53 protein-coding genes (2 of these 53 running past the window's edge) are annotated in these 56,701 nt (G+C 59.8%); 33 read left to right on the top strand and 20 right to left on the bottom strand.

What is annotated here, in order from left to right:
• Positions 1-555: the 3' portion of a choline sulfate utilization transcriptional regulator gene (locus tag ACM110_RS17505; RefSeq protein WP_416128756.1), read on the top strand. 396 nt of this gene lie to the left of the window's left edge; only the last 555 of its 951 coding nucleotides appear in the window; its start codon lies off the left edge, out of view; the stop codon is at positions 553-555.
• 81 nt (positions 556-636) lie between these two features.
• Here ACM110_RS17505 and ACM110_RS17500 read toward each other — a convergent pair whose 3' ends face one another.
• Positions 637-1,296, bottom strand: coding sequence for an NAD(P)-dependent oxidoreductase (locus tag ACM110_RS17500; RefSeq protein ID WP_416128755.1), 660 nt, complete (start codon positions 1,294-1,296; stop codon positions 637-639).
• 84 nt (positions 1,297-1,380) lie between these two features.
• Between ACM110_RS17500 and ACM110_RS17495 the strand changes: the two genes are divergently transcribed.
• Complete coding sequence (locus tag ACM110_RS17495) at positions 1,381-1,707, top strand: DOPA 4,5-dioxygenase family protein (RefSeq protein ID WP_338583987.1); 327 nt, start codon at positions 1,381-1,383, stop codon at positions 1,705-1,707.
• Here ACM110_RS17495 and ACM110_RS17490 read toward each other — a convergent pair whose 3' ends face one another.
• Positions 1,708-2,109, bottom strand: a complete 402-nt coding sequence (locus ACM110_RS17490) for a GFA family protein (protein WP_416128754.1) — start codon at positions 2,107-2,109, stop codon at positions 1,708-1,710.
• A 431-nt stretch (positions 2,110-2,540) separates the two neighbouring features.
• On the opposite strand from ACM110_RS17490, the gene ACM110_RS17485 reads away from it, so the two are divergent.
• The 9 genes from ACM110_RS17485 to ACM110_RS17445 all read left to right on the top strand — a co-directional run bounded on the left by ACM110_RS17485 (position 2,541) and on the right by ACM110_RS17445 (position 12,736).
• A complete protein-coding gene (locus ACM110_RS17485; protein WP_338583989.1) occupies positions 2,541-3,848 on the top strand; it encodes a CitMHS family transporter in 1,308 nt (435 codons plus the stop codon).
• 81 nt (positions 3,849-3,929) lie between these two features.
• Entirely contained in the window at positions 3,930-4,697 is a 768-nt protein-coding gene (locus ACM110_RS17480) for a TerC family protein (RefSeq protein WP_416128753.1), read from the top strand.
• 289 nt (positions 4,698-4,986) lie between these two features.
• Positions 4,987-6,645 carry a Na/Pi cotransporter family protein gene (locus tag ACM110_RS17475; RefSeq protein WP_416128752.1) on the top strand — a complete coding sequence of 553 codons (1,659 nt, stop codon included), beginning with the start codon at positions 4,987-4,989 and terminating at the stop codon, positions 6,643-6,645.
• 56 nt (positions 6,646-6,701) lie between these two features.
• Positions 6,702-8,078: a M16 family metallopeptidase gene (locus ACM110_RS17470; protein ID WP_416128751.1), complete on the top strand. Its 1,377-nt coding sequence runs from the start codon at positions 6,702-6,704 to the stop codon at positions 8,076-8,078.
• Between the two features lie 65 nt (positions 8,079-8,143).
• Positions 8,144-9,172 carry a DUF5924 family protein gene (locus ACM110_RS17465; RefSeq protein WP_338583993.1) on the top strand — a complete coding sequence of 343 codons (1,029 nt, stop codon included), beginning with the start codon at positions 8,144-8,146 and terminating at the stop codon, positions 9,170-9,172.
• Between the two features lie 55 nt (positions 9,173-9,227).
• A complete protein-coding gene (locus ACM110_RS17460; protein ID WP_416128750.1) occupies positions 9,228-10,376 on the top strand; it encodes an MlaE family lipid ABC transporter permease subunit in 1,149 nt (382 codons plus the stop codon).
• The gene (locus ACM110_RS17455; RefSeq protein WP_416128749.1) at positions 10,373-11,176 is read left to right on the top strand and encodes an ABC transporter ATP-binding protein; all 804 of its coding nucleotides are present in this window, start codon (positions 10,373-10,375) and stop codon (positions 11,174-11,176) included. The genes ACM110_RS17460 and ACM110_RS17455 overlap by 4 nt, the downstream gene beginning before the upstream one ends.
• Position 11,177: 1 nt before the next feature.
• A complete protein-coding gene (locus ACM110_RS17450) occupies positions 11,178-12,116 on the top strand; it encodes an MlaD family protein (protein WP_416128748.1) in 939 nt (312 codons plus the stop codon).
• Positions 12,113-12,736, top strand: a complete 624-nt coding sequence (locus tag ACM110_RS17445) for an ABC-type transport auxiliary lipoprotein family protein (protein ID WP_416128747.1) — start codon at positions 12,113-12,115, stop codon at positions 12,734-12,736. Before ACM110_RS17450 ends, ACM110_RS17445 begins: the two co-directional genes overlap by 4 nt.
• An 84-nt stretch (positions 12,737-12,820) precedes the next feature.
• Here the strand turns inward: ACM110_RS17445 and ACM110_RS17440 are convergent, their stop codons facing one another.
• The 5 genes from ACM110_RS17440 to ACM110_RS17420 all read right to left on the bottom strand — a co-directional run bounded on the left by ACM110_RS17440 (position 12,821) and on the right by ACM110_RS17420 (position 17,282).
• Positions 12,821-14,050, bottom strand: coding sequence for a nucleoside recognition domain-containing protein (locus tag ACM110_RS17440; protein WP_416128746.1), 1,230 nt, complete (start codon positions 14,048-14,050; stop codon positions 12,821-12,823).
• 198 nt (positions 14,051-14,248) lie between these two features.
• Positions 14,249-15,580, bottom strand: a complete 1,332-nt coding sequence (gltP, locus tag ACM110_RS17435) for a glutamate/aspartate:proton symporter GltP (RefSeq protein ID WP_150702318.1) — start codon at positions 15,578-15,580, stop codon at positions 14,249-14,251.
• A 710-nt stretch (positions 15,581-16,290) separates the two neighbouring features.
• The gene (locus ACM110_RS17430) at positions 16,291-16,755 is read right to left on the bottom strand and encodes an inhibitor of vertebrate lysozyme family protein (RefSeq protein ID WP_416128745.1); all 465 of its coding nucleotides are present in this window, start codon (positions 16,753-16,755) and stop codon (positions 16,291-16,293) included.
• 2 nt (positions 16,756-16,757) lie between these two features.
• Positions 16,758-16,922 carry a DUF1328 domain-containing protein gene (locus tag ACM110_RS17425; protein ID WP_003170804.1) on the bottom strand — a complete coding sequence of 55 codons (165 nt, stop codon included), beginning with the start codon at positions 16,920-16,922 and terminating at the stop codon, positions 16,758-16,760.
• A 72-nt stretch (positions 16,923-16,994) separates the two neighbouring features.
• On the bottom strand, positions 16,995-17,282 hold the full coding sequence (locus tag ACM110_RS17420) for a hypothetical protein (protein ID WP_416128744.1): 288 nt from the start codon (positions 17,280-17,282) through the stop codon (positions 16,995-16,997).
• Between the two features lie 436 nt (positions 17,283-17,718).
• Here ACM110_RS17420 and algB point away from each other — a divergent pair, with 436 nt between their 5' ends.
• On the top strand, positions 17,719-19,065 hold the full coding sequence (gene algB, locus ACM110_RS17415; RefSeq protein ID WP_338584001.1) for a sigma-54-dependent response regulator transcription factor AlgB: 1,347 nt from the start codon (positions 17,719-17,721) through the stop codon (positions 19,063-19,065).
• A 10-nt stretch (positions 19,066-19,075) separates the two neighbouring features.
• Positions 19,076-20,866, top strand: a complete 1,791-nt coding sequence (locus tag ACM110_RS17410) for a KinB sensor domain-containing domain (RefSeq protein ID WP_416128743.1) — start codon at positions 19,076-19,078, stop codon at positions 20,864-20,866.
• 4 nt (positions 20,867-20,870) lie between these two features.
• Here ACM110_RS17410 and ACM110_RS17405 read toward each other — a convergent pair whose 3' ends face one another.
• From ACM110_RS17405 to ACM110_RS17375, 7 genes are all read right to left on the bottom strand, one after another.
• Positions 20,871-22,484, bottom strand: a complete 1,614-nt coding sequence (locus ACM110_RS17405) for an EAL domain-containing protein (RefSeq protein WP_416128742.1) — start codon at positions 22,482-22,484, stop codon at positions 20,871-20,873.
• A gap of 77 nt (positions 22,485-22,561) precedes the next feature.
• Positions 22,562-23,341: an N-acetylmuramoyl-L-alanine amidase gene (locus ACM110_RS17400; RefSeq protein ID WP_416128741.1), complete on the bottom strand. Its 780-nt coding sequence runs from the start codon at positions 23,339-23,341 to the stop codon at positions 22,562-22,564.
• A gap of 102 nt (positions 23,342-23,443) precedes the next feature.
• Positions 23,444-25,492, bottom strand: a complete 2,049-nt coding sequence (locus ACM110_RS17395; protein WP_416128740.1) for a diguanylate cyclase — start codon at positions 25,490-25,492, stop codon at positions 23,444-23,446.
• Positions 25,489-26,367: an endonuclease/exonuclease/phosphatase family protein gene (locus tag ACM110_RS17390; RefSeq protein WP_416128739.1), complete on the bottom strand. Its 879-nt coding sequence runs from the start codon at positions 26,365-26,367 to the stop codon at positions 25,489-25,491. The genes ACM110_RS17395 and ACM110_RS17390 overlap by 4 nt, the downstream gene beginning before the upstream one ends.
• Before the next feature lie 14 nt (positions 26,368-26,381).
• On the bottom strand, positions 26,382-27,023 hold the full coding sequence (locus tag ACM110_RS17385; RefSeq protein WP_416128738.1) for a thiol:disulfide interchange protein DsbA/DsbL: 642 nt from the start codon (positions 27,021-27,023) through the stop codon (positions 26,382-26,384).
• Positions 27,024-27,222: 199 nt separating this feature from the next.
• Positions 27,223-27,852 carry a c-type cytochrome gene (locus ACM110_RS17380; RefSeq protein ID WP_416128737.1) on the bottom strand — a complete coding sequence of 210 codons (630 nt, stop codon included), beginning with the start codon at positions 27,850-27,852 and terminating at the stop codon, positions 27,223-27,225.
• Positions 27,853-27,898: 46 nt separating this feature from the next.
• A complete protein-coding gene (locus ACM110_RS17375; RefSeq protein ID WP_338584009.1) occupies positions 27,899-28,189 on the bottom strand; it encodes a c-type cytochrome in 291 nt (96 codons plus the stop codon).
• 191 nt (positions 28,190-28,380) lie between these two features.
• Between ACM110_RS17375 and yihA the strand changes: the two genes are divergently transcribed.
• Positions 28,381-29,025 (top strand): ribosome biogenesis GTP-binding protein YihA/YsxC, encoded by a 645-nt coding sequence (gene yihA, locus ACM110_RS17370; RefSeq protein WP_150733984.1) that lies wholly within the window; start codon positions 28,381-28,383, stop codon positions 29,023-29,025.
• A 321-nt stretch (positions 29,026-29,346) separates the two neighbouring features.
• On the opposite strand, the gene polA is transcribed toward yihA, so the two are convergent.
• On the bottom strand, positions 29,347-32,151 hold the full coding sequence (gene polA, locus ACM110_RS17365) for a DNA polymerase I (protein WP_416128736.1): 2,805 nt from the start codon (positions 32,149-32,151) through the stop codon (positions 29,347-29,349).
• A 74-nt stretch (positions 32,152-32,225) separates the two neighbouring features.
• Here polA and ACM110_RS17360 point away from each other — a divergent pair, with 74 nt between their 5' ends.
• Together ACM110_RS17360 and ACM110_RS17355 are read left to right on the top strand one after the other, a co-directional pair.
• Positions 32,226-32,516: a DUF2782 domain-containing protein gene (locus tag ACM110_RS17360; protein ID WP_416128735.1), complete on the top strand. Its 291-nt coding sequence runs from the start codon at positions 32,226-32,228 to the stop codon at positions 32,514-32,516.
• 57 nt (positions 32,517-32,573) lie between these two features.
• The gene (locus ACM110_RS17355; RefSeq protein ID WP_416128734.1) at positions 32,574-33,527 is read left to right on the top strand and encodes a homoserine kinase; all 954 of its coding nucleotides are present in this window, start codon (positions 32,574-32,576) and stop codon (positions 33,525-33,527) included.
• An 80-nt stretch (positions 33,528-33,607) separates the two neighbouring features.
• On the opposite strand, the gene ACM110_RS17350 is transcribed toward ACM110_RS17355, so the two are convergent.
• Positions 33,608-34,528, bottom strand: a complete 921-nt coding sequence (locus ACM110_RS17350) for a zinc ABC transporter substrate-binding protein (protein WP_416128733.1) — start codon at positions 34,526-34,528, stop codon at positions 33,608-33,610.
• A gap of 66 nt (positions 34,529-34,594) precedes the next feature.
• Between ACM110_RS17350 and zur the strand changes: the two genes are divergently transcribed.
• From zur to ACM110_RS17330, 4 genes are read left to right on the top strand one after another with little or no spacing between them, the layout of a single operon-like run.
• Entirely contained in the window at positions 34,595-35,077 is a 483-nt protein-coding gene (gene zur / locus ACM110_RS17345) for a zinc uptake transcriptional repressor Zur (RefSeq protein WP_338584014.1), read from the top strand.
• Positions 35,077-35,862 carry a zinc ABC transporter ATP-binding protein ZnuC gene (gene znuC / locus ACM110_RS17340; protein WP_416128732.1) on the top strand — a complete coding sequence of 262 codons (786 nt, stop codon included), beginning with the start codon at positions 35,077-35,079 and terminating at the stop codon, positions 35,860-35,862. The genes zur and znuC overlap by 1 nt, the downstream gene beginning before the upstream one ends.
• Positions 35,855-36,643: a zinc ABC transporter permease subunit ZnuB gene (znuB, locus tag ACM110_RS17335; RefSeq protein ID WP_047535815.1), complete on the top strand. Its 789-nt coding sequence runs from the start codon at positions 35,855-35,857 to the stop codon at positions 36,641-36,643. The genes znuC and znuB overlap by 8 nt, the downstream gene beginning before the upstream one ends.
• A gap of 37 nt (positions 36,644-36,680) precedes the next feature.
• Positions 36,681-37,397 carry a PA5502 family lipoprotein gene (locus tag ACM110_RS17330; protein WP_416128731.1) on the top strand — a complete coding sequence of 239 codons (717 nt, stop codon included), beginning with the start codon at positions 36,681-36,683 and terminating at the stop codon, positions 37,395-37,397.
• Positions 37,398-37,518: 121 nt separating this feature from the next.
• Here ACM110_RS17330 and katE read toward each other — a convergent pair whose 3' ends face one another.
• Complete coding sequence (gene katE / locus ACM110_RS17325; RefSeq protein WP_416128730.1) at positions 37,519-39,657, bottom strand: catalase HPII; 2,139 nt, start codon at positions 39,655-39,657, stop codon at positions 37,519-37,521.
• Between the two features lie 209 nt (positions 39,658-39,866).
• Here katE and ACM110_RS17320 point away from each other — a divergent pair, with 209 nt between their 5' ends.
• Genes ACM110_RS17320 through ACM110_RS17310 form a run of 3 tightly spaced genes read left to right on the top strand, consistent with a single transcriptional unit; the run spans position 39,867 to position 42,382 of the window.
• Positions 39,867-40,874, top strand: a complete 1,008-nt coding sequence (locus ACM110_RS17320) for a methionine ABC transporter ATP-binding protein (RefSeq protein WP_416128729.1) — start codon at positions 39,867-39,869, stop codon at positions 40,872-40,874.
• A complete protein-coding gene (locus ACM110_RS17315) occupies positions 40,874-41,548 on the top strand; it encodes a methionine ABC transporter permease (RefSeq protein WP_338584019.1) in 675 nt (224 codons plus the stop codon). Before ACM110_RS17320 ends, ACM110_RS17315 begins: the two co-directional genes overlap by 1 nt.
• A gap of 60 nt (positions 41,549-41,608) precedes the next feature.
• Positions 41,609-42,382, top strand: coding sequence for a MetQ/NlpA family ABC transporter substrate-binding protein (locus tag ACM110_RS17310; protein WP_416128728.1), 774 nt, complete (start codon positions 41,609-41,611; stop codon positions 42,380-42,382).
• A gap of 148 nt (positions 42,383-42,530) precedes the next feature.
• On the opposite strand, the gene aspA is transcribed toward ACM110_RS17310, so the two are convergent.
• Positions 42,531-43,955 (bottom strand): aspartate ammonia-lyase, encoded by a 1,425-nt coding sequence (gene aspA, locus ACM110_RS17305; RefSeq protein ID WP_020797941.1) that lies wholly within the window; start codon positions 43,953-43,955, stop codon positions 42,531-42,533.
• A 180-nt stretch (positions 43,956-44,135) separates the two neighbouring features.
• Here aspA and ACM110_RS17300 point away from each other — a divergent pair, with 180 nt between their 5' ends.
• From ACM110_RS17300 to ACM110_RS17280, 5 genes are all read left to right on the top strand, one after another.
• The gene (locus ACM110_RS17300; RefSeq protein ID WP_416128727.1) at positions 44,136-45,044 is read left to right on the top strand and encodes a LysR substrate-binding domain-containing protein; all 909 of its coding nucleotides are present in this window, start codon (positions 44,136-44,138) and stop codon (positions 45,042-45,044) included.
• 292 nt (positions 45,045-45,336) lie between these two features.
• Positions 45,337-45,828, top strand: coding sequence for a 5-(carboxyamino)imidazole ribonucleotide mutase (purE, locus tag ACM110_RS17295; RefSeq protein ID WP_416128726.1), 492 nt, complete (start codon positions 45,337-45,339; stop codon positions 45,826-45,828).
• Positions 45,829-45,839: 11 nt separating this feature from the next.
• A complete protein-coding gene (locus ACM110_RS17290; protein ID WP_416128725.1) occupies positions 45,840-46,922 on the top strand; it encodes a 5-(carboxyamino)imidazole ribonucleotide synthase in 1,083 nt (360 codons plus the stop codon).
• A gap of 110 nt (positions 46,923-47,032) precedes the next feature.
• Positions 47,033-47,278: a GlsB/YeaQ/YmgE family stress response membrane protein gene (locus ACM110_RS17285; RefSeq protein WP_008030708.1), complete on the top strand. Its 246-nt coding sequence runs from the start codon at positions 47,033-47,035 to the stop codon at positions 47,276-47,278.
• A gap of 82 nt (positions 47,279-47,360) precedes the next feature.
• Complete coding sequence (locus ACM110_RS17280) at positions 47,361-47,897, top strand: DUF3299 domain-containing protein (RefSeq protein WP_338584023.1); 537 nt, start codon at positions 47,361-47,363, stop codon at positions 47,895-47,897.
• Between the two features lie 91 nt (positions 47,898-47,988).
• Here ACM110_RS17280 and ACM110_RS17275 read toward each other — a convergent pair whose 3' ends face one another.
• Both ACM110_RS17275 and ACM110_RS17270 read right to left on the bottom strand, forming a co-directional pair.
• Entirely contained in the window at positions 47,989-48,888 is a 900-nt protein-coding gene (locus ACM110_RS17275; RefSeq protein WP_416128724.1) for a D-hexose-6-phosphate mutarotase, read from the bottom strand.
• Between the two features lie 72 nt (positions 48,889-48,960).
• The gene (locus tag ACM110_RS17270; protein WP_003176975.1) at positions 48,961-49,365 is read right to left on the bottom strand and encodes an acyl-CoA thioesterase; all 405 of its coding nucleotides are present in this window, start codon (positions 49,363-49,365) and stop codon (positions 48,961-48,963) included.
• Positions 49,366-49,728: 363 nt separating this feature from the next.
• Here ACM110_RS17270 and ACM110_RS17265 point away from each other — a divergent pair, with 363 nt between their 5' ends.
• The 5 genes from ACM110_RS17265 to pstB form a co-directional block, all read left to right on the top strand.
• A complete protein-coding gene (locus ACM110_RS17265; protein ID WP_416128723.1) occupies positions 49,729-51,027 on the top strand; it encodes an MFS transporter in 1,299 nt (432 codons plus the stop codon).
• A 234-nt stretch (positions 51,028-51,261) separates the two neighbouring features.
• Positions 51,262-52,263 (top strand): phosphate ABC transporter substrate-binding protein PstS, encoded by a 1,002-nt coding sequence (locus ACM110_RS17260; protein WP_007971739.1) that lies wholly within the window; start codon positions 51,262-51,264, stop codon positions 52,261-52,263.
• Between the two features lie 479 nt (positions 52,264-52,742).
• Positions 52,743-54,776 carry an ABC transporter permease subunit gene (locus ACM110_RS17255; protein ID WP_416128821.1) on the top strand — a complete coding sequence of 678 codons (2,034 nt, stop codon included), beginning with the start codon at positions 52,743-52,745 and terminating at the stop codon, positions 54,774-54,776.
• 15 nt (positions 54,777-54,791) lie between these two features.
• Entirely contained in the window at positions 54,792-56,462 is a 1,671-nt protein-coding gene (pstA, locus tag ACM110_RS17250) for a phosphate ABC transporter permease PstA (RefSeq protein ID WP_416128722.1), read from the top strand.
• Positions 56,463-56,622: 160 nt separating this feature from the next.
• On the top strand, positions 56,623-56,701 hold the 5' portion of the coding sequence (pstB, locus tag ACM110_RS17245; RefSeq protein ID WP_416128721.1) for a phosphate ABC transporter ATP-binding protein PstB. The gene runs 755 nt beyond the window's last position; 79 of the gene's 834 nt are visible here — the first part of the coding sequence; its start codon is at positions 56,623-56,625; its stop codon lies beyond the right edge, outside the window.

Raw genomic sequence — 56,701 nt, 5'->3', positions numbered from 1 at the left:
GAGCGCAGTCACAACATGTTACGTACCGATATCGATGTGGCGGTGTTGTTCGGCGATGGGCGCTTCAAACAGGGCGAAAGCCATTGGCTGTTCAGCGAAGAAGTGTTTCCTGTGTGCAGTCCGCAACTGTTGAACGAGCGTGCCCTGCCCTTGCCTGCCCAATCGTTGTTGGAGTTTCCGTTGCTGCACTTGCGAGGGGAAAACAGTAGCAACTGGTTCGACTGGAGCGGCGTGTTTCGCGAGTTGGGCATCACCTCGCCTCCGGCCCCCGGACAACTGCGCTTCGACAATTACACCTTGTTGATTCAGGCCGCGATTGGCGGTCAGGGCGTGGCCATCGGTTGGCGGCACCTTGTGGATAACTTGCTGGCGCAAGGTTTGTTGTGCCGTCCGATCGGCGAAACGGTGATGTCCCGGTTGGGCTATTATGTGGTTCTGCCCCAGCGCAAACGACGTGGGGCGCTGATCCAGCAGTTTGTCGATTGGTTGATGGCCGAGCAGGCCAGCAGTGCCCAATCGCTCAACGGGTTGGCGTTGCCGTCGATTGCGGTTTGAAAATCAAAAGATCGCAGCCTGCGGCAGCTCCTACAGGAGTATGCGCTCCAAGGAGCTGCCGCAGGCTGCGATCTTTTAAGGCTATGAAGTCGCGATGAAATTGACGTGCTCGCCGATGTGCAAATTCAGCTGCATTTCATCGGCGATGCCCGTAGCGGTGCGGGCCAGTCGTTCGAGCGGTTCGGCCAGTCCCGGCTCCAGATTGCCAGTGACCTGGCTGAAGTGCTCAATGGTCAGACCCGCCACCCCGCGCGGAGCATTCACCAGCGTCCACTGCAAGGCACTGCTTTGCAGCGCTTCGCGGATTTCGTCGGCGGCGTGGCGTTGCAGGCTGTCCTCGGTTTCCGGATCGTCGAGCACATCGAAATTCCCCACCAGAAACAATCGGTTGATGTTGGCTGCCTGCATGCCGTCGATCAGCGCATCTACCGCCAGCACCTGTTCGACCGGCCCCGGCACGATGGATTTTTCTACGTATTCACTGTTGAACGGCAGGCCGGGTGCGTCCAGTAAACAGATGACCGCTGAACTGCCCGCTACGCTTTGCTTCACCCGCTGCGCATCGAACAGATCGCCGGTCTTGGTGCGTAAGCCCGGACGCGGCGGGAGCGCCGTCAGGTTATCGAGAATGGCGATCACTTCATGCTGGCGCCGCAGCATTTCAGCCATCAGCGCGCTGCCCAGGCTACTCATGGCACCATAAAGCACCACTTTCACCACCGGGGTTTCGGCGTTTTTCATGGCTGGACTCCGTACTTCACTGCCTATATCGCGTGTGACACGCCGCAAACGGTGAGGGTTCGACTCAGGTTCAGAGGGATTTCAATGCAACGGATCAAGGGCTATCACGCCCATGTGTATTTCGACGCCGGCACCATCGATCAGGCGCGAGCTCTGTGCGAGCAAGCGGCGCAATTGTTCCCGCTGAAGATGGGCCGCGTGCATGAGCGCCCGGTCGGCCCGCACCCGGACTGGAGTTGCCAACTGGCGTTCGGGCCGGAACTGATTGGCGAAGTGCTGCCGTGGCTGGCGCTCAACCGCAAGGGTTTGGTGGTGTTCCTGCATCCGGACACCGGCGACGATCTGCTCGACCACACCGAGCATGCGATCTGGATGGGCGCGATTCGCCCGCTGGACCTGTCTATTTTTTGATCAGATGGTTTCTTCCGCCTCGCTCGGTAAGTGCTCGTCCAAGTGTAGCCACGGCAAGCGGCTGTCGGTCCAGATGTGCCGCTCGGCCGGGGCCAGCTCGGGATGGTCGAGAGTGGCGATGGTCACGTCGATGCTTTCCGGGCTCAGGTGAGTGGTCAAGGCCAGTTGCGCCCCACAGTGGCCACAGAAATATCGCGTGCAGGTCGATGAAGAGTCGTACTGCGCCGGTGTTCCGGCCAGCCATTGAAAGGCCGATGCGGGCACGGTGATCCAGGTGGTCACGATGCCGCCGCTGACCCGTCGGCAAATCGAGCAATGACAGTGGGCGATATCGTGCAACGGCCCGCTGAGTTGATAGCGCAGTTGTCCGCAGTGACAACCGCCTGTATGGATTTTGGCCATGCTGTCTCCTCCTGATCCGTATGCCTCTGTAGGAGCCGCCGAAGGCTGCGATCTTTTGATCTTGCTTTCAAAAATCAAAATCAAAAGATCGCAGCCTCCGGCAGCTCCTACAGGAGTGTTTCGTGGCGCAATGTGTGCGAAGGCATCAACTCGCTCCGACGACCGGTCGTACTTCCGGTCAACGCTTTCATCGGCGAAAGCTGGCTGAAAGCTTCCCCGATTAGGATCGCCCCCACTACCGGCAACAGACCGGTCGGCCAATGCCAGCGTTTTATCGCTCGCACAGCCCATTTAACAACAACAATGGTGATTCTGATGTCCTCTTCTATCCGCCGCTTCGTTGCAACTCCGCCCGTACGCCTCGTGCTTCCCGTTCTGCGCTGATCGCCGATCCGCTCATTCCCTAGCCGCGCTACGCCTGGAGTATTCCCATGCTGACTTTCCTTGGCTTCGCCATGGTCATCACGTTCATGTTCCTGATCATGACCAAGCGCCTGTCTGCGCTGATCGCCCTGATCCTGATTCCAATCATCTTCGCCCTGTTCGGTGGCTTCGGCCCGAAAATCGGCCCGATGATGCTCGAAGGCATCACCAAACTCGCGCCAACCGGCGTGATGCTGATGTTCGCGATTCTGTACTTCGCCCTGATGATCGACTCCGGCCTGTTCGACCCGGCCGTGCGCAAGATCCTGAAAATGGTCAAGGGCGACCCGTTGAAAGTTTCGGTCGGCACCGCCGTACTGGCGCTCGTCGTTTCCCTCGATGGTGACGGCGCGACCACTTACATGATCTGCGTGGCCGCCATGCTGCCGCTCTACAGCCGCATCGGCATGAGCCCGCGGATCATGGCCGGCCTGATCATCCTCGCCGGTGGCGTGATGAACATGACCCCATGGGGCGGCCCGACCGCTCGTGCTGCCAGTGCGTTGCACGTGGACCCGTCGGCGATCTTCGTACCGATGATTCCAGCGATGGCGGCCGGTGTGGTGGCGATCCTGGCCATCGCTTACTTCTACGGTAAACGTGAACGTGCGCGTCTGGGTGAGCTGCACCTGGTGGGCGATGAGATCGACCACAGCGAAATCAGCGTCTCGCAGTTCCCGGATGCCCGTCGTCCGAAGCTGATCTGGTTCAACGGCGCCCTGACCCTGGGTCTGATGTGCACCCTGATTGCCGGCCTGTTGCCGTTGCCGGTGCTGTTCATGGTGGCGTTCAGTATCGCGATGATCGTCAACTATCCTTGCCTGCAACAGCAGAAGGATCGCGTCGCGGCCCACGCCGGTAGTGTGCTGGCAGTGGTCGGGCTGATCTTTGCCGCGGGCATCTTCACCGGTATCCTGTCGGGCACCGGCATGGTAGATGCCATGTCGAAAAGCCTGCTGTCGGTGATTCCGGATTTCCTCGGCCCGTACCTGGCGGTGATCACGGCGCTGGTGAGCATGCCGTTCACGTTCTTCATGTCGAACGATGCATTTTATTACGGCGTGTTACCGGTACTTGCCGAAGCCGCCAGTCACTACGGTATAACCGCGGTGGAAATGGCACGTGCCTCGATCGTCGGTCAGCCCGTCCACCTGTTGAGCCCGCTCGTACCATCGACCTACCTGTTGGTGGCCCTGGCCGGTATCGATTTTGGTGATCACCAGCGCTTCACCCTGAAGTGGGCAGTGCTGGTGTGCATGTGCATACTGGTCGCCGCGTTGCTGATGGGGATTTTTCCGCTGTTCAGCACTCTATAAGCCCAAGACTCACCACATCGGGTCCAGGCTTGTTTGAAGCCCGGGCCCGTTGTGGTTTAACACTCGCTCAAAGGAATACACATGGAATGGCTGACCAACCCTGAAATCTGGGTTGCCTTCTTCACCCTGACCGCCCTGGAAATCGTCCTGGGCATCGATAACATCATCATGATTTCGATCCTGGTCAGCCGCATGCCCAAGCACATGCAGGCGCGCACCCGGATTTTCGGTCTGGCGCTGGCCATGATCACGCGGATCCTGTTGCTGCTGTCGATCACCTGGGTCATGCGCCTTACCGCCGACCTGTTCGAAGTGTTCGGCCAGGGCATTTCCGGGCGTGACCTGATCCTGTTCTTCGGGGGTCTGTTCCTGCTGTGGAAGAGCTCGCAAGAGATGTACCACGCGCTGGAAGGTGAAGACGAAAGCAATGACGAACCTTCGGGCAAGGGCGGCAATTTCCTGTACACCATCATCCAGATCGCGATCATCGACATCGTGTTCTCGCTGGACTCGGTCATCACTGCGGTCGGCATGGTGTCCCATGTACCGGTCATGGTGGCGGCGATTGTCGTGGCCGTTCTGGTGATGATGCTGGCTGCGGGCACCATCAGCGCGTTCATCGACAAGCACCCGTCGCTGAAGATGCTGGCGCTGTCGTTCCTGCTGGTGGTCGGTACCGTGCTGATCGCCGAATCCCTGGACGTGCACGTACCGAAAGGCTACGTCTACTTCGCCATGGCGTTCTCGCTGGCGGTGGAAGCGATCAACATCAAGATGCGCACCGCGATCGCGAAAAAGCGCAAGCAGCAGGATCCGGTGAAACTGCGCAAGGACATTCCGGGTCAATAACCCTGTAGTACGCAACACCCCTGTGGGAGCGAGCTTGCTCGCGATTGCGGTCCATCATTCAACATCAATGCTGAATGTGAGGGCCTAATCGCGAGCAAGCTCGCTCCCACAGTTGTTTTGGACGGTTGGAAGACCGGGTTTTCATGACAGTTTTGTTTCAATCACTTCTTTAGCTATGCGATGCTGGCGCCCAGACCGTTAGCCAACTACAGCTTAAGTAAATAACGTAGAACGTCGCGCGGCACCGTCAACTTGCCCCTTTGGGGCGTTACCACCACAGGGGGCCTGTATGCTCACCCTGCTCAATTTGCTCTCTGCCGTGGCCTTGCTGATCTGGGGCACGCACATCGTCCGAACCGGCATCCTGCGGGTCTACGGTTCCAACCTGCGTCATGTCATTGGCCAGAACATGTCCAAACGCTGGCTGGCGTTCGTTTCCGGGATCGCGGTGACCGCCATGGTCCAAAGCAGCAACGCCACCGCCATGCTCGTCACCTCCTTTGTCGGCCAGGGCCTGATGGCGCTGACCCCGGCGCTGGCGACCATGCTCGGCGCCGATGTCGGTACGGCGCTGATGGCGCGGGTGCTGACCTTCGATCTGTCATGGCTGTCGCCGCTGTTGATCTTCCTCGGGGTGATTTTCTTCCTCTCGCGCAAACAGACGCGACTGGGCCAAATGGGCCGCGTCGCGATTGGCCTTGGCTTGATCATCCTGGCGTTGCAACTGATCGTCGAGGCGGCCACACCGATCACCCACGCCCAAGGCGTGAAGGTGATTTTCGCTTCGCTGACCGGCGACATCCTGCTCGACGCCCTGGTCGGTGCGCTGTTCGCGATGATTTCCTACTCCAGCCTCGCGGCGGTCCTGCTGACCGCAACACTGGCCGGCGCCAGCGTGATCAGCTTGCCAGTGGCGATCGGCCTGGTGATCGGCGCCAACATCGGCAGCGGTATTCTGGCGTTCCTCAGCACCAGCATGCAGAACGCCGCCGGACGCCAGGTGGCATTGGGCAGCCTGTTGTACAAACTGATCGGCCTGGTGCTGATCATTCCGGTACTCGACCCGTTGGTGCACTGGATCGACAGCCTGGATTTCAGCCCCCAGGAAATGGTCATCGGCTTCCACCTGCTCTACAACACCGCGCGCTGCCTGATCCTGCTGCCCAGTGTCGGGCCGATGGCCAGGTTTTGTGCCTGGGTGCTGCCCGAGCGGCCACAGGTCAACGGCACTGCCAAACCCCGACACCTTGACGCTACGGCACTGGTTACACCGAGCTTGGCGCTGGCCAACGCGGCTCGGGAAACCCTGCGCATGGGTGACCTGATCGATAACATGCTGGAGGCCATGCTCGATGTGCTGCACGGCAAGCAAACCGCAGTGACACAAGAAGTGCGTCGCCTGGCCGACGATGTGGAATCGCTCTACAGCGCCATCAAGCTGTATCTGGCGCAAATGCCCCGCGAGGACCTCAGTGATCAGGACAGTCGGCGCTGGGCAGAAATCATCGAGTTGGCGATCAACCTCAAACTCGCCAGCGATTTGATCGAACGCATGCTGCGCAAGGTCCAGCAGCAGAAAACCTCGCAGCGTCGCTCATTTTCCGAAGTGGGCCTGGAGGAACTGGCCGGGCTGCATACGCAACTGATCTCCAACTTGCGCCTCGGAATGTCGGTGTTCCTCAGTGCCGATCCCGAAAGCGCTCGCCAATTGGTCCGTGAGAAACGTCGCTTTCGCGCACAGGAACGGCGTTTGGCCCACGCTCATGTCAGCCGTTTGCAACGTAAGATCGTGCAAAGTATCGAGACCAGTTCGTTGCATCTGGAGTTGATTGCCGACATGAAGCGTCTGAATTCACTTTTTTGCAGCAGCGCTTACGTGGTGCTGGAAACCTCCGACACCGGCGCGCTGGTGGTCGACGATTTGACTGACATCACGCATTCTCCCTGAACGTCCGCCGTGGCCCGAAGTCTGTTGAACTCACGCTAGCCGTATGGAAGCTCGTTATGCGTTGTCTGTTGTTCGCCTGTCTGTTGCTCGGCTCATTTCCTTCGTTTGCCCTGGATCGCTTTCAGGTCGAGGGCTATACCCTGCGCAACGGCCTGCAACTGCTGCTCAAACCCGGCACGGAGCGCGGGCATGTGGCGATCCGGCTGGTGGTCGGCGTCGGTATCGATGATTTCAGCTGCGCCGAGAAAGAATTGCCGCACCTGCTCGAACATCTGCTGTTCAGCGGCATCGACGCCAGCGGCGAAGGTGGCCTCGAAGAGCGCATGCAAGCGCTGGGCGGCGAATGGAACGCCTTTACCAGTAATGCCGACACCACGTTCGTGATCGAAGCCCCGGCGAAAAACCAGCGCAAAGTCCTCGATCTGTTGCTGGCGTTGCTGACCCAGACCCGCTTCGACGACAACGCCATCAACGCCGCCAAGCAAGTGGTCGAACGCGAAGACGGCGGTCATTACTCGCATTTGCAACGCTGGCTGGACCGCCAGGACCTGGGGCATACCGCCAGCAAGCAACTGGCCGTGGAGCTCGGACTGAAATGTCAGGAGCGTGCCGAAGTCGATCAATTGACCCGCGAACAACTGGAGAAAGTGCGCAAGGATTGGTACGCGCCCAACAACATGACGCTGATCGTGGTCGGCGATCTCGACCGCTTGCTGCCAGCCTATCTGGAACGAACTTACGGCACGTTGGTGCCGATTGAGCCGAGCAGCCATCCGTCGCTGCCACAAATCCAGGCCAGCGCCGCCCATGAGCGCACGCTGGCACGCGGCTTTGTCGGTGGCGGGGCCAAGCTGCACTGGATGGTGCCGGAACCGGTGCTGGAGGATCAGCACGACGAAACCTTCGATCTGCTCAAGGACTATCTGGACTGGGCGCTGTATCGCCAGTTACGGCTGGCGCACGGCTTGTCCTACGGACCCTGGGCCGAGCGCGAAGTGTTCGGTGGCGTGGGTTTCATGAGCCTCAATGCCGACCTTGAGCGCGACGATGTGGACGAGGCACTGACGGTGCTGGATGACTTGAAGGCTCAATTGCTCAAGGATGGCCTCAACGCCGAAACCTTCAATCGCCTCAAACAGGCCGCCATCGCCCGCCAGTCCTGGGCGGTGCAAGGCAACAGCGCGCTGGCCGATTACTACTGGAGCGCGCTGGGCGACTACGAGGACGGCCGTTTTGCCAACCCCACCAAGGAGCTGCAAGCGGTTTCCCTCGCTGAGGCGAACAAGGCGATGCGCGAACTGCTCCTACAGCCTGGGTATGTGCGGATCGAGAAGCCGTTACTCAGTGATGACCAATTGCTGTGGGCGATTGCCGGGGTGTTAGGCTTGCTGGTGATCAGTCTGGTGGCGTGGCGTTTTCATCGCAGAAAGTAACCATTTCCCATGATGAGGCGGTAACCTGTCAGGGATTTTTCCTACGACTACTGTGAACCGCCCGAATGCCGACCTTGACCCTCTTCGTACAGCGCATCCTCGAACTGATGAAGCGCTACCCCGGGGTCATTGCGCTCGGTGGCTTTGTCTCCGGGGTCGGCAGCTTCATTCTGGTGGATCGTCAGCAGGGGCTGGCGAGCTGGATCACCACCATCATGCTGATCAGCTGGATCTGGCTGATGCTGGAAAACAGCCTGACCAAGCTGTTCACCCGGATCTTCAAACGGGAAATTCCCCAGCCATTGCTGCGTTATGCGACGCAGATGATCCATCAGGAAAGCCTGTTCTTCGTCCTTCCGTTCTTCTTCATCACCACGACGTGGAACAGCGGCCAGTTGTTCTTCACCGGGTTGTTGGGCATCGCCGCGCTGATTTCCATCGTCGACCCGCTCTACTACAAATGGCTGGCGCCTCGGCGCTGGGCGTTTCTGGCGTTGCACACGCTGACCCTGTTCGCCGCCCTGCTCACCGCGTTGCCGGTGATCATGCACCTGACCACCTCGCAGAGTTTCAAGTGGGCGCTGGGGATCGCCGTGTTGCTGTCGTTCCCGAGCCTGGCGTCGATCTTCCCGATCCGCACGGTGCGCAATGCGCTGGCGATCCTCAGTATCACCATCGGTATCGGCGGCGTCGGTTGGGTCCTGCGTTCGTGGGTGCCGCCGGCGACATTGTGGATGACCGACGTGGCGATCAGCACGCAAATGCAGGACCGTACGCCTGGCAAGAGCCTGGAAGAAGTCAGCGTCGAGCAGATTCGCGGCGGCGGCTTGTACGCCTACACCGCGATCAACGCGCCGCGAGGCCTGGACGAGCGGATTTATCATGTCTGGCAATTCAACGGTAAAGAGGTCGATCGCATCCCGCTCGACATCCACGGCGGGCGCAAGGAAGGCTATCGGGCCTGGACCCACAAACAGAACTTCCCCGGCAATCCGGCGGGCAAATGGCAGGTGCGGGTACTGACCGAAGACGGCCAGTTGATTGGCGTGTTGCGCTTCACGGTGCCTGACAGCACACCGGTCAAAGAAAAGTAAGACAGTTCGTGCTATTACGTAGGTCAGCGTAAATAGCCGAAAAAGCACGGAGCTTATGACCAGCAATACAGTGGCCGGCAATGCCCAACTGGACACCTCGCACGCCCCCGCTCAGATACGGGTGACGGGGGACTGGACGCTCGCCCATTACGCCGACCTCAAGCTTCTGAGCGAAAAGCTCGAAGGCCAATACGACAACAACACTCGCATCGATCTCAATGGCCTCGGCGCCCTCGATACCGCTGGCGCCTCGCTGTTGGTGGAGCTGCTGGGTTCCGAGCGCCTGGGGCGATCCGCCGAACATCCCGATTGCACCCTTTCTTCCGCCGACCGCGCATTGCTGCAAACCGTCTACCAATCGCTGACCGATTTCTGTGTGCCCATCAAGGAACCGGAAATCAGCGTCGGCATTCAACTGCTGACGCGCATTGGCCGTGCGGTGGACACCGTTTGGCAGGACACCCTGCAACTGCTGGGTTTTGTCGGCCTGATTCTGGAAACCATCGTCCGTGGACTGTTCCGGCCCAGCCGCTGGCGCATCACGCCGATGGTGGCGCACATCGAACAGACCGGCCTCGATGCCGCGCCCATCGTCGCCCTGCTGACCTTTCTGGTGGGCGCCGTGGTGGCATTTCTCGGGGCGACGGTGCTGAGCACCTTCGGCGCCAGCGTGTTCACGGTGGATCTGGTGGCGTTTGCCTTCCTGCGTGAATTCGGCGTGTTGCTGACGGCGATCCTGATGGCCGGGCGCACGGCCAGTGCGTTCACCGCGCAGATCGGTTCGATGAAGGCCAACGAAGAAATCGACGCCATCCGCACCCTCGGTCTCGACCCGATGGAGTTGCTGGTGGTGCCGCGCGTCCTGGCACTGCTGATCGCGTTGCCGATGCTGACCTTTCTGGCGATGATCTCGGGGATTGTCGGCGGCGGCGTGGTTTGTGCGATATCGCTGGATATCTCGCCCGCGATGTTCCTCTCGCTGCTGCAATCGGACATCGGCGTTCAGCATTTTCTGGTGGGGATCGTCAAAGCGCCGATCTTCGCCTTCCTGATCGCCGCGATCGGTTGCCTGGAAGGCTTCAAGGTCAGCGGCAGCGCTGAATCGGTGGGTGCGCACACCACGTCGAGCGTGGTGCAGTCGATTTTCGTGGTGATCGTGCTCGACGCCGTGGCCGCGCTGTTTTTCATGGAGATGAGTTGGTGAGCCGTTTACCCCGAGCGCCCGCCGAGGCGGTGATTGAAGTCCGCGGGCTGTGCAATCGCTTCGGCCGTCAGAGCGTGCATGAAAACCTTGATCTGGATTTGTACAAGGGTGAAATCCTCGCCGTGGTCGGCGGTTCCGGCAGCGGCAAATCGGTGTTGCTGCGCAGCATTGTCGGTTTGCGCCAGCCCAGTGAGGGTGTGGTGAAAGTCTTTGGGCAAAACCTGCCGACGTTGCCGGAACATGAACGCTCGCTGATTGAACGGCGCTTCGGCGTGCTGTTCCAGAAAGGCGCCCTGTTCTCTTCGCTGACCGTGACCGAGAACGTCGCCCTGCCCCTGATCGAACACGCCGGCCTGAGTCGCGACGATGCCGAGCATCTGGCCGCCGTGAAGCTGGCCCTGGCCGGATTGCCGCTGTCGGCGGCGGATAAATACCCCGCGTCGCTGTCTGGCGGCATGATCAAGCGCGCCGCGTTGGCCCGGGCCTTGGCATTGGACCCGGACATTCTGTTTCTCGACGAGCCCACCGCCGGCCTCGATCCGATCGGCGCCGCTGCGTTCGATCAGTTGATTTTGACCCTGCGCGATGCCCTGGGCCTGAGTGTTTTCCTGGTGACCCACGACCTCGACACGCTCTACACCATCACCGACCGGGTGGCGGTGCTGGCGCAGAAGAAAGTGCTGGTGGCGGATGCCATCGACAAAGTGTCGGAAACCGACGACGCGTGGATTCACGAATACTTCCATGGCCCTCGCGGCCGCGCGGCGCTGACGGCCGCAAAACAGCTCAACGAGGTCTGACATGGAAACCCGAGCCCATCATGTATTGATCGGCCTGTTCACCGTGATTGTGGTGGCGGGCGCCCTGCTCTTTGGTTTGTTTCTGGCCAAGTCCAGCGTCGACCGGGAGTTCAAGGATTACCAGATCGTCTTTAACGAGGCCGTCAGTGGCCTGTCCAACGGCAGTTCGGTGCAGTACAGCGGGATCAAGGTCGGCGATGTGATCTCGTTGCGCCTGGACCCCAAAGACCCGCGCCGGGTACTGGCGCGAATCCGTCTGGGTGGCGACACGCCGGTCAAGGAAGACACCCAGGCCAAGCTGGCGCTGACCGGTGTCACCGGGACGTCGATCATCCAGCTCAGCGGCGGCACACCACAGAGCCCGACGCTCAAGGGCAAGGATGGCAACCTGCCGACCATCGTGGCGTCGCCCTCGCCTATCGCCCGTTTGCTCAACGACAGCAACGACCTGATGGCCGGCGTGACCACGCTGATGCACAACGCCAACCTGATGTTTTCCACGGAGAACATCGAGCGCATCAGCAAGACCCTTGATCATCTGGAACAAACCACCGGGGTCATTGCCGAGCAGCGCGGCGATATTCGTCAGGCCATGCAGCAACTGGCATCGCTGAGCAAGCAGGCTGGCACGATGATGGAGCAGACCTCTGCGCTGATGCGCAATGCCAACGGCTTGCTCAACGATCAGGGCAAGCAGATGTTCGGCAGCGCTGAGCACGCGATGAAGTCGCTGGAACAAAGCAGCGCGACGATCAACAAATTGCTGAGCGCCAATCAGGACTCGATCAACAATGGCATGCAGGGCCTGAACGGCCTGGCCCCGGCGGTGCGCGAGCTGCGTGAAACCCTGACCTCGCTGCGCGCTATCGCTCAACGCCTGGAGGCCAACCCCAGCGGTTACCTGTTGGGCAGTGACAAGCACAAGGAATTCACCCCATGAAGCTGACCCGTATCGCCCTCCTCGCCGGCTTCATGCTGATCAGTTCTTGCTCGATCCTGCCCAAGCCCGAGCCGTTCGATGTCTATCGTTTGCCTTCGGCCCAGAGCAATACGCCGAGCAGTCATGGCGCGGCGCAGCAATGGTCGTTGCGCCTGAACAAACCCTTGGCCAGCGAAGCGTTGAACAGGCCGGACATTGCGGTCATTCCCCAAGGCGACGTGATCAGCAGCTACAAGGGTTCGCGCTGGAGCGATCCGGCGCCGGTGCTGCTGCGCAATCGTCTGCTTGATGGTTTCCAGCGTGATGGTCGAGTGACGTTGCTGAGCACCGATGACAGTCTTTTCCACGCAGACTTGGAGCTGGGCGGCCAGTTGCAGGCGTTCCAGACTGAATACCAAGGCACCAGCGCCAGCGTGATAGTGCGTCTGGATGCGTTGCTGGTACGCGGTTACGACCAGCGAATCCTCGCCAGCCGTCGCTTCGAAGTGCGCCAGCCGTTGAGCGATCTGAAAGTGCCGTCGGTGGTGGCCGGGTTTGGCCAGGCCAGTGATCAGCTGACGGCGCAGGTGGTGAATTGGGCGGTTGAGCAAGGGCAAAAATTCGCGCCGGTCAAACCTTGAAATCGCCAAGATCGCAGCCTTCGGCAGCTCCTGCATTGGCAGGTGTACACCTGTAGGAGCTGCCGAAGGCTGCGATCTTTTGCTTTATCCGAAGAACCAGTAGCAAACCCCGATCGCGCCGAGCACCCCGGCCAGCTCCGCCAGCAACGCACACCCCACCGCATGCCGCGCCCGCTGGATGCCCACCGCGCCGAAGTACACCGCCAGCACATAGAACGTGGTTTCGGTGCTGCCCTGCACCGTCGCCGCCACCAGTGCCGGGAAGCTGTCGACCCCTGAGGTCTTCATGGTTTCAATCAGCATCGCCCGCGCGGCGCTGCCGGAGAACGGCTTGACCATGGCGGTCGGCAGCGCATCGACGAATCGCGTATCCCAACCGGCCCACTCCACCAGATGACGGATGCCGTCCAGACCGAAATCCAGCGCGCCGGACGCCCGCAACACACCCACCGCACAGAGCATCGCCACCAGATACGGCAGCAGATTCTTCGCCACATCGAAGCCTTCTTTGGCGCCTTCGACGAACGCCTCGTAGACCTTCACCTTGCGCATTGCGCCGATGATCAGAAACAGCATGATCAAGCCGAATAGCGTCAGGTTGCCGAGGATCGACGACAAACCGGCCAGCGCCGCCGCGGACATTGTCCCCAGCAGCGCCATGAAGCCACCGAGCATGAGCGCGCCGGGAATCAGGTATGCCAGCACCACCGGGTCCCAGACACGCAGGCGTTGCATGAAGGCCACCGACAGGAAGCCGACGATGGTCGAGCAACTGGTGGCCAGCAGGATCGGCAGGAACACCAGCGTCGGGTCGGGCGCGCCTTGCTGGGCGCGATACATGAAAATCGTCACCGGCAGCAGGGTCAGGGAGGAGGCGTTGAGCACCAGGAACAGAATCTGCGCGTTACTGGCGATGGTGGCGCTGGGGTTGAGTTCCTGCAGGGCTTTCATGGCCTTCAGGCCGATCGGCGTCGCGGCGTTGTCCAGGCCCAGGCCGTTGGCGGCGAAGTTCAGGGTGATCAGGCCGATGGCGGGGTGGCCGGGCGGGACTTCCGGCATCAAGCGCAGAAACAGCGGGCCGAGGGCTTTGGCCAGCCACTCGACGATTCCGGCTTTTTCGGCGATGCGCAGAAAGCCCAGCCAGAGGGTAAGGGTGCCGAACAGCAACACCATCACTTCGACCGACAGCTTGGCCATGGCGAAGATGCTTTCCACCATCGCTGCGAAGATCCCGGCGTTGCCGCCGATCAGCCACTGCGCCAGCGCCGATATCGCGGCCACGATGAAGAAGCCAAGCCACAGGCCATTAAGCATCAGTCAAATCCCCCAAAAGATGCGCGAATGATAGCGGGGTGACCAGAAACGACAAACCCCGGATTTCTCCGGGGTTTGTCTGGACGCGCAACCGCTCCTGTAGGAGCAAGGCTTGCCCGCGATTGGGGCGCCTCGGTGTATCCGTTGCTCCGCGTTATCGTTCATCGCGGGCAAGCCATGCTCCTACAGGGAATTGCGTTAGTTGCTGGAAACTTCACCAACCGGCAGCTTCTCTTTGCTGCGCCAGTGCGGCAGGGAGTTCCAGTAGCGCTGGCCCTTGGCGTCGTCGTACATGCCTTCCCAGCGAGAGATAACCAGCACGGCCAAGGCGTTGCCGATCACGTTCAGTGCGGTACGTGCCATGTCCATGATGCGGTCGACACCGGCGATGAAGGCCAGGCCTTCCAGCGGAATACCGACGCTGCCCAGGGTGGCCAACAGCACCACGAAGGACACGCCCGGTACGCCGGCGATGCCTTTGGAGGTGACCATCAGGGTCAGCACCAGCAGCAGTTGCTGGCTGATCGACAGATCGATGCCGTACAGCTGGGCAATGAAGATGGCCGCGATGCTCTGGTACAGGGTCGAACCGTCGAGGTTGAACGAGTAGCCGGTCGGTACCACGAAGCTGCAAATGGCTTTCGGCGCACCGTAGGCTTCCATCTTCTCGATCACGCGCGGCAGCACGGTTTCAGAAGAGGCGGTGGAGTAGGCCAGCACCAGCTCATCCTTGAAGATGCGCATCAGCTTGATCACCGAGAAGCCGAACAGGCGAGCGATCAGGCCCAGCACCACGAAGGCGAAGAAGGCAATGGCGACGTAAACCAGGATCACCAGTTTGGCCAGCGGCAGCAGCGAGGCGAAGCCGAAGTTGGCCACGGTGACCGCGATCAGTGCGAAAACGCCGATAGGGGCGTAGTTCATGATCATGTGAGTGACCTTGAACATGCTTTCCGACACGCCCTGGAACATGGTGACCAGCGGATCACGCAGTTCAGGCTTGAGGCTCGACAGACCGAGACCGAACAACACCGAGAAGAAGATGATCGGCAGCATTTCACCGCGAGCCATGGCCGCGAAGATGTTGGACGGGATCAGGTTGAGAATGGTCTCGATGAACGCGTGTTCATGCTGAACCTCGGCCGCCGTTGCCTGATACTTGGAGATGTCCACAGTACCCAGCGTGCTCATGTCGATGCCGGCACCCGGATGGAACAGGTTGGCCAGCAGCAGGCCGACGACGATGGCGATAGTGGTGACGACTTCAAAGTAGAGGATGGTTTTGAGGCCGATGCTGCCGAGCTTCTTCGCATCACCGACGCCGGCAATACCGACGATCAGCGAAGAAATCACGATCGGGATCACAATCATCTTGATCAGACGGATAAAGATATCGCCCGCTGGTTGCAGGACGTTGCTGATCCACCAGGCTTTTTCGGCACTGAAATGGTTGAGCAGCGCACCGATTGCAATCCCCAATACCAGACCGATGAGGATCTGCCAGGCGAGGCTAAGCTTTGCCTTCTTCATATCTTTACCCTTACTTCAGTTTGACTCGGGCAGATGCTTGAACCGGATCGCTTGTGGCGAAAAAGTCAGTGCGTCTGCCCCCGTATAAGGAGCCCCGGAGCGCTTGTTAATGGCTCTCTGGCAGGCGAAAAAAGGCGCAACTATTCCGATGCAAGGAAGCGACGTCTAATGCCGTAAACGCCTACCCTATGCCGAATCGGCATGAGGTTTTTTACCTGTAAGCGACGTCGCAATCGGTTCGAATACGACATTTCGGCAGGCATAAGTGCCGTGTACCGGCCATTGCAGGGCAGATTGATTGTTTTTTGATCAGTCGAATAAAGAAGGATTTTGGAGAAAATTTCACAGCGCGCGCGAAGGCATCGCGACAAAAGAAGGCTCATTTTTTTGATATACGGTCGCTGGCGAGGTACCGGGAAAAATATTTTCCAGTGATGGAACAGGGGATTTGGCAAGAAGCCGAAAAAACAGAAGGGAATGCTCTCGTTAAAGCCTTATATGCAAGCTCTTCGCAAGTTCGTCGAGCCATGCTTGACCGGCGAACTTGCGTCGCAGCTTTTCCTGACCCGGCCCTTGCGCAGGCACTCCCTGTACCCGTAGGTCACTCCGCCCCTGCAACAGGCAGAACATCCCGACCCCTTGGTCATGCGCCAACCCTCCTCGGGTGGGCGCAGAGGAAAGAAGCACGGTGCTTCTTTCGTATTCTGAAATCAGTACCAGTTCGGATCCTTCTTGAGCTGCTCCATCAACATCTCCTGCATACCCTGGTCCGGTTTGCCGAGGAAACGGTAGGTGGCATGTCGCGTCGGCGACTTGTCGGCCGGGAGCCCGGAAGGCACTTCGACCAGCATTGCGTAAGCGTCTTTCTTGTCGAAACTGACGGCGACGATCAAGCGTCGGTCAAGACAAGTCGCCTGTGATTCGCACAGTGGTCCCACCAGATACTTGTCGCCGTCCTCTTCAACGGCATTCATTTGTTCGGCATCGCCGGACAGGTTCATCACCCATTCCGGCAGGCGTTCTTCTTTCTTCACCACGCCTTGCCAGGTTTCACGGTACTGCGGGTCTGCGTTCAAGAGTTCGTTGACCCGTGCCTGGCCGTCATTGGCGGCAATTGCCATGGCACTACCGCCCAGTAGCAGGGCGGCTGCCAGTGTCTTTAACGGAAAACTCATATTCAGCCTCGACCGCGACGGCCAAAGAAGAAGGAAGCAATGAACATCACCAGGAACACGACAAAGAGAATCTTGGCGATACCCGTGGCGGTGCCCGCGATACCACCGAAGCCCAGTACGGCGGCGACAATGGCAATGATCAAGAATGTGATTGCCCAGCTCAACATGGTGATTCTCCTTACGCTTCTATTTAGAGGTCTTGCGTTTCCCGGCGCAGGGAGCGCGCCAAGTGTGTGAACTTAGAACACCCAGCGTTCCTGCCGCGGCGACTCATCCATCGCCTGATGCTGGTCGACGTCCATCATCCGCATCGCAGTGCTGTCGGCCATACCGCTGGTGGCGGCGCTGAAGTGGGTTTGGGTCGGGTGTTGAAACGAAACGCTTGGCCCTTCTTGCTGCTGGCTCTGCTCCCAGCGCAGAAACTGTTGGCCGCCGATCAGCGTGATCGACAGCGCCAGTACTGCAAACAAACCTTGCTGGAGAAGCAGTGGCGAGAGATGCAATTGGGTGGCACGTTGGCGATTCATCCTGAAGCTCCTCCCACGCGGGGGTAATCGGGTTGAGGGCGTTTTGTTGGTGCCCTGCGTTATTCAGTTTATTGCAGCCCGCATGCCAATTTTTTTGTCTTAAAAAATTCATATAAATCAATAAGTTAAATCGGAGAGAAAAAGCCGTTCGTGCGCATCCTGCACGATGCCCCCTGACGCGGTCGTGCGATATGCACGATCGAGTTGGCAGAGATCGCAATCTTTTTGAATTGAGAGGAGGGCGCGGCTGTCAGAAATGGACGTGATTCATCGTCTGAAAAAGCTATTACCTATAAAAGGCCTACAAAATCAGGCGAAAACCGCCGGGCTGGGAGATAACTACCCTGGTGTGACGGGAATGGATCAGAATGAACCATGCAACTTGCCCGATTTTTCCGGGACTAAACCAAGACTATTCATTAAGGAGCGTAGGAAAATGGAATCAGCCACTGAGCATCAAGGCCGTATTCTTCTGGTGGATGATGAGTCCGCCATCCTGCGTACCTTCCGCTATTGCCTGGAAGACGAGGGCTACAGCGTGGCGACGGCCAACAGCGCCGCACAAGCTGACGCGCTGCTGCAACGTCAGGTCTTCGACTTGTGCTTCCTCGATTTGCGCCTGGGTGAAGACAATGGCCTCGACGTGCTGGCCCAGATGCGCATCCAGGCACCGTGGATGCGCGTGGTGATCGTCACCGCGCACTCGGCCGTGGATACCGCTGTCGATGCCATTCAGGCCGGTGCCGCCGATTACCTGGTCAAACCGTGCAGTCCCGATCAATTACGCTTGGCCACGGCCAAACAATTGGAAGTGCGGCAATTGTCGGCGCGTCTCGAAGCCCTCGAAGGCGAGGTGCGTAAACCCAAGGATGGCCTGGATTCCCACAGCCCGGCCATGAAAGTGGTCCTTGAAACCGCCCGCCAGGTCGCGACGACTGATGCCAATATTTTGATTCTCGGCGAATCCGGCACCGGTAAAGGCGAGTTGTCCCAGGCGATTCACGGCTGGAGCAAGCGGTCGAAGAAATCCTGCATCACCATCAACTGCCCGTCGCTGACCGCTGAACTCATGGAAAGCGAGCTGTTCGGTCACAGTCGTGGCGCATTCACGGGCGCCAGCGAAAGTACTTTGGGGCGGGTCAATCAGGCCGATGGAGGAACATTGTTTCTCGACGAAATCGGCGATTTTCCGTTAGTTTTGCAGCCGAAATTGCTGCGCTTCATTCAGGACAAGGAATACGAGCGCGTTGGCGACCCAGTCACCCGCCGCGCCGATGTGCGCATTCTCGCGGCCACCAACCAGAACCTGGAAGACATGGTCCGCGACGGTCGTTTCCGCGAAGACTTGCTCTATCGCCTGAACGTCATCACTTTGCATTTGCCACCGCTGCGCGAGCGCAGGGAAGACATTCTCAATCTCGCCGACCGCTTCCTGGCGCGATTCGTCAAAGAGTACGCACGCCCGGCCCGAGGCTTCAGCGACGAGGCTCGGGAAGCTCTGCTGGGTTATCGCTGGCCGGGGAACATTCGCGAATTGCGTAACGTGGTGGAGCGAGCGAGCATCATTTGCCCGCAGGAGCGGGTTGAGATCAGCCACTTGGGCATGGCTGAAGCACCGGTCAACAATGCGCCACGCATCGGCGCCGCCTTGAGCCTCGATGAGTTGGAAAAGGCCCACATCGGCGCGGTCCTCGCCACCGCCGGCACACTGGATCAAGCCGCCAAGACCCTGGGTATCGACGCGTCGACGCTGTATCGCAAACGCAAACAGTACAACTTGTGAGCCGCCACCGATGAAACTGGCGATGAAGTTGCGGACCCGGCTGTTCCTGAGCATTTCCGCGCTGATCACCGTAGCGCTGCTCGGATTGCTACTCGGGCTGGTCAGCGTGATGCAAATGGCCGGGAGCCAGGAAGCGTTGGTGCGCAACAACTTCGTCACCCTGGACCTGGGGCTCAAGCTGCGTCAGACCTTGGGTGATCAGTTGATCATCATGCTCAGCCAGCAGCCGGATTCCCAAGCCTTCGATGCCTCAAAACAGCGTTACTTCGAGTTGCTGGAGGAGGGCATCGCCCAGGAACCTGCAATCGACGGCAGCGAGTACGGTTTCAAAAAAGCCAAGGCGGATTACCTGAGTTTCATTCAGGCCTACGAAGTGTCACCCGATCCGGCCCACGTGCTGAGCGGCAACGACGAACTCACTGAGAAATTCAACGCGCTGCGCAATGGTTTGATCAATGAGCACAAGCGTGCACTGGATAACATCGGTGCCACTGAGCGCCATGCCCGTGAACGTGCTTTATTGATCGCCGGATTGCTCGGTCTGGTCGGGTTGGCGGTTTTGATCATCGGTTTCGTCACCGCCCACGCCATCGCCCGGCGTTTCGGCGAGCCCATCGAGGCCTTGGCACAGGCGGCAGACAACATTGGCCAGGGCAATTTCGACGTCACCCTGCCGGTTTCCTCGGCCGTGGAGCTGAACCAGCTGACCCGGCGTTTCGGGATCATGGCCGAGGCGCTGCGTGAGCATCAGGCCACCAATATCGATGAGCTGCTGGCGGGGCAGCAGCGCTTGCAGGCAGTGCTCGACAGCATCGACGACGGCTTGCTGATGATCGATCGCCAGGGGCATCTGGAACACCTCAACCCGGTGGCGCAGCGCCAATTAGGCTGGGACGAGGATCGACTCGGCCAAGGGCTTGGCACCGCTCTACAGCGTCCGGAACTCGATGAACAGCTGCAACTGGTGCTGCGCGGCGGCATGCTGGAGCGGGCACCGGAGGACCTGAATATCGAGGTCGACGGCGAGACGCGCTTGCTAACCTACAGCCTGACGCCGGTCAGTCATACCCAGGGCCATATTCTCGGCGCGGTAATGGTGCTGCATGACGTTACCGAGCAGCGCGCCTTCGAACGGGTGCGCAGCGAGTTTGTGCTGCGCGCCTCCCATGAATTGCGTACGCCGGTCACCGGCATGCACATGGCGTTCGGTCTGTTCCGTGAGCGCGCGCATTTCCCCCAGGACTCCCGTGAAGCCGATTTGCTGGATACGGTGAACGAAGAAATGCAGCGCCTGATGCAGTTGATCAACGACTTGCTGAATTTCTCGCGTTACCAGAACGGTTTGCAGAAACTCAGCCTGGCACCGTGTTCCATCGAGGATCTGCTGGAGCAGGCGCAGTTACGCTTTACCAGCGGTGCTGAAGAAAAGGGCATTGAGTTATTGGTAGAAGTGCAGGGGCCGTTGCCGCGCTTGCAGGCTGATCAGCCGCAATTGGACCGGGTGCTCGACAACCTGATCGACAACGCCCTGCGCCACACATCCGCGGGTGGTCTTGTACGCTTGCAGGCCCGGCGCCATGGCGAGCGGGTCATCATCAGTGTCGAAGATAACGGTGAAGGCATCGCCTACGGCCAGCAAGGACGGATCTTCGAACCCTTTGTGCAGGTCGGACGCAAAAAAGGCGGGGCCGGGCTCGGGCTGGCGTTGTGCAAGGAAATTGTGCAGTTGCATGGCGGGCGGATGGGCGTCTATTCGCGGCCGGGGCAGGGCACGCAGTTCTACATGGCGTTGACGGTGTAGCGCCTTATGCTTCGTCGTCCAGGCGTCGGTTGGCCAACCGGCGGCCGCGGGTAATCAGTTCAATGAACTGCACCGCACTCAACGCATGGGCGAACAGCCAGCCCTGGCCAAACTTCACACCTTCACTGCTCAGGAACGCTGCCTGGGCTTCATGCTCGATGCCTTCGGCAATCACCTTCAGATGCAGCGACTGCGCCATGTGGATGATGTGCGGGGCCACGCCGCTGCTGGCTGCGTCATGGCCCAGCGCATCGATGAAGGCCTTGTCGATTTTCAGGCAATCCACCGGCAGGGTTTGCAGGTAGGCGAGGCTGCAATAGCCGGTGCCAAAGTCGTCGATCAGCACTTGATGCCCGACATCGCGCAAGGCTTGCAGGTTTTCCCGCGCCACCACCACATCGATCAGCCCGCGTTCGGTGACCTCAAAGGCAATTTGTTTGGCGGCGACCCGGTGCAAGGTCAGCAGCCGCGCCATGACCTGGCCGATGCGCGGCACCATCACATCGCATGCCGCCAGATTGACCGAGATGTACAGCTGCGGGTTGGCGCGCAGTAACTGCCCGAGTTGCTCCAACAAGCGTTGCAGGACGAAATCGGTCATCTGGCGGATCTGCCCGGTGTTCTCCGCCATCGGAATGAACAGGTCGGGACTGGTCAGGGTGCCGTCCGGCCTTCGCCAGCGCAGCAAGGCTTCGGCGCCGACGCAGTTGCGGCTGTCGAGGTCGAAAATCGGCTGATACAGCACCTGCAACTCGCCACGGCGTATGGCGCCGGTCAGTTCGGCGTCCAGGGACTGGCGCTGGCGCACCAGCAGGAACACCAGAAAACCCACGCACAAGGCCAGCCCCAGGCACGCCGGCAACAACCACCACCACATCAATGGAATATGGGTGCCGCCGCGCGGGCTGATCAACACCAATTGGTATTCCGGATTGTCGGTGGGCATGCGGTAAATCAAACGCGTCTGCGTGACTTGCAGCGCATCACGGCTTTTCGGCGGCCATTGTTCGTTCGGTGGCCATGACTGCGACACACCCAATACCGGAATCGCCCGCGTACCGTGGTCGAGTACGACTAGAAGGCTGCTTCCTGGCGACAGATCGACCATATCGGTCAAGTGCCCACGCGACGTCGCTACACGGAAATTGCCGCGCCCGAGCATCAGCGCGGCGCGGTTTTCATCGGGTTCGGTAGTGGTGTTCAGCCAGTAGCTGTAGGTGGGGCCCTTGATGTCCGGGGGGCGTATCAACGACAAGCCTTCCTGACGCGGACGATTGGAGCAGATCCGCGAGGCGTCCATGTAGGCCGCTTCGTAAACGAAGCGGTAATTGAAACTGACCGCTTGCAACGTCGCGATCATTTCGTCATCGCAAGTGCGCAGCGGCTGGGCTTCCAGGTCGTCGAGGCTTTCGCGCAACTGCCCGAACAACTGCTCCAGGCGGGCGAGAAAACGCTCGCCCTGGGCGTTCATCTCTTGGCTTTCGTTCTGCTGAACCTGGTGCAAGGCAATGAACAGGCTGCCGGACAGCAGCAAAGCCGCGCTTAGAACAGCAGCCAGCATCGCCAGAAACCATGGGCGATAGAACCAACTACGGAATGACTCTCGAGTAGCAGGCATTATGGAAATATCCGAAGAATTACCAATGAGTTATAGCTGCTGATGGAGAAAACGCGCGGACCGTCGGGCGGTCGTCATTATTTTGTCTGAATCAATACCTGGAGCAACGCCGCCGTTTGCGCGTCCGGCGTACCGTCGAAGCGGGACGGACGGAAATGCATCTGGAAAGCTGCGATCACATGGCGTGTGGCGACATCCAGCTCGCCCGTCTGCGGCGTCTCATAACCGACGCGTGCAAGTTGTGCCTGATACCAGCTGATGCTTGGCAGTTGCGCATCGAACTGTGCTTGCTGATGGGCCACCGATTGCTCGCTCGGCCAGATGCCGATGCCTTTCGCCGCCAGGCGTTTCCACGGGAACAGCGGGCCCGGGTCAAGCTTGCGCAGCGGCGCGATATCGCTATGGCCAATGATGTTGCGCGGGCTGATGTTGTAACGCTTGCTGATGTCCTTGAGCAGGACGATCAATGACTGGATCTGCGCTTCGCTGTAGGGATACCAGAGCCGGCCGGTCGGGGTGTCCTTGAAGCCTGGGTTGACGATTTCGATGCCGATGGAACTGGAATTCAGCCAGGTTCGGCCCTGCCATTGGCTTTCCCCGGCGTGCCAGGACCGCAGGTTTTCATCCATCAGTTTGTAGATGGTCGCGTTTTTGTCGTCGCCAACCAGGTAATGGCTGCTGACTTCACCATGGGTCAGCAGCTGCAACGAACGCTCCAGCGAGGCTGAGGTGTAATGCACCACCACGAACTGGATACGGCTGTCGTGATTGGCGGAAGGGTGACTGGTGTCGTAGCGCGGGCCACTGGCACAACCGGCCAGGAGCATCAGCGACACGATGAGAGCAAGAAATTTCATGGTGGGAGCAATACACGCAAGACAGTAATGCAACAGTGTAACGTACTGCCTTGCGTGCGGAGGGCAATCGCGAGGTTTTAAATAAAATGGAACAATTGGCCCTCAGCCCAGTTCGACCCGGTTTCGGCCGGCATTCTTCGCGCGATATAACGCCTGATCGGCTCGTTTCAGCACCAGATCGCTATGTTCGCCGGTTTTGAACGCAGTCAAGCCCATGGAAATGGTGATCGTCACCCGTTCACCCTTGAAGTGAAACGGGCAGGCCTCAATCGACGCTCGCAGGTGTTCCAGCAGTTTCATTCCGGCTGCGGGCACGGTGGATGGCAGCAACAGGACAAACTCTTCGCCGCCAAACCGGGCAATGAAATCCGTCCCGCGCAGGCGTTTGCGCAGCACGCTGGCAATGATTTTCAGCACCTTGTCACCGGCCAGATGACCGTAGTTGTCGTTGATGCGTTTGAAGTGATCGAGGTCAAGCATGGCCAGCATCAGCGTGTTGCCGTGTTGCTGCCATTGGCTGATTTCGTGTTCCAGCCGTTCGCTCCAGGCGGCGCGGTTGGGCAGACCGGTCAGCGGGTCGATCAAGGCTTTCTGCCGCTGCTCTTCCAGGTGCTCGCGAAAACCCAGGGCCTCCTGCTCCATGTGGGCCACCCGTTCGGCCAGGCTTTGCAGGCGGGCAGCTACCTCGTGCTCACGCTCGTCGCGCTGCTTGCGGTGTTGGTCCATGGTGCCGAGCAGGCCTTCGAGGTGGTTTTCCAGGACGTGCTTGAGATCGTCCAGGTCAGCCGCTTCATGCATGCTGGTTTGCAGGCCGTCGACCTGTTCGCGGATTTGCGTGTCCATGGCCTCAGCGGCGGAGCGACTGTCGGCATGCCCGGCGCTGGCGGCCTGCAGGTTGCTCTGGAACGATTCGAGACGCTCGTTGAGCTGCTGCAAGTAGGCTTCGAATTCATGCTGGCCGCTGTCGGAGATGGCCAGCATCAAAGTTGCCAGATCGTCGAGGATTGGTAGCAGTTCGTACCAGTTCAAGCCGTTTTTCAAACGGTCGCGCATCGACTCGGCTTGTGGGCGATGGCGCTCGGGCAGCGTCAGATCGTCGAGCAGGCCCAGCAACGTGTCTTCGATGTGCTTGGCCACTGAGCTGTACGACGGTTCGGGAGAATCCGGCAGCGCATACAGGATGTCGTGCTCGGATTGCTCTGAATCAACAGCGGGCAAATCTGACGGCGGAGGCACTGTTTCGGGAAGTTCAGCTGGCGTCAGTTCGTCAGGATTGATTGCCTGCTCGACCTGAGGCGCGGGTATTTCGGCGGATTTTGTCGGTTCGTCAGATTGATCCGTTTGAGTCTCGGTGTGCGGGGCAGGATCTTGCTGCGGTTCCAGAACTGGTGGAACAAACGCGGTAACGGCCGGTGGCTCAGGTGTCTCGGCGGTTGCTTCGATGGCTGGTGGCTCGGCAGCCACGATGGCCGGGTCGGGAGCTTTAACGGGCGCCTTTTCGATGGCCGGTTCGGGTTCGGTGATAGCTGGCAATGGCGTGGCGGTCGGCGTCGAAACGGCTTCGGCTTGTGCTGTGAAAGAGGCTTGCTCTACCACAGGGGTCAACTGTGCAACGGCCTCATCGCTCTCACGGTGACCGAACAATCGCTGCAACAAACCCGGTCGACCGGGCTCAGTCGGCGTCTCCAACTGGTTCAAGGCTTTGCCTTGCAAGCCGCTCAGTTCGCTGAGCAGCAAGGGAATCTCGCGAGCCTGACTGACGCGGCTTTCCAGTTGTTTGGCGAAGTTCTTCAGGGGGCGGCTGACTTCCCGAGGCAGCGGCAAAGTTTGCAACTGAGTAACCAGTGCGTTCAATGCGGCACTGGTCTGGTTGACCCGGGTTTCCCGACGTTGCTCGGAGTCGAGCACGGCTTTTTCCAGGCGCGGGAGCAGGGCGGCGAGGCCGGCGTCCATGTCGTCGGTACGCACGACCTCACGCATTTCCTTCATGCATTGGTCAACGGCGCGATCGGTGCCTTCCGCTGCCAGGGTGCTGCGCACCAGTCCGCGACGCAGCAAGTCGAGGCGTGCGTCCCAACGACGTTCAAGCTTTTCCTGTTGTTCGATGCTTTTGAGGTATTTCTCTTTCCAGCGCTGTGCTTCGTCGCTCATTCAGGGGTTCCGCGAAGGGCAGGACTCAACGCGGGCAATGCATCGGCCGTGAGCGAACCCGGCAGACGAATCTCTACCGCGACCGGCAGGTGATCGGAAATGGGTTGGGCCAGCACCTCGACCTTTTCCAGCGTCAGGGTCGGGCTCAGCAGAATATGGTCCAGGCAACGCTGCGGGCGCCAGCTGGGGAACGTCGCTTCCAGTTGCGGGGCGAGCAAGCCGAGATCACGCAATGGAGAGTTTTGCAGCAGGTCGCTGGCGTGGGTGTTCATGTCGCCCATCAGCACCTGATGTTTGTATCCGCCGATGAGCTCGCGGATGTAAGCTAGTTGCAAACTGCGGGCGCGCGCGCCCAGCGCCAGGTGCATCATGACTACCACCAGCGCATCCGGACCTTCGCCGAAGCGCACCAGAATTGCCCCGCGGCCCTTCGGCCCCGGCAGCGGATGGTCCTCGATCGCCCACGGGCGCAGGCGGCTGAGCACGCCATTGCTGTGCTGGCCGAGACGACCGAGATTGCGATTGAGTTGTTGATACCAGTAGGGGAAGGCGCCGAGTTGGGCCAGATGTTCGACTTGATTGACGTAGCCTGAACGCAGGCTGCCGCCATCAGCTTCCTGCAAGGCGACCAGATCGAAGTCGCCGAGCAGATTGCCGATCTTTTGCAGATTGTCGGCGCGCCCGGTATGCGGCAGCAGATGCTGCCAGCCCCGGGTCAGGTAATGCCGATAGCGCTCGGTACTGATGCCGACCTGGATGTTGAAACTGAGCAAGCGCAAACGGCTGTCTGCGGGCAGGCCCGTGGATTCCAGGTGATGCTCGTTGACCCGCGGATCATGCAGGCCAACGATGCGTTCAGTACCCCAGCGGCGCATGGCGGTGGTTGCCCTTAGTTGGCGGCAGCCTTGTTAGCCGCTCGCTCTTTGTCGATCAGTTTGTCGGCCAGTTGCAGGGCTTGTTCGGCGCCACCGGCAGAGCCCACATCGAAGCGATATTTACCGTTGACGATAAGGGTTGGCACGCCGGTGATTTCATATTTCTTGGCCAGTTCGGTGGCCTTGTTGATCTGGCCCTTGATGGCGAAAGAGTCAAAAGTAGCCAGGAACTTGTCCTTGTCGACGCCCTGGGTGGCCAGGAAATCCGCCATGTCATTCTTGTCGGTCAGCTTCTTGTGTTCTTTCTGGATCGCTTCGAATACCGCAGCGTGAACCTTGTGCTCGACGCCCATGGCTTCAAGGGTCAGGAACATCTGGCCGTGAGCGTTCCACGGGCCGCCGAACATGGCTGGGATGCGGACGAAGTTCACGTCGGAAGGCAACTTCTCGACCCAAGGATTGATCACCGGTTCAAAAGCGTAGCAATGCGGGCAGCCGTACCAGAACAGCTCCACCACTTCGATCTTGCCAGGTACGGCAACCGGAACCGGGTTGCTCAGTTCGACGTAAGGGGCGGCTGGGGCTTCGGCGGCCTGGGCAGTCATGCCGAACAGGCTGGCAGCGGCAAAAACGGCGCTGATGATCAGATTACGCATGCTTCACTCCTGGACAAATTTATCGCCTCGCGCGACCTGTTTTCAGACAGGTCATGGCGGGCTTGAGTTCTGTAGTGTAACGGCAGCGGCCACAAAAAAGGGCGGCCAAAGCCACCCTTTTTATACTTGCTGCGACGGATTAATCGAGCGTTAACGTTGCAAGAGATGAATGCCTTGCGCAACGCCCGATTCGCCGGTCTTAGTGCAGGCCTTGAATGTAGCTGGACACTGCGGCGATGTCTTCATCGCTCAGCTTTTTGGCAATACTCTGCATTGGTTTTGTATCGCCGTCGTTGTTGCGGCCACCTTCTTCCTTGCGGAAGTCGGTCAGTTGCTTGGCGATGTATTGAGCGTGTTGGCCACCGAGGTGCGGGAAGCCGGCGGCTGCGTTGCCTGCGCCATTAGGCGAGTGGCAACCGGTGCAGGATGGCAGGCCCTCGGCCAGGTTGCCGCCACGGAACAGGGCTTCACCGCGAGCGACGATTTTCGGGTCGGCGGCGCCGACGCTGCCTTTCTGGCTGGCGAAGTAGGCGGCGATGTCCGCCAGATCCTGATCGCTCAGGTTGGTCAGCAGGCCGGTCATTTCCAGAACGGTGCGCTTGCCCGACTTGATGTCGTGCAGTTGCTTGGTCAGGTAGCGTTCACCTTGACCCGCGAGTTTTGGAAAGTTTGGCGCCATGCTATTGCCATCCGGGCCGTGGCAGGCGCCACAGACGGCGGCTTTGGCCTGGCCTGCGGCGGCGTCACCCGGTTTTACTGGCTCACCTGCAGCATGGGCAATGCCGGAGATTCCCACGGTCAACAGCAGACTCACGATCAATTTCTTCATCAGCTAATCCAACTACGGCTAAGGGTTAAAGAGTTATGGACCGGGTTTACTCGCTCATCCACTGGATGATGGCTTGGTAATCCTCGGCACTGCAGTCCATGCACAAACCACGCGGCGGCATCGCCTTGAAACCCTGGGTCACGTGTTGCACCAGCGTCTCCATACCTTTCGCCAACCTCGGCGTCCAAGCTTCCTGATCGCCTCTCTTGGGCGCCATGGGTAGTTGGCCGGAATGACAGGCACCACAAACACGGTTGTACACAGCTTCCGGATCCTGTGTAGCCTGAGCGCTGTAAAGCGGCATCAAGACACCGGCAGCTAGCAGCCATTTCGTCATAAAACGACCTTTTCAGGGTTGAGAGCGTGCTGCGTTCTAATGCGCAATCAAGGTCTGTCGCTCTCGTGAACTTCATCCTACGCTGGGACAAAGCGCACACAAAATCTGCGGCATTATATACTGGCGTCACTGAAACGGAAGCGACACCGCTTGCCGCGCCCATTCCCGGCGCCCCCCACATCGGAAATCCCATGCAACTCAAGAATCCCATCCTCGGTCTGTGCCAACAGTCCACCTTCATGCTCAGCGCCGCCAAAGTCGACCAATGTCCGGACGACGAGGGTTTTGAAGTCGCCTTCGCCGGGCGTTCCAACGCGGGCAAGTCCAGTGCGCTTAACACCCTGACTCACGCCAGCCTGGCGCGCACCTCGAAAACTCCGGGTCGCACACAGCTATTGAACTTCTTCAAGCTAGACGATGAACGCCGTCTGGTCGACCTGCCGGGTTACGGTTATGCAAAAGTGCCGATCCCGCTCAAGCAACACTGGCAGCGTCACCTGGAAGCGTATCTGGGTGGCCGCGAGAGTTTGAAAGGTCTGATTCTGATGATGGACATCCGTCATCCAATGACCGATTTCGACCTGCTGATGCTCGATTGGGCTGTGGCCGCCGGCATGCCGATGCACATTCTGCTGACCAAAGCAGACAAGCTGACCTACGGCGCGGCGAAGAACACGTTGCTCAAGGTGCAGTCGGAAATTCGTAAGGGCTGGGGCGATCTGGTGACCATCCAGCTGTTCTCGGCGCCAAAACGCATGGGCCTGGAAGACGCCTACACGGTGCTGGCAGGCTGGATGGAGCTGGCGGACAAGGGTTCCGAGGCGGAGGCTCAGTAAGGATCGAAAACTGCCTGTGGCGCGCTCAGGCAGTTTTCTCCGGGCAAAAAAAACCCCGGACTTCTTATGGGGAGGGGGAAGTTCCGGGGTTCAAGTTCTAGACCGCTAGGGCGGGGTCCAGATATCTGCCAACACTTAACACAACATAGGAGCATCGAAGGGCTTCACCAGCCATTCAGTAACTCTGAGTGGTGTTTCTCCAGATTAGTTCAGAATTTTTTCAAATGCCTTTGGAATAACCCCAAGCACGATCCGGACTAAGCGCCGTTCACCCTTCTGCCGCGGCACTATGCCGCAGCAGAAATCGCCTTTTCAGACGGCTCAGTGAGCCTCATCCCAGTTATTTCCTACGCCTACCTCCACCAACAGCGGAACATCCAGCTTCGCCGCGCCGCTCATGTACGCGCGAATCTCGTTGCTGACCTGGTCGACCAAATCTTCACGCACTTCAAGCACCAGTTCATCGTGCACCTGCAGGATGACTTTGGCATCGAGACCGGACGACGTCAGCCAGTTGTCCACGGCAACCATGGCTTTCTTGATGATGTCGGCCGCGGTGCCTTGCATCGGCGCGTTGATCGCCGTGCGTTCGGCGGCGGCGCGTTCTTGCGGTTTATTGGAGTTGATCTCCGGCAGATACAACCGGCGCCCGAAGAACGTCTCGACAAAACCTTGCTCCGCCGCCTGCGCGCGGGTGCGGTCCATGTACTCGCGAACGCCGGGGTAACGGGCGAAATAAGTGTCGATATAAGCCTTCGCTGTCTTGGTATCGACACCGATGTCCTTACCGAGTTTCTGCGCACCCATGCCGTATATCAGGCCGAAGTTGATCGCCTTGGCGCCGCGTCGCTGGTCGGAAGTCACGTCCGTCAGTTCGACCTTGAACACTTCGGCGGCGGTGGCGGTATGCACGTCCAGATTGTGGCGGAAGGCGTTCATTAACCCTTCATCCTTGGACAAGTGCGCCATGATCCGCAACTCGATCTGCGAATAGTCCGCCGCCAGCAATTTGTAACCGGTCGGGGCAACGAAGGCCTGGCGGATGCGGCGTCCTTCGGCGGTGCGCACCGGGATGTTCTGCAGGTTCGGATCACTGGAAGACAGACGCCCAGTGGACGCTACGGCCTGGTGATACGAAGTGTGAATCCGACCGGTGCGAGGGTTGATCTGCTCCGGCAAGCGGTCGGTGTAGGTGCTTTTCAGCTTGCTCATGGAACGGTATTCCATCAGCACCTTGGGTAACCGATAGTCGTCCTCGGCCAGTTTGGCCAGCACTTCTTCGGCGGTGGACGGTTGGCCCTTGGCGGTTTTCTTCAGTACCGGCAGACCGAGTTTCTCGTAGAGGATCACGCCCAGTTGCTTGGGCGAACCGAGGTTGAACTCTTCACCGGCGATCTCGAAAGCTTCGCGCTCCAGCGCAACCATCTTCTCGCCCAGCTCGATGCTCTGGACGCCAAGCAGCGCGGCGTCGACGTATGCACCCTGGCGTTCAATTCGTGCCAGCACTGGCACCAGCGGGATCTCGATGTCGGTCAGCACACTGGCCAGACTCGGGATGGCCGTGAGTTTTTCGAACAGCGCCTGGTGCAGACGCAAGGTGATGTCGGCGTCTTCGGCGGCATACGGGCCTGCCTGTTCCAGGGCGATCTGGTCGAAGGTCAGTTGCTTCGCGCCTTTGCCGGCGATGTCCTGGAAACTCACCGTAGTGTGATCCAGGTACTTTTGAGCCAGGCTGTCCATGTCGTGGCGAGTTGCCGTGGAATTGAGCACGTAAGACTCAAGCATCGTGTCGAAGGCAATGCCGCGCACGGTGATGCCGTTCGCTTGATCGCCGCCGATGGCGCAATTGGCCAGGATGTTCATGTCGAACTTGGCGTGCTGGCCGACCTTGAGTTTGTTCGGGTCTTCCAGAATCGGCTTTAGCGCGCGTAATACGGTGTCGCGATCCAGTTGCTCGGGCACACCGATGTAGGAATGGGTCAGCGGGATGTAGGCCGCTTCGTTGGCCTGCACCGCGAACGACAGGCCGACCAGTTGCGCCTGTTGCGCGTCGATGCCGGTGGTTTCGGTATCGAAGGCGAACAGCTTGGCGTTGTTCAGTTTTTCCAGCCAGACGTCGAAACGCGCCTGATCGAGGATGGTTTCATACGCGGCCTCAGCGGCGGCGGCCGGCGCTTCGACCTCGGAGGCGCTGAACAGATCGGTGGCTGGTGCGGGCTCAGCGGCAGCGCTCAGCTCAAGGCGTTTGGCGTCGCGATCAAGGTCGTTCAACCAGCTCTTGAATTCCAGCAGGGTGTACAACTCGTAGAGTTTGGCCGGATCTTCCGCGCCCATTTGCAGGTCATCGAGGCCGATGTCCAGCGGCACGTCGACCTTGATTGTTGCCAGTCGATAGGAGAGGAATGCCATCTCCTTGTGTTCTTCGAGCTTGGCCGGCAGGGTCTTGGCGCCGCGAATCGGCAGGGTCGGGACGATGTCGAGCTGCGCGTAGAGCTCGGTCAGGCCACCGTTCACGCCGACCAGCAAGCCAGAAGCAGTCTTCGGTCCGATGCCCGGAACGCCCGGAATGTTGTCGGACGAATCGCCCATGAGCGCCAGATAATCGATGATCTGCTCGGGAGCGACGCCGAATTTCTCCTTCACGCCCTCCACGTCCATGCTGCTACCGGTCATGGTATTGACCAAGGTAATGTGGCCGTCGACCAGTTGCGCCATGTCCTTGTCGCCGGTGGAGATGATCACCGGGCGGTCAGCGGCGGCACTGCTGCGGGCCAGGGTGCCGATCACGTCGTCGGCTTCGACGCCTTCGACGCACAGCAACGGGAAGCCCAGGGCGATCACGCTCTGGTGCAGCGGCTCGATTTGCACGCGCATGTCATCGGGCATGCTCGGACGGTTGGCTTTGTATTCGGCGAACATTTCATCGCGAAATGTCCCGCCCTTGGCATCGAACACCACGGCGAACGGGCTGTTCGGGTACTGCTTGCGCAGGCTCTTGAGCATGTTCAACACGCCCTTGACCGCACCGGTCGGCAGGCCTTTGGACGTGGTCAGCGGTGGCAGCGCGTGAAAGGCGCGGTATAGGTAAGACGAACCGTCCACCAGGACGAGGGGGGCTTGGCTCATGAGCAGGATCAACCTTTTCGGCGGGTCCGGCGCTAGAATAGCGGGACCGTTGACGACAAAGGGACAAGGTTATCATGCGCACACTAAATCGCCTGTTGCTGGCTGGCTTGTTTGCAATCGCACCATTGGCCGTCATGGCGGCGGACGATGCACCAACGCCGGAACCGGACGTGACCATTCGCACGGAAGGCGACAACACCATCAAGGAATACCGCCAGAATGGCTTCCTGTATGCCATTCAGGTAACGCCGAAGGGCGGAAAGCCGTACTTTCTGGTGCGCGCCGACGGAACGGATGCAAACTTTATCCGCTCGGATCAGCCCGATATGCTGATTCCGTCGTGGAAGATCTTTGAGTGGAAGTAGTTTCTTAATTTCAATCGGCGCTGGCTCAACAGCGGCGCCCGTACTGGCAGCTTAAACATGTCTGTGTTCACCCCCCTGGCTCGGCCCGAGCTGGAAGCTTTTCTCGCCCCTTATGGCCTCGGCCGCCTGCTTGATTTCCAGGGGATTGCCGCCGGTAGCGAAAACACCAATTTCTTTATCAGCCTGGAGCAGGGCGAATTTGTCCTGACCCTGGTCGAGCGCGGCCCGGTCCAGGAGATGCCGTTTTTTATCGAATTGCTCGACGTGCTGCACGAAGCCGATCTGCCGGTGCCTTACGCCATCCGCACCACCGACGGCGTCGCGCTGCGTGAACTGGCCGGCAAGCCTGCGCTGTTGCAACCGCGCCTGGCCGGCAAACACATCAAGCAAGCCAACGCGCAGCATTGTGCGCAGGTGGGTGAGCTGCTCGGTCATCTGCACCTGGCGACCCAGGCCGAAAACATGATCAAGCGCAAGACTGATCGTGGCCTGGACTGGATGCTGGAAGAGGGCGCGCAGTTTCTGTCGCACCTGAATCCAGAGCAGAAAGAGCTGCTGCAAAAGGCACTGGAAGAAATCACCCGGCAGAAGGAGAAAATCCTGGCGCTGCCTCGCGCCAATATCCACGCCGACCTGTTCCGCGACAATGCGATGTTCGAAGGCACGCACCTGACCGGTCTGATCGACTTCTACAACGCCTGTTCCGGGCCGATGCTGTACGACGTGGCGATTGCCTTGAACGACTGGTGTTCCGATGAGCAAGGCTTGATCGACGGGCCGCGAGCGCGGGCGTTGTTGGGTGCTTATGCCGCGTTGCGCCCGTTCACCGCTGTCGAAGCCGAGCTGTGGCCGACCCTGTTGCGGGTGGCGTGTGTGCGGTTTTGGTTGTCGCGCTTGATCGCGGCGGAATCGTTCGCTGGGCAGGATGTGCTGATTCACGATCCGATGGAGTTTCAATTGCGTCTGGCGCAGCGGCAGACGGTCAATACGCCGCTGCCTTTCGCCCTTTAAAAGCAAAAGATCGCAGCCTGCGGCAGCTCCTACGCCGATCAATGTAGGAGCTGCCGCAGGCTGCGATCTTTTTTATAGGGTTACAACGACTCCAGGCATCCCGCCAAATCATTCCCCAACTTCTCCAGCACCTGCTCGTACCCTTGAGCAGTCGCCGGCGTGTACCCGCCCAACGCATCCAGTTCCGCCAGTTTCACCGGCAGGCCCGCTACCAGCGTTTCCGCCAGACGCGGACGCAACGGCGGTTCGCTGAACACGCAGGTCTTGCCGACTTCCTGCAATCGCGCGCGCATCGCCGCGACGTGCTGTGCACCGGGTTGCACTTCGGCAGCGACGCTGAACACGCCAGCGTGCTTGAGGCCGTAGGCATCTTCGAAGTAGTCGAAAGCCTCGTGGAACACGAAGTAGGGTTTGCCTTCAACACTGGCCAGACGTTTCTTCAGCCGTAGGTCGAGGGCGTCGAGGCGCTCATCGAACGCCTTGAGGTTGCTCTGATAGCGCGGGGCATTGGCAGGATCGGCCGCACTCAGGTCAGCGGCCATTTTCGTGGCGATGACTCGGGCGTTGATCGGCGACAGCCACAAATGCGCGTCAAGGCTGCCCGGGCGATGATCGTGATCATGTTCGTCGGCTTCTTCGGCGTGAGAGTGGTTATCTTCGGCGAAGTGACGCAGTTTCAGGCCAGGCAGGTCCTGCACGGCGACGCTTGGCAGCGTACGACCGTTCAGCACGCGCGGCAGGAAACCTTCCATGTCCGGGCCGATCCAGTACAGCAGATCCACCGATTGCACCTTCCGTACGTCGGACGGACGCAAGGCATAGTTATGCGGCGAGGCGCCGGGTGGCAGCAAGACTTCCGGAATCGCCACGCCGTCCTGCACCGCAGCGGCGATCAGCTGTAGTGGCTTGATGCTGGTGAGGACCTTGACCTCGGCTTGCGCCGAACCGATCAGCAGAAAACTTGCGACAAATGCGACAAAGATAGAAAAAAGTCGGGACACGATGACCACTCGAAGAGGCGAGAACGGGTAACATAATAACGTCTCTCACAAAACTCGTCGCCGCTCATGCCTAAAACACCGATTGCCAGCCGTCCCCACGACCACTCTCATTGCGTGCACAGCGCTCTGTCTGAGGCCGATGCCCTGTGCGCACGTCAAGGCCTGCGCCTGACCGCGTTGCGGCGGCGGGTGCTGGAACTGGTGTGGCAGAGCCACAAGCCGCTGGGTGCCTACGACATCCTCGCCGTGCTCAGCGAGCAGGACGGCCGCCGCGCCGCGCCACCAACCGTGTACCGCGCGCTGGATTTCCTGCTGGAAAACGGCCTGGTGCACCGCATCTCCTCGCTCAACGCCTTTATCGGCTGCAATCACCCGGAACACGCCCACCAGGGTCAGTTCCTGATCTGCCGTGAATGCCACGCGGCCATTGAGCTCGAACAGAAATCCATCAGCGACGCGATCATCGTCAGCGCGAAGGATGTCGGGTTTGTCGTCGAAGGCCAGACCGTCGAAGTAGTCGGTCTCTGTTCGGGTTGCCAGGGGGCTTGATGAGCAACGCGCTGATCCGCCTCGAGCAGGTTGCCGTCACATTTGCAGGGCAAACGGTGCTGGATAACATCGAGCTGAGCGTCGAGCCGGGGCAGATCGTCACCCTGATCGGCCCGAATGGCGCCGGCAAGACCACGCTGGTGCGCGCCGTGCTCGGCCTGTTGAAACCCGATAGCGGCAGCGTCTGGCGCAAGCCGAAATTGCGGGTCGGCTACATGCCGCAAAAGCTTCACGTCGATCCGACGCTGCCGCTCTCGGTGCTGCGCTTTTTGCGTCTGGTGCCGGGCGTGGACCGTGCAATGGCGTTGTCCGCGCTCAAGGAAGTCGGCGCCGAGCAGGTGATCGACAGCCCGGTGCAAAGTGTCTCCGGCGGTGAAATGCAGCGTGTACTGCTGGCGCGCGCTTTGTTGCGCGAACCGGAATTGCTGGTGCTCGACGAGCCGGTACAAGGCGTCGACGTAGCCGGCCAGGCCGAGCTTTATAGCCTGATCACCCGCCTGCGTGACCGTCACGGTTGCGGGGTGTTGATGGTCTCCCACGACTTGCATCTGGTGATGAGCACCACCGACCAGGTGGTTTGCCTGAATCGCCACGTCTGCTGTTCCGGCCACCCGGAACAGGTCAGCGGCGATCCGGCATTCGTCGAGCTGTTCGGAAAAAACGCACAGAGCCTGGCGATTTATCACCACCATCACGACCACGCCCACGATTTGCACGGCTCGGTGGTCAAGGCGCCCGCGTCGGGCCATAACCATGTTCACGGAGATAGCTGCAAGCATGGCTGATTTTCTGCTCTACGCCCTGCTTGCAGGTCTGGCCCTGGCAGTCGTTGCGGGCCCGTTGGGTTCTTTCGTGGTCTGGCGGCGCATGGCCTATTTCGGCGACACCCTGTCCCACGCGGCGTTGCTGGGTGTGGCGTTGGGCTTCCTGCTGGATGTCAGCCCGACCGTTGCCGTGACCGTCGGCTGCTTGCTGTTGGCGGTATTGCTGGTGACCTTGCAGCAGCGTCAGCCGCTGGCGTCCGACACGCTTTTGGGAATTCTCGCACCGAGCACCCTCTCTCTGGGTCTGGTGGTACTAAGCTTCATGCACGAAGTGCGGATCGACCTGATGGCGTATCTGTTCGGCGATCTGTTGGCGATCAGTCCGACCGATCTGGCCTGGATTCTCGGCGGCAGCGCGGCTGTTTTGGCCTTGCTGGTTGCGTTGTGGCGGCCCTTGCTGGCGATCACGGTGCATGAAGAGCTGGCCAGGGTCGAAGGTTTGCCTGTGGCGGGACTGCGCATGGCGTTGATGTTGCTGATCGCCGTGGTGATTGCTGTGGCGATGAAAATCGTCGGCGTATTGCTGATTACTTCGTTGCTGATCATCCCGGCGGCTGCGGCACAACGTCACGCCCGCTCGCCGGAACAGATGGCACTGGGCGCGAGCCTGCTGGGCATACTCGCCGTGTGTGGCGGGCTGGCGCTGTCCTGGTTCAAGGACACTCCGGCCGGACCGTCGATTGTTGTGACGGCTGCTGCACTGTTTTTGCTGAGTTTTGTTCTGCCCCGTCGAGGGGTGTAGACTTGCTCGTTTTTTGCGCAAATAGAGAGTCGCAGGAATGAAGTCGTTCGCCTCCCGTTATCTGCTCCTTGTCGCATTTTCTTTGCTGCTGGGCGCTTGCCAAAGCATGCCACCGGCGGCCACCGAGGCCCCGGATGGTCGGGCCACGGCCATTGCACAGCTTGAGCAAAGCCTGGCCAGCAGCGAACTGGCCACTGCCGAAGGTCAATTGGCCGCATTGCAGGCCGAATCGCCCAACGATCAATCCCTTGAGCAATACCAGCGGCAACTGGCCGAAGCCTATTTGCTGCGTAGCCAGATCGTGCTGCAAAAAGGTGATGTGAACGCTGCCGCTACGGCTCTGGCCCGCGCCCGCGCTCTGATGCCCAAGGCGCCAGCGCTGACCGGTGGCGTCAACGGTCCAATCGCTGAAGCTCGCAAGGCTGAACTGGAAAAAGCCGAAGCCGCTCTTAGAGCCGCTGAAGCGATGCCAAAAGCCAAAGTCATCGACCCGACGGCGGAAAGCACCACGGTTGCGCTGAATATCAACGATATGGGCAAGTTGCGTCGTCAGCTGGATGCCATCGCCGCCGATGTGGTGAATTACCAGTGTGATGTGAGCATTCAGGCGCCGCGTACAGATGACTATCCGTGGCTGGCTAACTTGCTGACCAAGCGAGTGAAGAAGCTGGATCCGCAGTTCGACTTGAACCTGCAGCGGCAGATTCTGCGCAGCGTACCGGCGCAGATGGTCCTGAGCCCGCGTAAACCTTAAAAGCATCGCGGGCAAGCCTTGCTCCTACAGGTTCAGTGTCGTTCACAGTCTCAACAAACGACACTGGACCTGTAGGAGCAAGGCTTGCCTGCGATGGCGATCTGACTAGCGCTAAAAATTGTCAGGCCGGAACAGCCTTGGCCTTCGCCTCTCTATCCCAAACCCGATGCTCCCCGATCGCCGCAAAAAACGCCTTGAACAGCTTGGCATCCGTCCCGACGATCAACCCCGCATCAGCCTCCAGCTTCAACACATCCAGCAACTGCTTCGCCTCGCCATGCAGCGCAATCGCCTTCAAGTGTTTGTAAGCCTCCAGCAAATAATGCAGTGCCACGCCATCAGTGCTCAGCGCCTTGATCGACGCTGCGCCACCGGGCACGAACACCGCGTCAAATGCCACTGAAGGCAAGCCTTCCATGGACGCATCCACGGGCAGCGTCTTGCCGTCGGCGGTTTTCACCGGCGCCGAGGTCGGCCCCAGCAGTTTGGCGTGGGCACCTTCGGCTTCCAGCGCTTTCTTCATCGCATCAATCGCCGCGCCATCCACGCCATTGGCTGCCAGGATCGCTACTTTGCGGGTCTTGATATCGGCGGGCAGCAGGTTGGCCTGACTCAACGCCGGCGAGCGCTCCAGCGAGATTTTCGGCACGTCGACCGTCCCGGCCGTCGGCGCTGGCAACCCGAGGTTTTGCGCCACCCGCTTGGCCAGTTCCAGATCGATATTGGCGAGGATTTCATTGACCTGCCTTGCACGAATGAACTCACGTTCGACCTTGCCCAGCTCGAAGCTGTAGGCGGAAATGATGTGTTCCTGCTCGTGCTTGCTCATGCTGTGGAAAAACAGCCGCGCCTGGGAAAAATGGTCGCTGAACGACTCGCTGCGTTGGCGGATCTTGTTGGCGTCAATGCGTTCCGGATAACTCTCGAAGCCGCCATCCTGCGCGGCAGGAGGCGTCTCTTTCGGCCAGCCCCCATCGATGGAATTCGGCTCGTAGGACGCGCGGCCCTTGTCGATGACGGTGCGATGCAACGCATCCCGCTGACCGCTATGGAACGGAGCAATGGGCCGGTTGATCGGGATCTCGTGAAAATTCGGTCCACCGAGTCGGCTGATTTGCGTGTCGGTGTAGGAAAACAGTCGACCTTGCAGCAACGGGTCGTTAGAGAAATCGATGCCCGGCACCACATGCCCGGGGCAGAACGCGACCTGTTCGGTCTCGGCAAAGAAGTTGTCCGGGTTGCGATTGAGCACCATTTTGCCAAGCGGCGTAATCGGGACGAGTTCTTCGGGAATGAGTTTGGTGGGGTCGAGGATGTCGAAATCGAAGGCGTGTTCGTTTTCCTCCTCGATAACCTGCACACCCAGCTCCCATTCCGGGTAGTCCCCCATCTCAATGGCTTCCCACAGATCGCGACGGTGGTAGTCGGTATCTTTACCCGCGAGCTTTTGCGCTTCGTCCCACACCAATGAACAAACTCCGGCTGTGGGACGCCAGTGGAATTTAACGAAACGAGACTTGCCCTCGGCATTGATCATGCGGAAGCTGTGCACGCCGAAGCCCTGCATGCTGCGCAGGCTTTTGGGGATGGCCCGGTCGGACATCGCCCAGATCACCATGTGCGCCGATTCCGGTTGCAGTGAAACAAAGTCCCAGAAGGTGTCGTGGGCTGACCCACCGGTAGGTATTTCGTTATGCGGCTCGGGTTTGACCGCGTGTACGAAGTCCGGAAACTTGATGGCGTCCTGAATGAAAAACACCGGCATGTTGTTGCCCACCAGGTCGTAGTTGCCTTCCTCAGTGAAAAATTTCACCGCGAAACCTCTGACGTCTCGCACGGTATCGCCTGAGCCGCGAGGGCCTTGCACCGTGGAAAAACGCACGAACACCGGTGTCTTCAGGTTTGGGTCTTGGAGGAAACCTGCCTTGGTCAGCACGCTGTGGTTCTCGTAGCTCTGGAAGTAACCATGGGCACCGACGCCCCGGGCGTGGACGATGCGCTCGGGAATGCGCTCATGGTCAAAGTGCGTGATCTTTTCACGCATGATGAAGTCTTCGAGCAGCGACGGCCCGCGAGCCCCGGCCTTCAAGGTGTTTTGATTGTCGGCCACCTTCACGCCTTGATTGGTGCGCAAGGCCTGGCCGGTGGCGTCGGAGCGGAATTTGTCCAGGCTATCAAGCTTGGCGTTGGTGTTGCTGCGATCCAGGGTATCGGTCCCGGCCAATTCGCTCTTGGTGGCGGCAGGCTTCTTGGTACTCATCAGGCATCTCTCCTCAGGCATTTTTCGGGGTGCCTAAGTAATGACTGATGACGTTTTTAGCCGTTCCTTTTATCTGACCTTTGATCGCGTTATTGCCAAAAGACTGGTGGAATGCGAAATAAATGCTAAGAACTGCTATACGGACAGGCTAAAATGCGCGCCCGGCTAACCGCTGATCCTTTTCCAACGCGCCCCACAAGGTTCGCTACGTGATCGAGTTTCAAAACGTCCATAAAACCTATCGCGTCGCCGGTAGGGATATCCCCGCCCTGCACCCGACCAATCTGACGATTGAGAACGGTCAGGTCTTTGGCCTGATCGGCCATTCCGGTGCGGGAAAAAGTACCCTGCTGCGTCTGATCAATCGCCTGGAAAACTCCAGCGGCGGCAAGATCATCGTCGACGGTGAAGAAGTCACGGCGCTCGACGCCAACGGTTTGCGCCGTTTCCGTCAGCAGGTCGGGATGATTTTCCAGCACTTCAACCTGCTGGCGTCCAAGACCGTGGCCGACAACGTCGCCATGCCGCTGACGCTGGCCGGTGAGCTGTCGCGCAGTGAAATCGATCAGCGCGTGGCCGAATTGCTGGCGCGGGTTGGCTTGTCCGATCACGCCAGGAAATACCCGGCGCAATTGTCCGGTGGCCAGAAGCAGCGTGTGGGCATCGCCCGCGCCTTGGCCACCAAGCCAAAAATCCTGCTGTGCGACGAAGCCACCAGCGCACTGGACCCGCAGACCACGGCGTCGGTCCTGCAATTGTTGGCCGAGATCAATCGCGAACTGAAGCTGACCATCGTGCTGATCACCCATGAAATGGACGTGATCCGCCGGGTCTGCGATCAAGTTGGCGTGATGGACGCGGGCGTGATCGTCGAGCAAGGACCGGTAGCAGATGTGTTCCTGCATCCGAAGCACGTAACCACCAAGCGCTTCGTGCAAGAAGACGAACAGATCGACGAAAGCGAGCAGCGCGACGACTTCGCTCACGTGCCGGGTCGCATCGTGCGTCTGACCTTCCAGGGCGAAGCAACCTACGCGCCGTTGCTGGGTACCGTCGCTCGCGAAACGGGCGTGGACTACAGCATCCTCGCCGGTCGTATCGATCGCATCAAAGACATTCCCTACGGGCAACTGACCCTGGCCGTGACCGGTGGTGACATGGAAGCGGCCTTCGCCCGCTTCACCGCAGCCGACGTCCACATGGAGGTGCTGCGTTAATGGAAGCCCTGACAAGTTTCTTCGCCAATATCGACTGGTTCGAAATCTGGCTGGCCACGGGCGACACCCTACTGATGCTCGGCGGTTCGCTGTTATTCACCGTGCTGCTGGGCCTGCCGCTGGGCGTGTTGCTGTTCCTCTGCAGCCCGCGCCAGTTGCTGGAAGCCAAAGGCGTCTACGCGATGTTGTCGCTGGTGGTGAACATCCTGCGTTCGTTGCCGTTCATTATTCTGTTGATCGTGATGATTCCGTTCACGGTGTTGATCACCGGCACGTCCCTTGGCGTCGCTGGTGCGATCCCGCCGCTGGTGGTCGGTGCCACGCCATTTTTCGCTCGACTGGTGGAAACCGCTCTGCGTGAAGTCGATCGCGGCATCATCGAAGCGACCCAGGCCATGGGCGCGACCACGCGGCAGATCATCACCAATGCCTTGTTGCCCGAAGCCCGTCCAGGCATCTACGCAGCGATTACGGTGACAGCCATTACGCTGGTGTCCTACACGGCGATGGCCGGTGTGGTCGGCGCGGGTGGCTTGGGTGACCTGGCTATCCGCTTCGGCTACCAACGTTTCCAGACCGACGTGATGGTGGTCACGGTGGTGTTGCTGCTGATACTGGTTCAAATACTGCAAACCGTCGGCGACAAACTGGTCGTCCACTTTTCCCGTAAGTAAGACCTGAGCCGGCCATTCGCTGGCAGGCGCCAAACGGGCGCCTCACATGGAGTTAGCTGAATGAAGAAACTACTTGTCGCGTTCGCTGCCGTTGCAGCCTTTTCCGCCCACGCTGCCGACACCCTGACTGTCGCGGCGACCCCGGTTCCGCACGCGGAAATCCTTGAGTTCGTTAAACCGGCGCTGGCCAAAGAAGGCGTCGACCTGAAGGTCAAAGTCTTCACCGACTATATCCAGCCGAACGTGCAAGTCGCGGAAAAACGCCTGGACGCCAACTTCTTCCAGCACCAGCCGTACCTCGATGAGTTCAACAAGGCCAAGGGCACCAATCTGGTATCCGTGGCTGGCGTGCATCTGGAACCGCTGGGCGCTTACTCCAGCAAATACAAAACCCTGGAAGAGCTGCCAAGTACCGCCACCGTGGTTATCCCGAACGACGCAACCAACGGCGGCCGTGCGCTGTTGCTGCTGGCCAAGGCTGGCGTGATCAAGTTGGCGGATGGGAACAACATCCTGTCGACCGTCAAGGACATCACCGAGAACCCGAAAAACCTGAAGTTCCGTGAGCTGGAAGCCGCGACCATCCCGCGCGTGCTGACCCAGGTCGACCTGGCGCTGATCAACACCAACTACGCGCTGGAAGCCAAGCTCGATCCGGCCAAGGATGCTCTGGTCATCGAAGGCAGCGATTCGCCTTACGTGAACATTCTGGTGGCGCGTCCTGATGACAAGGACAGCGATGCGATGAAGAAACTGGTTGCAGCGCTGCACAGCCCGGAAGTGAAAGCCTTCATTCTCGAGAAGTACAAAGGCGCGGTCGTGCCGGCGTTCTGATTGCGGATGAAACGAAAAAGGGGCGCATTGGATGCGCCCCTTTTTTTGTCCAAAAAAAAGGGCTTGGAGAGTGATCTCCAAGCCCTCAAAAGGTGAGAGGTGTCTAGTCCCTCGACCTGGTGAGCGGTGCTACAAGTGATGCGTCGGTTCAGGCTTTCAGCGGAACCAGACGCGGAGCAATCATGTTTTCCGGGCGCAGGATGTCGGCGAGCATGGCGTCGTCGAGCAAGCCTTCTTCGCGCACCAGTTCCAGCACGCCGCGGCCGCTTTCGAGCGCGATACGGGCGATGCGGGTGGCGTTTTCGTAGCCGATGTACGGGTTCAGCGCGGTGACCAGGCCGATCGAGTGCTCGACCAGTTCACGGCAACGTTCTTCGTTGGCGGTGATACCGGTGATGCAGTGCTCGCGCAGCATGTCCATGGCGCGTTGCAGCAGACGGATCGAGTCGAAGATCTTGAAGGCGATCAGCGGCTCCATCACGTTCAGTTGCAGTTGGCCGCCTTCGGCCGCGATGGTCAGGGCCAGGTCATTGCCGATGATCTGGAATGCCACCTGGTTTACCGCTTCCGGGATAACCGGGTTGACCTTGCCTGGCATGATCGAGCTGCCTGGCTGACGTGCCGGCAGGTTGATTTCGTTGATGCCGGTGCGTGGGCCGCTGGACAGCAGACGCAGGTCGTTGCAGATCTTCGACAGCTTGACCGCGGTGCGCTTGAGCATGCCGGAGAACAGCACGAAGGCGCCCATGTCGGACGTGGCTTCGATCAGGTCGGCTGCCGGTACCAGCGGATGACCGCTGATGGTGGCCAGGCGCTGTACGGCCAGGTGCTGGTAACGCGGGTCGGCGTTGATGCCGGTGCCGATCGCGGTGCCGCCCAGGTTCACTTCGGTCAGCAACTCAGGAGCCAGAGTCTTCAGGCGTGCCAGGTCTTCGCCCAGGGTAGTGGCGAAAGCACGGAATTCCTGGCCGAGGGTCATCGGCACGGCGTCTTGCAGTTGGGTACGGCCCATCTTCAGGACGTGGCTGAATTCTTCACCTTTGGCAGCGAACGACTGGATCAGGCTGTCGAGGCTGGCCAGCAGCGCGTCGTGACCCAGCAACAGACCCAGGCGGATCGCCGTCGGGTAAGCGTCGTTGGTCGACTGCGCCATGTTCACATCGTTGTTAGGGTGCAGGTACTGGTATTCGCCTTTCTGGTGACCCATCGCTTCAAGAGCAATGTTGGCGATCACTTCGTTGGCGTTCATGTTGGTGGAAGTACCAGCGCCACCTTGAATCATGTCCACCACGAATTCTTCGTGGAAGTCGCCGCGGATCAGTCGTGCACAGGCTTCGCTGATGGCAGCGTGCTTGGCTTCGCTCAGGTGACCCAGTTCGCGGTTGGCGTCAGCGGCGGCTTGTTTAACCATCGCCAGGCCGACTACCAGTTTCGGGTAATGCGAAATCGGAACGCCGGAGAGGCGGAAGTTATTCACCGCTCGCAGGGTCTGGATGCCGTAATACGCTTGAGCCGGTACTTCGAGTACGCCAAGCAGGTCTTTTTCTGTGCGGAATGATGCAGCGGAGGACATGATAGAAATCATCTCGATATGGACCCGGTCTGTGCCGGAACACTGCAAATGCTAGGCTCGTGGAGGATTTTGAGCCAATGCTGTTAAACACTGGCCTATGCATATTCGGCATAATGCCCGTGTGACGCCGGGTTGACGGCGAGCGTGTGACCTAAATTGGTGCGTGTCCGGGAGGACGTGATGAATCTGGAAAGCAAATGGCTGGAGGACTTTAGTGCCCTGGCCGCCACCCGCAGCTTCTCCCAGGCAGCGGAAAGACGCTTCGTAACGCAGCCGGCGTTCAGCCGGCGAATCCGCAGCCTCGAAGCGGCGTTGGGGCTGACGCTGGTCAATCGCTCGCGCACGCCAGTCGAACTGACGGCGGCTGGGCAATTGTTTCTGGTGACCGCGCGCACCGTGGTCGAACAGCTCGGTGAAGTGCTGCGCCATCTGCATCATCTGGAGGGCGGGCAGGGCGAAGTGATGCAGGTCGCTGCCGCGCACTCATTGGCGTTGGGATTCTTTCCGCGCTGGATTGCGCAACTGCGCAACGAAGGCTTGAACATTGCCACGCGGCTGGTGGCGACCAACGTTGGTGACGCGGTGCATGCGCTTCGTGAAGGCGGCTGTGATTTGATGCTCGCGTTCTATGACCCGGACGCGGCGATGCAGATGGACCCGGAAATTTTCCCTTCGCTGCACTTGGGGCACACCGAAATGTTGCCGGTGTGTGCGGCGGACGCCGACGGCAAACCGTTGTTCGACCTGGAGGGCGAGGCCAGCGTGCCACTGCTGGCCTACAGCGCCGGCGCGTTTCTCGGGCGCTCGGTGAACGGCTTGCTGCGCCAGCGGGCACTGCGATTTACCACGGTGTACGAAACGGCCATGGCCGACAGCCTGAAAAGCATGGCGCTGGAAGGGCTGGGGATTGCCTGGGTGCCTCAGCTCAGTGTGCGTGCCGAACTGGCGCGCGGCGAGTTGGTGGTGTGCGGCGGGCCACAATGGCATGTGCCGCTGGAGATTCGTTTGTATCGCTGTGCACTGGTGCGCAAGGCGAACGTGCGGTTGTTGTGGCGCAAGCTTGAAGGTGGCGCTGCACAGGCTTCCTGAAAAGATCGCAGCCTGCGGCAGCTCCTACATGTTGAAATGCGTTCCCCTGTAGGAGCTGCCGAAGGCTGCGATCTTTTGATCTTTTTGGCTGACCTTCGAGTCAATAAAACCGGGCCTTTGGCTCATTTGACAGATGGTCGTTTCAGGGGCTGTTTATCTGCTTCATTGAGGTATACTGCGCGGCCTTCGGCCGGTTACGACTGGCCATAATTCGTACAATCAAGCCACGCATTCTGCGTGGCTTGTTGTTTTTTGATGCGCCTGCGGGCGCCCAGAGAGAAGAGGCACGACGATGAGTGCATTGGTTGGCGTGATCATGGGCTCCAAGTCCGATTGGTCCACCCTTAGCCACACCGCCGATATGCTGGAAAAGCTCGGCATCCCTTACGAGGTGAAGGTGGTTTCTGCCCACCGCACCCCGGACCTGCTGTTCCAGTACGCTGAAGAAGCGCAAGCGCGTGGCATCGAGGTGATCATCGCCGGTGCCGGCGGCGCAGCCCACTTGCCTGGCATGTGTGCGGCCAAGACTCACCTGCCGGTGCTGGGCGTGCCGGTGCAATCGGCAATGCTCTCGGGCGTCGATTCGCTGCTCTCCATCGTGCAGATGCCGGCGGGCATTCCGGTTGCCACCCTGGCCATCGGCAAGGCCGGCGCGATCAACGCCGCGCTGCTGTCGGCGAGTATCCTGGGCGCCAAGCACCCGCAGTTCCACGAAGTGCTGAAAACCTTCCGCGCTGAGCAGACAGACAGCGTCCTGGAAAATCCAGACCCACGCATCGCCTGAGGTTGTTGACGATGAAGATCGGTGTAATCGGTGGCGGCCAGTTGGGTCGCATGTTGGCGCTGGCGGGCACTCCGCTGGGCATGAGCTTCGCTTTCCTCGACCCGGCGCCTGACGCGTGCGCGGCTGCATTGGGCGAACACCTGCGTGCCGATTACGGCGATCAGGACCACTTGCGTCAGTTGGCCGATGAAGTCGATCTGGTGACCTTCGAGTTCGAAAGCGTACCCGCCGAAACCGTGGCGTTCCTGTCGCAATTCGTGCCGGTCTATCCGAGCGCCGAAGCCCTGCGCATCGCCCGTGATCGCTGGTTCGAAAAGAGCATGTTCAAGGACCTGGGGATTCCAACCCCGGCGTTCGCCGACATTCAGTCCCAGGCTGACCTCGACGCCGCCGTGGCTTCCATCGGTCTGCCGGCCGTGCTGAAAACCCGCACCTTGGGTTACGACGGCAAGGGTCAGAAAGTCCTGCGTCGACCTGAAGACGTGGTCGGTACATTCGCCGAACTGGGCAGCGTGGCGTGCCTGCTGGAAGGCTTCGTGCCGTTCACCGGCGAAGTCTCGCTGATCGCCGTGCGTGCCCGCGATGGCGAAACCAAGTTCTACCCGCTGGTACACAACACCCACGACAGCGGCATTCTCAAGCTGTCCGTGGCCAGCACCGATCACCCGCTGCAAGCCCTGGCCGAAGATTACTCCAGCCGTGTGCTCAAGCAGCTGGACTACGTCGGCGTGATGGCGTTCGAGTTCTTTGAAGTCGACGGTGGCCTCAAAGCCAACGAAATCGCCCCGCGTGTGCACAACTCCGGGCACTGGACCACCGAAGGCGCCGAGTGCAGCCAGTTCGAAAACCACCTGCGGGCCGTTGCCGGTTTGCCGCTGGGTTCGACAGCCAAAGTCGGCGAGAGCGCGATGCTCAACTTCATCGGTAAAGTGCCAGACACCGACAAGGTTATTGCGATCGCCGATTGCCACCTGCATCACTACGGCAAGGCGTTCAAGGTCGGCCGCAAGGTCGGTCACGCCAACCTGCGTTGTGCAGACCGCGAAACCCTGGCCGCGCAAATCCTCAAGGTCGAAGCGCTGATCGCCGAGTAAACAGTTTCATGTGGCAGCGGCGGAACCATTGCGGTGCCGCCGTTCTCTCATGGCAGGATGCGAAAGTCTGACTAGGCTTTGGCATATCTACCAATTCAGAGGGAAATGCCATGGGAATCATCGGAACCATCTTTATCGGCTTGATCGTCGGCCTGCTCGCGCGGTTCCTGAAACCGGGCGATGACAGCATGGGCTGGATCATGACCATCCTGCTCGGTATCGGCGGTTCGCTGGCGGCCACTTACGGCGGCCAGGCCTTGGGCATCTACCAGGCCGGTCAAGGCGCCGGATTCATCGGTGCACTGGTCGGTGCCGTGGTGTTGCTGGTGATCTACGGCCTGATCAAAAAGAACTGATTCAAGCGACAAAGTCCTCTCGGCTGCGCAGTCCGGGAGGGCTAGAATGCTCGGCGTTTTCCTTTCCTTGCCGAGCATTTTCATGCGCCGTCTTTTGCTGACTCTTTTATTTCTCGGTTCGGGCCTTGCCCACGCTGGCGAGCTGCCGGAAACCGACTGGCTCGAACTGATGCCCAAGTCCGACCAGAAAGCCCTCGAGGCCATGCCCGAAATCGACCACGACTCCCCCGAAGCCACTGGCACCTTTACCGAAAAAGGTGGCATGAAGCAGAGCAAGGGCTTGCCGGCGGTGATGTATTCGACCAAGACCGTGGCGTCGATGAACGACAAGAACATCCGTATCGGTGGCTATCCGGTGCCGCTGGAGTCCGACGCCAAGGGCAACAGCACGTTGTTTTTCCTCGTGCCATATCCGGGCGCGTGCATCCACGTGCCGCCACCGCCGCCCAATCAACTGGTGCTGGTGCGCTATCCGAAGGGCTTGAAACTCAATGATATCTACACGCCGCTGTGGGTCACCGGCACGTTGAAGGTCGAGAAGGTCAGCAATGACCTGGCGGATGCGGCGTATGCGCTGGATGCGGCGAAAGTCAGAGTGGTGAAAGAGTCGGATTTGTAATCGGTTCGGCAAACAGCAAAAAAGATCGCAGCCTTCGGCAGCTCCTACAGGGATTGGTGTAAGAGCTGCCGAAGGCTGCGATCTTTTGATCTTAAAGTGGTTTGCTACCGACGCTCACGCCCAGTGTATGACTGGCGCCCGGCGCCAGGCTCACCACATCACCCATCACATTCGCCGTTTCGATGCACAGCATGCGCTGCCAGCCATCGTCGGCCATGTCGCTGAATGCGGCGGCGCGGTCGATCCATGGGTTCCAGATCACTGCCGTGCGCGAACCGGTACTGGTCAATTCGATGCGTCGTTCCCAAGCCGGATCGACGATGCTCAGCAGCGGCGGGGCATCAAGATAGATGCGGTCGGTTTCGCCGGTAAAGCGCAGATCACCGGATTGTTTCCTGGTCTTCCAGTCTTCCAGCGTCTCGATGTAGCTCAAGCCGTCCACGCCTTCGACATGCACGTTGCGCACGTCGCTGACGGCGAAATAGCTGTGCAAGGCCTGGCTGATGGTCACTGTTTCGGTGCCCACGTTGTGACTGGTCAGGCTGATGTGCAGTTGCTCATCGAGACGAATGCTCAGCTTCAAGTCCACCTGATGCGGCCAGCCTGGCAAACCACCTTCGGGGTAGGGCAGGAGGAATTCGACCTTCAGGCTTTCGCCCTCGGCTTCGATGCCGCCCAGTTCCCAGTCCATTGCCCGTACCAGGCCGTGGGCAGGTGCGGGCTCCTGGCTGACGCGCATCGCCTTTACGCTCGGCGGGTTGCGGTCGAAGTTGCCGAACCACGGCCAGCACACCGGCACGCCGGCGCGAATGCTCTTGCCGGTCTTGAACACTGCCTCATCGTTGAGCCAGATCAGCGGCGGTTGGCCGGCTAATTGATAACTGAGGATGTGAGCGCCTTGCTGGGCCACCAGCAACTCGGCCTGACCGTGGCGGATGCGCCAGCAGTTCAGTTCATCCAGTTTCACGGCTTCAACGTTGGGCGTGTTCATGGGACAGCTCTCGATCAGTAACAGGACTGCAATGGACCGTGAATCGGTCGTCGGGTTTAACGCTTCCCGGTTTTAACGAGCTCTGGACGGAACCGAGCGGGTACGGCCGCTGCCGTCGATGGCGACGAACACGAATACCGCTTCGGTCACTTTGCGCCATTCGCTGGACAGCGGATCGTCGCTCCAGACTTCAACCATCATCTGGATCGAGCTGCGTCCGATTTCCAGTGCCTGGGTATAGAAGGAGAGCTGAGCGCCCACCGCCACCGGTACCAGGAACGCCATGCGGTCGATCGCAACGGTGGCTACGCGCCCACCGGCGACCTTGCTGGCCATCGCCGTGCCGGCCAAATCCATCTGCGCCACCAGCCAGCCGCCGAAAATATCGCCAAAGCCGTTGGTTTCGCGCGGAAGCGCGGTGATTTGCAGGGCCAGGTCGCCTTGCGGGATCGGATCTTCTTGTTCGAGCTCTATCATGCCGGGGGTGCCTCTGACCCGTGACTCTTCGTTGGTGCTGCTGGTGGTAGCCGTCTTCGGGAAAAACGATTCAGCACCGAACATACTACGTTCGTCACGTTTTCCATAAGGCGCCTAAAGGGAAACTCTGCGAAATCGCCTATGAACCTGACAGGCGTTTTCGCACAGCAACCCTAACAAGCTGTCGCACAGTTGCGAGTATATCGGTCGGTAGACTCCGAGACGACCGTCCGGTTCTCATTTTGACCGTCAATTACGCGCCTCTATGTGCTTTTTCGAACAATTTGCTATCGTGCCGGACCTGCCCGAGCCCTTGCCTGCGTTGTCGGGGCGGCAGACCTGACTATAAGAGAAGCCTTTGTCATGACCACAGCGCCCTCAAGTATCGCGCAGCCTTCCCCATCCGCACGTCCGCTGACCCGCAACGACTACAAGACGCTATCGCTGTCGGCCCTTGGTGGTGCGCTGGAGTTCTACGATTTCATCATCTTCGTGTTCTTCGCCACGGTGGTGGGCAAGCTGTTCTTCCCGGCGGACATGCCCGAGTGGCTGCGCTTGATGCAGACCTTCGGCATCTTCGCCGCCGGCTATCTGGCGCGGCCGTTGGGCGGCATCGTGATGGCTCACTTCGGCGACCTGCTGGGGCGCAAGAAGATGTTCACCCTGAGCATTTTCATGATGGCGGTGCCGACCCTGATCATGGGCCTGCTGCCGACCTACGCGCAGATCGGCATGTGGGCGCCGATCCTGTTGCTGCTGATGCGCGTCATCCAGGGCGCGGCGATTGGTGGTGAAGTGCCCGGCGCCTGGGTCTTCGTTTCCGAACACGTGCCGCAACGCCATATCGGCTATGCCTGCGGCACCCTGACCAGCGGCCTGACGGCGGGCATCCTCCTGGGTTCATTGGTCGCCACGGCGATCAACAGCATTTACACCCCGGTTGAAGTGGCGGATTACGCGTGGCGGATCCCGTTCCTGCTGGGTGGCGTGTTCGGTTTGTTCTCGGTGTACCTGCGCCGCTGGCTGCACGAAACCCCGGTATTCGCCGAGCTGCAACAGCGCAAGGCCCTGGCCGAAGAAGTGCCGCTGCGCGCGGTGTTGCGTGATCATCGTGGTGCGATTGCCATTTCGATGCTGCTGACCTGGCTGCTGTCCGCCGCCATCGTGGTGCTGATTCTGATGACCCCGACCGTATTGCAAACGGTCTATCACTTCTCGGCAACCACGTCGCTGCAAGCGAACAGCGTGGCGATCGTGTTCCTGAGTTTTGGTTGCATCATCGCCGGCGCACTGGCCGATCGTTTCGGTGCGGGACGCGTCTTCGTGGTCGGCTGCACGGCGCTGCTGGCCAGTTCGTGGACCTTCTACCACAGCCTGGCCGATCATCCCGACTGGCTGTTCCCGCTGTACGCCGTGACGGGTCTTCTGGTCGGCACCATCGGCGCGGTGCCATACGTGATGGTCAAGGCATTCCCGCCGGTGGTGCGCTTCAGCGGTCTGTCGTTCTCCTACAACGTCGCCTATGCGATTTTCGGTGGATTGACGCCGATGATCGTCAGCCTGTTGCTCAAGGAAAGCCCGATGGGGCCTGCCTATTATGTGGCGGTGTTGTGTGGTGTCGGGATTCTGGTGGGGGCGTATCTCTGGAAGAAGGGTCGCTGATCCAGTTTCTGCACCGACTGAACTGATGCTATCGCGAGCAGGCTCACTCCTACATTTGGAACGCATTTCAACTGTAGGAGTGAGCCTGCTTGCGATTGGGGGCACCACGAATCATCCAGTAAAAACTCGAATACTGGCCTTTCATCCAATTGTCATATTTCAGCCATAGAGTGTTCACACGGCCTGCTGATACTTGGCCCCGACTTAACACACCCTATCTGCTAGGAGTAAGGCATGAAACTGAAGCGTTTGATGGCGGCAATGACTTTTGTCGCTGCTGGCGTTGCGACTGCCAACGCGGTTGCCGCTGTTGACCCTGCTATCCCGAGCTACACCAAGACCACTGGTGTGTCGGGCAACCTGTCCAGCGTTGGTTCCGATACCCTGGCCAACCTCATGACCCTCTGGGCTGAGAACTACAAAAAAGAATACCCGAACGTAAACATCCAGATTCAGGCCGCTGGCTCCGCCACTGCGCCACCTGCGCTGACTGAAGGCACCTCCAACCTGGGCCCGATGAGCCGCAAGATGAAGGACACCGAACTGGCTGCCTTCGAGCAGAAGTACGGCTACAAGCCAACCGCTATCCCGGTTGCCGTGGACGCCCTGGCTGTGTTCGTGCACAAGGACAACCCGATCCAGCACCTGACCATGGAACAAGTCGACGCGATCTTCTCGTCCACTCGTCTGTGCGGCGCTAAAACCGACGTGAAAACCTGGGGTGACCTGGGCGTGACCGGCGACCTGGCGAACAAGCCGGTTCAACTGTTCGGTCGTAACTCGGTATCCGGCACCTACGGCTACTTCAAAGAAGAAGCCCTGTGCAAAGGCGACTACAAGCCAAACGTGAACGAACAACCAGGTTCGGCTTCGGTCGTGCAGTCGATCAGTTCCTCGCTGAACGGCATCGGTTACTCGGGCATCGGCTACAAGACCGCTAGCGTGAAGACTGTGGCCCTGGCCAAGAAAGGCAGCCAGGACTTCATCGAAGACACCGAAGAAAACGCCCTGAACGGCAAGTACCCGCTGTCGCGTTTCCTCTACGTTTACGTCAACAAAGCCCCGAACAAGCCTCTGGCCCCGCTGGAAGCCGAGTTCGTGAAACTGGTTCTGTCGAAACAGGGCCAGGAAGTTGTAGTGAAAGACGGTTACATCCCACTGCCAGCCAAGGTTGCTGCAAAAGCACTGGCTGACCTGGGTCTGCAAGAAGGCGGCGCTGAAGTCGCAAAAAAGTAAAACCCTGATCCGGGGCTAGCCCCGGATCTGTAGGAGCTGTCGAGTGAAACGAGGCTGCGATCTTTTGATCTGGCTTCGAACGGCAAGATCAAAAGATCGCAGCCACGGTTCCCTCGACAGCTCCTGCAACCCCCAAATTTTGCGCTCCGCTGCCGGTTCTACCGGGCGGCGGATTTGTTGCGTCACCGCACTGTCATCTTTCTGTCATACAGGATCGCTAGGGTGTGCGAATGAATGATCTGGCCAATTCCAACATGACTACTAATCCCCCCAAGCGAATTGACTTCAATACGCCTGAGTTGCAACGCAAGCGCCGCATCCGCGCGCTCAAGGATCGCTTCACTCGCTGGTACGTCCTCATCGGCGGCCTGGCGGTGCTGGCAGCCATCACACTGATCTTCTTCTTCCTCGCCTACGTCGTTGCGCCCCTGTTCCAGGGTGCCAGCCTGACGGCGAAAGATGCGATCACCCCAGCCTGGATGCAGGACGCCGGCAAGCCACTGATGATCTCGCTCGAAGAGCAGAACCAGGTGGCGATGCGGGTTTCCGACAAGGGCCAGGCATTGTTCTTCGATATCGACAGTGGCGCCGAACTCAAGCGCGTCGATCTGCCTGTTCCGGCCGGCACTACCGTGACCTCCATCGGTGAAGACCAGCCAGGTCATCCGCTGGTGGCCGTGGGCTTGTCCAACGGTCAGGCACTGGTGTTCCGTCACACCTACAAAGTCAGCTACCCGGACGGCAAGAAAACCATCTCGCCAGCCATTGAATACCCTTACGGCGAAACCCCAATCGCGCTGAACGAAACCGGCGGTGCGCTGGAACACGTCAGCCTCAACGCCACCGATTCGACCCTGATGCTTGTTGGTTCCACCGGTTCGCAACTCAATGTCCTGTCGCTGACCAGCGAAGAGAACATGATGACCGGCGAAGTCACCAACGAGCAGAAGCGCATCGATCTGCCGCAAATGACCGAGCCGGTGAAGAACATCTTCGTCGACCCGCGTCAGCAGTGGCTGTATGTGATCAACGGTCGTGCCCAGGCCGACGTGTTCAGCTTGCGCGACAAGAGCCTCAACGGTCGCTACAAACTGCTGGAAAACGGCGAGGCTGAAATCACCGCCAGCACCCAACTGGTTGGCGGTATCTCGCTGATTCTGGGTGACTCCAAAGGTGGCCTGGCCCAGTGGTTCATGGCGCGCGACCCGGATGGCGAGCAACGCCTGAAGCAGATCCGTACTTTCCAGATGGGCACCACGCCTATCGTTGAAATCACCGCCGAAGAGCGCCGCAAAGGCTTCATCGCACTGGACGCTTCCGGCAAGCTCGGCGTGTTCCACAGCACCGCGCACCGCACTTTGCTGGTCGATCCGGTGGTCGAAGGCCAGGGCATTTTCGGTCTGTCGCCACGGGCCAACCGCGTCATCGTGGAAGCCGGCGGCAAGCTGCAACCGTTGCTGCTCGACAACCCGCACCCGGAAGTTTCGTGGAGCGCGTTGTGGAGCAAGGTCTGGTACGAGAACTACGACGAGCCTAAATACGTCTGGCAATCTACCGCTGCCAATACCGATTTCGAACCCAAGCTGAGCCTGTCGCCGCTGACCTTCGGTACCTTGAAAGCCGCGTTCTACGCCATGCTGCTGGCCGCGCCTCTGGCTGTTGCCGCTGCGATCTACACCGCGTACTTCATGGCTCCGGGCATGCGCCGCAAGGTCAAGCCAGTGATCGAGCTGATGGAAGCGATGCCGACGGTGATCCTCGGTTTCTTCGCCGGTCTGTTCCTTGCACCGTATGTGGAAGGGCATTTGCCGGGCATCTTCAGCCTGTTGATGTTGCTGCCGGTCGGCATTCTGGTAGCGGGTTTCGCCTTCAGTCGCCTGCCTGAATCGATCCGCCTGAGAGTGCCGGACGGTTGGGAAAGTGCGCTGCTGATTCCAGTGATCCTGTTCGTGGGCTGGCTCTCGCTGTACATGAGCCCGTTCATGGAGAACTGGTTCTTCGGCGGTGACATGCGCATGTGGATCTCCCACGATCTGAACATCACTTACGACCAGCGCAACGCTCTGGTGGTCGGTCTGGCCATGGGCTTCGCGGTGATCCCGAACATCTACTCGATCGCCGAAGACGCCGTGTTCAGCGTGCCTCGCGGCCTGACCCTCGGTTCCCTGGCCCTCGGCGCCACGCCGTGGCAGACCATGACTCGCGTGGTGATCCTCACCGCCAGCCCGGGCATCTTCTCGGCGCTGATGATCGGCATGGGCCGTGCGGTCGGTGAAACCATGATTGTGTTGATGGCCACCGGTAACACCCCGGTCATGGAAATGAACCTGTTCGAAGGTCTGCGCACCCTGGCCGCCAACGTCGCGGTGGAAATGCCGGAGTCGGAAGTCGGCGGCAGCCACTACCGCGTGCTGTTCCTCTCGGCGCTGGTGTTGCTGTTGTTCACCTTCGTCATGAACACCCTCGCGGAACTGATTCGTCAGCGTCTGCGCAAGAAATACTCGTCGCTTTAAGAAAGGTAGAAGTCTGTGAAACAGAACTCCCTGAAAGGATGGTTCAAGAGCGGCGCCCCCGGCGTCTGGATCAGCGGTGGCGCGGTGTCCATCGCGGTCATCATGACCATTGGCCTGCTGGCAGTGATTGCCGTGCGTGGCCTGGGTCACTTCTGGCCGGCGGACCTGGTGCACGCCAGCTACGACGTGCCGGGCCAGGCTAATCATCTGGTGGTCGGCGAAATCGTACAGAAGGAAGAAGTACCGCGTGCGCGTCTGAAGAGCGCCGGCCTGCCGGTGCCTGATGAAGGTCCGGAGTTCATGACCCGCGAGTTGATCAAGGTCGGCAACCGTGACCTGAACGGCAACGACTTCACCTGGATCGTCGGCGAGTGGCTGACCAACCAGAAGACCCCGGTCGAGTTGATGGCGCTGGAGCGTCGTGAGTGGGGCAACTTCTACGGTTACCTGGTCAACGTCAAACAGGACGGCAAGGTCATCGCTGAAGGCGAGGCTGCATGGCCTGAGCTGCAAGCACGGATCAACCGTGTAAACGGTCTGGCGGCACAACTGAAGTCGCTGGAAAAAACCGACATCGGTGCGATCAACGCAGGGCTGGAGCGCATCCGTCTGCACAGCCGCAAGCTGGAACTGGATGGCAAGCTCGACGCCGCCGCGCAAGCGGACATGGAATCCGAGCGCGCTGAACTGAACGCCCGTTATCAGGACATCGAAGCGCGTCTGAGTGACCTGCACGCGCAGTTCAACCGCGATGCGTTGACTGCTCGCGACGCTAACGGCAAAGAGATCGAAATCGGTCTGGGCAAAGTGGTCCACGCCTACCAGCCGAACGCGATGAGCACCTTCACCAAGGTTGGTTTCTACTTCAGCAAGATCTGGGAGTTCCTCTCGGACGACCCGCGTGAAGCGAACACCGAAGGCGGGATTTTCCCGGCGATCTTCGGCACCGTGATGATGACGTTGATCATGGCGATGATCGTGACCCCGTTCGGCGTACTGGCCGCGGTGTACCTGCGTGAGTACGCCAAGCAGAACACCCTGACGCGGATCATCCGTATCGCGGTGAACAACCTCGCTGGCGTTCCGGCGATCGTTTACGGCGTGTTCGGTCTGGGCTTCTTCGTTTACGTACTCGGTGGTTCGGTCGACCGCTTGTTCTTCCCGGAAGCGTTGCCGGCACCGACCTTCGGCACCCCGGGTCTGCTCTGGGCATCGCTGACACTGGCGCTGCTGGCGGTGCCGGTGGTGATCGTGGCCACGGAAGAAGGTCTGGCGCGTATCCCGCGTACCGTGCGTGAAGGCTCGTTGGCCCTCGGCGCGACCAAGGCTGAAACCTTGTGGAAGATTGTGATCCCGATGGCCAGCCCGGCGATGATGACCGGCATGATCCTCGCCGTGGCCCGTGCCGCTGGTGAAGTGGCGCCGCTGATGCTGGTGGGTGTGGTGAAACTGGCGCCGTCGCTGCCGGTGGATGGCAACTATCCGTACCTGCACCTGGACCAGAAGATCATGCACCTGGGCTTCCACATTTATGACGTCGGCTTTCAGAGCCCGAACGTTGAAGCCGCGCGACCGCTGGTGTACGCCACGGCGCTGCTGCTGGTGCTGGTGATCGCGACGTTGAACCTGTCGGCGGTGTACATCCGTAACCACCTGCGCGAGAAGTACAAGGCGCTGGATAGTTAATTAGCGCCGCTCCCTGTAGGAGCAAGGCTTGCCCGCGATGGCGTCTTCAAAATCGCTATCGCCAGCAAGCTGTGCTCCTACAGGACGTGGCATCACCGCTGGCCCATTTTGTGAGGCGAGCGGCCAAACGAACCGAATTTGTTAGCACAGGGAGCCTCCCATGCAGCACGAAACACCTACCCACGGCATCAACATGTCTGCCCTGGGCCGCGACAAGCAGAGCCTGAGCCTTGAGCAGG

Origin of the sequence: Pseudomonas sp. NFX98 (assembly GCF_047784845.1) — a bacterium.
In the GTDB taxonomy this organism is placed as follows: domain Bacteria; phylum Pseudomonadota; class Gammaproteobacteria; order Pseudomonadales; family Pseudomonadaceae; genus Aquipseudomonas.
Note: the sequence above shows the minus strand (reverse complement) of the source record. Positions and strands in the feature narration are given on the sequence as shown.

Excerpts from the sequence above, each read along its gene's own strand:
- ACM110_RS17500 (WP_416128755.1), bottom strand. The coding sequence starts at position 1,296 with ATGAAAAACGCCGAAACCCCGGTGGTGAAAGTGGTGCTTTATGGTGCC.
- ACM110_RS17495 (WP_338583987.1), top strand. The coding sequence starts at position 1,381 with ATGCAACGGATCAAGGGCTATCACGCCCATGTGTATTTCGACGCCGGC.
- ACM110_RS17490 (WP_416128754.1), bottom strand. The coding sequence starts at position 2,109 with ATGGCCAAAATCCATACAGGCGGTTGTCACTGCGGACAACTGCGCTAT.
- ACM110_RS17485 (WP_338583989.1), top strand. The coding sequence starts at position 2,541 with ATGCTGACTTTCCTTGGCTTCGCCATGGTCATCACGTTCATGTTCCTG.
- ACM110_RS17480 (WP_416128753.1), top strand. The coding sequence starts at position 3,930 with ATGGAATGGCTGACCAACCCTGAAATCTGGGTTGCCTTCTTCACCCTG.
- ACM110_RS17475 (WP_416128752.1), top strand. The coding sequence starts at position 4,987 with ATGCTCACCCTGCTCAATTTGCTCTCTGCCGTGGCCTTGCTGATCTGG.
- ACM110_RS17470 (WP_416128751.1), top strand. The coding sequence starts at position 6,702 with ATGCGTTGTCTGTTGTTCGCCTGTCTGTTGCTCGGCTCATTTCCTTCG.
- ACM110_RS17465 (WP_338583993.1), top strand. The coding sequence starts at position 8,144 with ATGCCGACCTTGACCCTCTTCGTACAGCGCATCCTCGAACTGATGAAG.
- ACM110_RS17460 (WP_416128750.1), top strand. The coding sequence starts at position 9,228 with ATGACCAGCAATACAGTGGCCGGCAATGCCCAACTGGACACCTCGCAC.
- ACM110_RS17450 (WP_416128748.1), top strand. The coding sequence starts at position 11,178 with ATGGAAACCCGAGCCCATCATGTATTGATCGGCCTGTTCACCGTGATT.
- ACM110_RS17445 (WP_416128747.1), top strand. The coding sequence starts at position 12,113 with ATGAAGCTGACCCGTATCGCCCTCCTCGCCGGCTTCATGCTGATCAGT.
- ACM110_RS17440 (WP_416128746.1), bottom strand. The coding sequence starts at position 14,050 with ATGCTTAATGGCCTGTGGCTTGGCTTCTTCATCGTGGCCGCGATATCG.
- gltP (WP_150702318.1), bottom strand. The coding sequence starts at position 15,580 with ATGAAGAAGGCAAAGCTTAGCCTCGCCTGGCAGATCCTCATCGGTCTG.
- ACM110_RS17430 (WP_416128745.1), bottom strand. The coding sequence starts at position 16,755 with ATGAGTTTTCCGTTAAAGACACTGGCAGCCGCCCTGCTACTGGGCGGT.
- ACM110_RS17425 (WP_003170804.1), bottom strand. The coding sequence starts at position 16,922 with ATGTTGAGCTGGGCAATCACATTCTTGATCATTGCCATTGTCGCCGCC.
- ACM110_RS17420 (WP_416128744.1), bottom strand. The coding sequence starts at position 17,282 with ATGAATCGCCAACGTGCCACCCAATTGCATCTCTCGCCACTGCTTCTC.
- algB (WP_338584001.1), top strand. The coding sequence starts at position 17,719 with ATGGAATCAGCCACTGAGCATCAAGGCCGTATTCTTCTGGTGGATGAT.
- ACM110_RS17410 (WP_416128743.1), top strand. The coding sequence starts at position 19,076 with ATGAAACTGGCGATGAAGTTGCGGACCCGGCTGTTCCTGAGCATTTCC.
- ACM110_RS17405 (WP_416128742.1), bottom strand. The coding sequence starts at position 22,484 with ATGCCTGCTACTCGAGAGTCATTCCGTAGTTGGTTCTATCGCCCATGG.
- ACM110_RS17400 (WP_416128741.1), bottom strand. The coding sequence starts at position 23,341 with ATGAAATTTCTTGCTCTCATCGTGTCGCTGATGCTCCTGGCCGGTTGT.
- ACM110_RS17395 (WP_416128740.1), bottom strand. The coding sequence starts at position 25,492 with ATGAGCGACGAAGCACAGCGCTGGAAAGAGAAATACCTCAAAAGCATC.
- ACM110_RS17390 (WP_416128739.1), bottom strand. The coding sequence starts at position 26,367 with ATGCGCCGCTGGGGTACTGAACGCATCGTTGGCCTGCATGATCCGCGG.
- ACM110_RS17385 (WP_416128738.1), bottom strand. The coding sequence starts at position 27,023 with ATGCGTAATCTGATCATCAGCGCCGTTTTTGCCGCTGCCAGCCTGTTC.
- ACM110_RS17380 (WP_416128737.1), bottom strand. The coding sequence starts at position 27,852 with ATGAAGAAATTGATCGTGAGTCTGCTGTTGACCGTGGGAATCTCCGGC.
- ACM110_RS17375 (WP_338584009.1), bottom strand. The coding sequence starts at position 28,189 with ATGACGAAATGGCTGCTAGCTGCCGGTGTCTTGATGCCGCTTTACAGC.
- yihA (WP_150733984.1), top strand. The coding sequence starts at position 28,381 with ATGCAACTCAAGAATCCCATCCTCGGTCTGTGCCAACAGTCCACCTTC.
- polA (WP_416128736.1), bottom strand. The coding sequence starts at position 32,151 with ATGAGCCAAGCCCCCCTCGTCCTGGTGGACGGTTCGTCTTACCTATAC.
- ACM110_RS17360 (WP_416128735.1), top strand. The coding sequence starts at position 32,226 with ATGCGCACACTAAATCGCCTGTTGCTGGCTGGCTTGTTTGCAATCGCA.
- ACM110_RS17355 (WP_416128734.1), top strand. The coding sequence starts at position 32,574 with ATGTCTGTGTTCACCCCCCTGGCTCGGCCCGAGCTGGAAGCTTTTCTC.
- zur (WP_338584014.1), top strand. The coding sequence starts at position 34,595 with ATGCCTAAAACACCGATTGCCAGCCGTCCCCACGACCACTCTCATTGC.
- znuC (WP_416128732.1), top strand. The coding sequence starts at position 35,077 with ATGAGCAACGCGCTGATCCGCCTCGAGCAGGTTGCCGTCACATTTGCA.
- znuB (WP_047535815.1), top strand. The coding sequence starts at position 35,855 with ATGGCTGATTTTCTGCTCTACGCCCTGCTTGCAGGTCTGGCCCTGGCA.
- ACM110_RS17330 (WP_416128731.1), top strand. The coding sequence starts at position 36,681 with ATGAAGTCGTTCGCCTCCCGTTATCTGCTCCTTGTCGCATTTTCTTTG.
- katE (WP_416128730.1), bottom strand. The coding sequence starts at position 39,657 with ATGAGTACCAAGAAGCCTGCCGCCACCAAGAGCGAATTGGCCGGGACC.
- ACM110_RS17315 (WP_338584019.1), top strand. The coding sequence starts at position 40,874 with ATGGAAGCCCTGACAAGTTTCTTCGCCAATATCGACTGGTTCGAAATC.
- ACM110_RS17310 (WP_416128728.1), top strand. The coding sequence starts at position 41,609 with ATGAAGAAACTACTTGTCGCGTTCGCTGCCGTTGCAGCCTTTTCCGCC.
- aspA (WP_020797941.1), bottom strand. The coding sequence starts at position 43,955 with ATGTCCTCCGCTGCATCATTCCGCACAGAAAAAGACCTGCTTGGCGTA.
- ACM110_RS17300 (WP_416128727.1), top strand. The coding sequence starts at position 44,136 with ATGAATCTGGAAAGCAAATGGCTGGAGGACTTTAGTGCCCTGGCCGCC.
- purE (WP_416128726.1), top strand. The coding sequence starts at position 45,337 with ATGAGTGCATTGGTTGGCGTGATCATGGGCTCCAAGTCCGATTGGTCC.
- ACM110_RS17290 (WP_416128725.1), top strand. The coding sequence starts at position 45,840 with ATGAAGATCGGTGTAATCGGTGGCGGCCAGTTGGGTCGCATGTTGGCG.
- ACM110_RS17285 (WP_008030708.1), top strand. The coding sequence starts at position 47,033 with ATGGGAATCATCGGAACCATCTTTATCGGCTTGATCGTCGGCCTGCTC.
- ACM110_RS17280 (WP_338584023.1), top strand. The coding sequence starts at position 47,361 with ATGCGCCGTCTTTTGCTGACTCTTTTATTTCTCGGTTCGGGCCTTGCC.
- ACM110_RS17275 (WP_416128724.1), bottom strand. The coding sequence starts at position 48,888 with ATGAACACGCCCAACGTTGAAGCCGTGAAACTGGATGAACTGAACTGC.
- ACM110_RS17270 (WP_003176975.1), bottom strand. The coding sequence starts at position 49,365 with ATGATAGAGCTCGAACAAGAAGATCCGATCCCGCAAGGCGACCTGGCC.
- ACM110_RS17265 (WP_416128723.1), top strand. The coding sequence starts at position 49,729 with ATGACCACAGCGCCCTCAAGTATCGCGCAGCCTTCCCCATCCGCACGT.
- ACM110_RS17260 (WP_007971739.1), top strand. The coding sequence starts at position 51,262 with ATGAAACTGAAGCGTTTGATGGCGGCAATGACTTTTGTCGCTGCTGGC.
- ACM110_RS17255 (WP_416128821.1), top strand. The coding sequence starts at position 52,743 with ATGCAGGACGCCGGCAAGCCACTGATGATCTCGCTCGAAGAGCAGAAC.